This window comes from Actinoplanes sp. NPDC051494, from assembly GCF_044454705.1.
GTDB lineage: Bacteria > Actinomycetota > Actinomycetes > Mycobacteriales > Micromonosporaceae > Actinoplanes.
In genome coordinates this window covers 826,456-881,465 of the sequence record NZ_JBITDZ010000001.1, presented here as the reverse complement: position 1 = coordinate 881,465, position 55,010 = coordinate 826,456, and the positions used below count along the sequence as shown (strand labels likewise).

Here is a 55,010-nt window from a genome sequence, read left to right as displayed (position 1 = left end):
CGCCGGGGACGCCCGGACCATCGCCCACGCGCTGGACGACGCCTGGCGCGCCGCCGACCGGCTGCGTAACGGCCGCCGCCGGGGTTCCGCGCCCGGCACCCCGAGCCGCCGCCCGGTCGCCCGCGACGTCGTCGAACACGACGGCGAGCTGGTGCTGGCCCGTACCGCCATCGGCCCGGTGCCGGACCCCACACTCTCCCTGCGGGTGGCCGCGGCCGCGGCCACCGTGAAACTGCCCATCGCGCGCGCGACCTGCGAATGGCTCGCCGCGTTCTGCCCGCCGCTGCCGACCCCGTGGCCGCCCGCGGCCCGCGCCGCGCTGGTGTCGCTGCTCGGCTCCGGCCAGGGACTGCTGCCCACCTGGGAAGCCTGCGACCGGTACGGCCTCATCGACGCCTGGCTGCCGGAGTGGGCCCGGTTGCGCAGCCTGCCGCAGCACCACCCGGTGCACCGGTTCACGCTAGACCGGCACCTGGTCCAGGCGGCGTACGAGGCGACCGCGTTCACCCGCGAGGTCGACCGGCCCGACCTGTTGCTGATCGCGGCGTTCCTGCACGACGTGGGCAAGGGCCTGCCCGGCGACCACAGCACCGTCGGCGCCCCGATCGCCGCCGACATCGCGACCCGCATCGGCCTGCCGCCCGCGGACGTCGCCACGATCGGGAAACTCGTCCGCCTGCACCTGCTGCTGCCGGATGTGGCGACCCGCCGCGACCTCAGCGACCCGGTGACCATCTCCACGGTCGCCGAGGCGGTCGGCGACACCGCCACCTTGGACCTGCTGCACGCGCTGGCCCGCGCCGACTCGCACGCCACCGGCCCGGCGGCCTGGTCGGACTGGAAGGGCCGGCTGATCGCCGAGCTGGTCAGCCGGGTGCACACCGCGCTGGACACCGGCGCGCTGCCCGCCCCGCCCGACCCCGACCCGGAGCTGCTCGACGGCGACCTGCCCGCGGTGCACCTCGACGGGGACCGCGTGGCGGTGGCCGCCGCCGACCGGCGCGGGCTGCTCGGCTCGGTGGCCGCGGTGCTCGCCCTGCACCGCCTGGACGTGCTGGCCGCGGACGCTTCCACGGTGGACGGCCGCGCCATCGTCGAGTTCCTGACCCAGCCCCGGTACGGCTCCCCGGCCGAGCCGGTCGCGCTCACCGCGGACCTGCGCCGGGTGGCGACCGGGGACGTCTCGGTCACCCAGCGGTTGCGGGCCCGGGCCGGCAACACGCGTACGGGCGCCGCGCCGCGAGTGATCTGGCTGCGCGAGGTGGCCACCGACGCGGTGGTGCTGGAGCTGCGCGCACCGGACTCCTCCGGCTTGCTGTACCGGGTCGCGGCGGCCCTGGACGAGGCCGGCGCCGAGGTCCGCGCCGCGCGCATCTCCACCCTCGGCGGTGACGTGGTGGACGCTTTCTACCTGGTCGGGGCGTGGGCCGAGCAGGCCGCCCGGGACCGGGTCGAAGCCGCGGTGCTCGCCGCCGTCTGACCCCGCCAGGCCGGACGTCGGCGAGCACCGCGAAACCGGGTCAGGCCGCTGTGCAGGTCAGGGCCGGGGTGCTGTTGGTGCCGGTCCAGGAGCCGAGGAAGCCGAACGTCGTGATGCCGCCGGCCGGCAGGGCGCCGTTGTAGCTGACGTTGCGGGCGGTCACCGTCGAACCGCTGCTGGTCGCGGTCGCGTTCCAGGCCTGGCTCACGGTCTGGCCGTTGGCGAACGTCATCGTGACGGTCCAGCTCTTGATGGCCGCGCTGCCGGCGGTCACCTTCACCTCACCCTGGAAGCCGCCCTGCCACTGCCCGGTCACCGAGTAGGCCGGCGTGCAGCCGAGGCCGGTCGGGGGCGGGGTGGTCGGGGGCGGGGTGGTCGGGGGTGTCGTCGGCGTCGTACCGAAGATGGTGGCCTGTCTGGCGGTGGCCTTGATGCCGTGCGCGCCGTTGACGATCCGCTGGCCCCATGTGGTCAGCTGGGCCGGGTCGAAGTTGACCGTCATGTCGAGGATCGGGTCGGTGTTGCCGGCCCAGGACCAGCCGAGGTAACCGAGGCCCCGGGCGTCCGCCTCGGCCATCAGCGTCTGGTCGTCGACCTCGCCGGACGCGAACTGCCAGCCGAACTCGCCGATGACCAGCGGCCAGCCCTTGGCCTTGAACGCGTCCAGGTAGGAGATGATCGAGGCGGCCGTGTTGTACACCGCGTACATGTGGATCGACAGCACCGTGTTGTGCTGAGTGTCGGCGTCCAGGACGGTCTGGCCGGTGTCGCGCATGGTGTTGGTCCAGTCCTGGCCCCAGTTGGGGGCGTCGACCATGAGCAGGTGCTGGAACCCGTTGGTACGCATCTTCTGGATCGCCGCCGCGGTCGCCGTGGTCCACTGCGCCGGGTTGGTGTTGCCGATCGGCTCGTTGCCGATGTTGATGACGACGTAGTCCTCCTGGCCGACCAGCACGCTCTTGAGGCCGATCCAGTAGTTCACGGCCTGGTCGAGCGTGTACGCCGCGCTGTCCTCGCCGTACCCGGTGGTGTCGTGGTCCTCGAGGACGCAGATGAGCTTGTTCTGCTTGCAGAGCGCGATGACGTTCGCCACGTCCGCCGCGCTGTTGGCGGTCCACCGGCCGCCGCTGAGCACGACCCGGACGGTGTTGGCGCCGGTGGCCTTGATGTTCGCGAACGACGAGGTCTGGTTCGTGAACCAGGTGTGCTCGTGGTTGATGCCCCGCATGATGAACGGCTGACCGTTGGCCTCGACGATGGTCGTGCCGCTCACGTGCAGGCCGGCGGCGGCGTAGGCCGGATTGATGAAGAACAGGACAGAAGCGACGGCGCTGAGTGCCGCTGCGGCGAATATTGCTAGGCGTCTCTTCATGCCCACTCCTTCTGTAACGCGGTGGTAACACGTTAGAGCGACGTCTGTCGATGCGCAATGGGAGCGCTTCCATGAGGAGGCCGTCACTTCCCCGCGAGCGGCGGCGTTGCCTGTAGTGACATTGATGGCGTAGCGAAGAAGGTTTGTTGTCGCATGGGGGAACCAGCCGGTCTGCTCGACGACTACCTGAAGATCGCCCGGTACCACGTCCAACGGGCCATGCCCGCGATGGCTGTGCGGCTGCGGTCACTGGAGATGCGTGGGCTGATCGCGTACACGGCGCTGCGCGGCACCGGGACGACGTACGAACAGCTGCTCGCCGCCGCGCGCAGCCGGGACGTGCACTGGCTCCGGGCGATCCGGGACGGGGTACGCCCGTCCGTGGTCGCCGGGCTCGCCCAGGCCATCGCGTTGCAGGACATGCTGGCCACGGACCGCACCGACGCCCTCGGCCTGTACGAACTCCTGCGCGCCGGGCTCGGGCCGGACGGCGTACCCGGATCGCACCAGGGTCTGCACGCCCAGCTGACGTTCACGTGGCAGGGAGCGGCGGCGGCCCGTGAGCTGCTGGACACGTACCGGTCGATGAACCCGGCGGTGCGCGCCGACCTCGAGATCGACGTGGTCAATCCGTTCCTGACCCCGTCGGGCGGCGCCGTCGCGCCGTGGCTGGCCGCGTTCCAGCGGCTCCTGCCCAAGCCGTACCCGGCGCTGGAACCCGCCGAGGGCCGGCCGCCGTTCGACCGGCTCACCGCCGCCGCCCCGGCCGCCCCGATCGAGGAACCGCAGCGGGTCTCGGTCGTCGTCACCGCGTTCCACCCCGGCGAGGGCCTGCTCACCGCCGTCCGCTCGATGCTCGCCCAGTCCTGGCGCAACGTCGAGATCGTCATCGTGGACGACGCCTCACCGCCGGAATTCGACGAGGTGCTGCAGCGGGCGCTCGCGCTGGGCCCGCGCATCCGGCTCGTCAAGCAGCCGGTCAACCAGGGCACGTACGCGGCCCGCAACGCCGGGCTGGACGCCGCCGAGGGCGAGTTCGTCGCGTTCCAGGACTCCGACGACTGGTCCCACCCGCGCCGGATCGAGCTGCAGGTCCGCCCGATGCTGGACAGCACCCGCGTGGTCGCCACCACCAGCGACGGGATCGGGGTCACCGAGGACCTGGTGCTGACCCGCCCGGCGGTGCGCACCGGCCGTTTCAACCCGTCGTCGCTGATGTTCCGGCGCTCGGCGGTGATGGACCGGATCGGCTACTTCGACCCGGTGCGCAAGGCCGCCGACTCCGAGTACATCGGACGGATGCGCGCGGTGTACGGCGAACGCGCGGTGCGCCACGTCGAGTCCGAGCCGCTCGCGCTGATCCGGCTGTCCCAGGGATCGCTGTCGCGCTCGGAGATCCGGGCGTACTGGATGCATCCGGCCCGGGTCGCGTACTCGTCGGCCTATCAGCACTGGCACGGGCGCGTCGCGGCCCGGGCCGCGAAACCGTACCGGCCCCGGGACGGCGGCGACCGGCCGTTCGCCGCACCCGACCATCTCCGGTACGCCGCCGGCACCGCCCGGACCCGTCCCGAGTACGACGTCGTGCTGGCCGGCGACTGGCGCTTCCTGCAGGGACCGCAGTTCGCGGCGATCGAGGAGATGCAGGCGCTCGCCGACCGTGGCCTGCGCGTCGCCGTGCTGCACATCGAGTCGCTGCGACCGATGGCCCGGCGCCGGTACGCGCTGTGCCCGCCGGTGCAGACGATGGTCAACGACGGGCGGATCGACCAGGTGCTGCCCGGCGACGACCTCACCACGGCGTTGCTGATCGTGCGGCAGGCCGCGGTGCTGCAGTTCGCCGAGGGTGAGGAGTACCTGCTGCGCCCCCGGCAGATGCTGGTCGTCGCCGACCAGGCCCCGGCCCGCCGCGACGGCCTCGACAACCGTTACGACGTGGCGGACTGCACCCGGATCGCGGACCGGCTGTTCGGCGTGCAACCGGTGTGGTGCCCGCAGGACCCGGAGATCCGCCGGGTGCTGCGCGCGTACAAGCCGGCCGTCGAGCTGACGCCGTACGACCTGCCGACGGTCATCGGCACCGAGCGGTGGGCCGCGACCCGCGCGGGGGCCACGCCGGAGCTGCCCGTGGTCGGCACCGACCTGTGTGACCAGGGCGTCTGGCCGCGCGACATGCGTGCGGCGCTGCACGTGTACGACGAGGTCGGCCGGGCGGACGTGCGGCTGCGGCTGCCGGACTGGCCGCGTACCGATGTCGTCCTGGGTGGTCCGCGCTCGCACCTGATCTTCGAGGCGACCGATCTGGACCTGCGCACCTTCCTGCACCAGCTGGACTTCTACCTGCATTTCCCGCACCCGGAGGCGATCGAGACGTACTCCCGGCCGGCGCTGGAGGCGGCCGGGCAGGGCTGCGTGGTGATCACCCCGGAACGGCACGCCGCGGTGTTCGGCGACGCCGCTGTCTACTGTGCGCCGAACGAGGTGGACGGCCTGATCCGGCGTTACACCGACGACCGGGTGCTGTTCGCCGAGCAGAGCCGGCGCGCCCGGTCGGTGATCACCAAGGCACACCACCCGCAGCTGTACGTCGACCGGATCGCGGGACTCGTGCACGCCCCGCGCGGCAACCCGCCGCTGCAGCGCACACCCGAGCCCTCGCTGGCGTAACGGGCGGCCCGGTGCGGCCGTTAGCAGTCGTGTCGATACGGCGTACTACGGAGGAAACTCGATGAGCAGCCTGACCCGGTTCGGCGGTCGGCTCGCGGGGCGGCTGCAGAGCCTGACCCGCCCGCAGGCGATCGTCCTCATGCTGATGCTGGCGCTGGTGGCCGGCATCTGGACGGCGGCCGGGAGCGGGCACCTCGGCCTCGCCACGTCGCTGACAGCGGTGCTGCTGCTCGGCGTGCTGCTCGGCATCCTGCACCTGTCGCGCTGGATGGGCGGTCTGCACCGGGCCAACCAGGCCGCCAGCCGGGACCTGCGGATGGTCGTGGAGCAGATGCAGCGCCGGGTCGTCGCGACGGTGGAGAAGGAACGGCTCACCGCCGGGGACCGCCACCAGGAGCTGACCCGGACCGTCACCCGGGGGCTGCGGCAGAACGGGCACGGTCACGACCTGCTGCTGCGTGCGCAGAGCCGCGAGTTCGAGGCGATGTTCCAGCTGTTCCAGGAATTCACCCCGCGGGCGCCGATGCCGTCGTCCGGCGACTTCGCGCTCAACCCGACGGACCTGCTCGACCTGCTGCACATCATCCGGGTCCGCCGGCCCGCGCTCGTGGTCGAGCTGGGCAGCGGCACGTCGACGGTGTGGCTCGGGTACGCGCTGGAGAAGAACGGCGGCCGGCTCGTCTCGCTCGACCACGACGAGGACTACGCCCGGCGTACGCGCGAACTGCTCGAGGCGCACGGCCTCACCGCGGTGGCGGAGGTACGGGTGGCACCGCTGGCCGACCTGACCGCCGACGGCCGGACCTATCCCTGGTACGACGTGGAGCAGCTCGCCGACCTGCGCGGGATCGACCTGCTGCTGATCGACGGGCCCCCGGCGGCGACCGGACCGGACGCGCGGTATCCGGCGCTGCACGTGCTGGAGAACAAACTGGCCCCGGTCGCCACCGTCGTGCTCGACGACGTGAACCGCCCCGACGAGCAGGACGCCGTCCGCCGGTGGACCGAGAGCATCGCCGGGCTGAAAGCCGACCCGCAGCTGATCGGGCGGCACGCGGTCCTCTCCTACTCACGGCACTCCGTGCACGCGTAAAAAGAACCGGCCGGCATGCGGGGGCATGCCGGCCGGTCCAGGGGGAGGGGAAAGTCAGCGGCTACCGAACTCCTGGGTGTAGTACGGGTTGCCGTTCGACGCGTAGACGACGCCGACGGCGAACGTCTTGGCACCACAGTCGAGCAGGTTGGCACGGTGACCCGGCGACTTCATCCACGCGTTGACGACCTCACGGGCGCTGCGGTAGCCGTACGCGATGTTCTCGCTGCGCGCGGCGGTGTAACCGGCGGCGCGGGCCCGGGTGACGAACGTCGACTTGCGAGCGCCGACGTGGCTGAAGACACCGGTCGTGGCCATGAACTTGCTGTGCCCACGGGCGGCCCAGAGCAGGTCCGCGTTGACCCGCAGCGCCTTGCAGCCGTGGGCGACGCGCTGCTGGTTCGACAGGCTCACGATCTGCGTCTGCAGCGTCGAGGTGGAGACGACCGCGGCCTCGGCCGGCGCGGCGAACGCCAGGACGATGAAAGCGGCGGCGGGGATCAGCGCGAGGGCGGCGAGGCGACGGACCAGCGACTGGTTCTTCTGCACGGGACACGACCTTTCGGGGAACTCCGCACCGGCGCTTGTTCGCCAGGTACGCATATCCCTTCGGGCGGATCCGAGGCATCGCTGATGCCCGGACAGGTGCCTTGGCGTGAGTGCTGAGTTGCCGGCCGGGTGCCTGCCGCACCCGGGTTGCGTGGCTGGTCGCGGGCCGGTTGCGGAACGGGTGCGAACCTCGTTTTACCAGCGTGAGCGTCTCGACGAAGGCCCGGTTGACGGCCCCCGCGGCGGTGCTGGCGCCCCTGGCGACACTCGCGCCGACCGCGGACCACCGCTTCAACGTGTACTGGCACGGCGGTGACTTCCGCGCGCACCCGCTGCGCCAGCTCACCGAGCCGTTCCGCACGGTCCCGCTGTATCTCGACTTCGGGAACTTCCGCCCGCTCGGCCGGTTGGTGGAACGTGGGGTGGACGTGGCCGCGTACGCGTTCGTGGAGGTGCTGCACCTGCCGGCGAACATCGCGTTGCGCCTGGTCTCGTTCCTCGCGGCGATCGTGCTCACCGCGGCGGCCGTCCTGCTGGCCCGTGCGGTCACCGGGGAGACGTCCCGGCTCACCGCCCTGGTGCCGTTCGCGGTCGCACCGGGTTTCGTCGCCGCCGGGGGTACCAGCACCGCGGTCCTGTTCGGCGGCCTGTACTACCTGTCCGGGGCGCTGGTCCTGGCCGTGGCGGCGTGGATGTGCCGGGGGCGGGGCCCGGCCGTGCTCGCGCTGCTGGCCGGTGCCGGCCTGGCCGCGTTCAACGAGATCGCGTATCTGGCGCTGCCGCTCGCCGTGGTGGCGGTGGTCGCGCGGGGGCGGCTCGTGCTCGGCCTGAGCGTGCGGGAGGTGCTCCGGAGCCGGCCCGCGCGGCTGACCGGTCTGCTGTGGCTCGGCTTCCTGCCGGTCTTCCTTCCGGTACGGGTCCTGATCGCCCGTGCCTGCGCCACCGGTGACTGTTACAGCGGCTCCGACCTGGTCCTCGGTGACGGTCTCGGGCTCGCCTGGGTCAACCGCATGGTGGCGTGGCTGCCGCCGGCGCAGTGGGCGGAGGCGACTCGCGGGCGGACGCCCGGCTACCTCGTCGGCCTGCTCGCGCTCGTGCTGCTCGGTCTCCTCGCCCTCGGCACCGCCCGGGAACTGCGCGCACTGCCGGGTGCCGGGCGGCGTCCGGCGCTGGCGGTGGCCGCGGTGGCGGGCGCGGCGCTCATCCTCGGCGCGGCCATGGCCGCGGGCTCCGGCGACATGCAGCAAGCGGCGGCGGCCGGCCGCTGGGGTCTCGGCTGGCGCGACGGCGCTCTGGCCACCGTCGCCGGCCCGCTCACCCTGCTGAGCCTGCTGACCGCGCTCGGCGCCGCCCTGCCCCGGCGGCCGTCGGGTGCCGGTGGGGTCGCGGCGGTGGGTCTGCTTGCTGTGCTGGTTGTCGCCGGGGCCGGGTCCGCGGCGGCCAACGCGCGGTACCGCGACGACACCGGTGGCCGGGCGACCGCGCTGACCAACAACGCGATCGCCCGCGAGATCGCCGACTTCGACCGGTCCGCGGCCGGTGACGCGCGCCGGTGCGGGTTGCGCGACGAGTTCCGGGCGTTGTACCCGGACATTCCCTACTCCCGGTTCGCCCGGGCCGAGGTGCCGGGCACCACGAGCCCGGCCGAGCGGCTCGAGGTGACGGCCGGGATGGCGACCGGACAGATGTACGGGCGCCCGTTCTGCCGGGGGAGCGACTCATGACCGAGCTGGTGTCCGTGGTGGCGCCCGTCTACAACGAGGGCGCCGGGGTCGAGCGGTTCGTGGCCCGGCTCGGCGAGGTGCTCGCCGGGTCGCGCTACGAGCTGGTGCTGGTCGACGACGGTTCGTCCGACGACTCCTGGCAGCGGCTGGTGGTGGCGGCCGGCGCCGACGAGCGGGTCCGGGGCATACGGCTGTCGCGCAATTTCGGCAAGGAGGCGGCGCTGCTGGCCGGGCTGGCGCACGCCGGGGGCGACGCGGTCGTGGTCATCGACGCCGACCTGCAGCATCCGCCGGCCGCGATCCCGGCGATGCTGCAGTGCTGGCGCGACGGCGCCGACGTCGTCGAGGCGGTCAAACGCAACCGCGCCGGGCAGGGGGCCGGTGGACGGATGGCCGCTCGCGCGTTCAACACGATGTTCACCAGGCTGACCGCGGTCGAGCTCGTCGATGCCACCGACTTCCGGCTGTTGAGCCGCCGCGCCCTGGACGCGCTGCTGGCACTGCCGGAGCACTCGTCGTTCTTCCGGGGCACCAGCCACTGGATCGGTTTCCGGCGGACCACCGTCGAGATCGACATCGACGACCGCGCGGGCGGCGTCTCCCGCTGGACGTTCCGGGCGCTGTGCCGGCTCGCGGTCAACGGGCTCACGTCGTTCACCTCGGCGCCGTTGCACCTGGTCACGGTCGTCGGCGTCGGCTTCGCCGGGTTCTCGGTGGTGCTCGGCGTGCAGACGCTGATCCGCTGGACGCGCGGCGGGTCGGTGGCCGGCTTCACCACGGTCATCCTGGTCCTGCTGGTGATGGGGTCGTGCATCCTGCTCGGCCTCGGCGTCATCGGCGAATACCTGGCCCGCATCCACGAGGAGGTCCGCGCCCGCCCGCGTTTCCTCGTCCAGGAACGGACCGGCGAGCGGGTCCGGCCGGTCGTCGTCGGCCAGCGGAGCGAGCATGTGGAGAGCTGACGCCGGCCGGCTGGTGCGTTACGGGCTCAGTGGTTCGGCCAGCGCGGTCACCCATCTCGGGCTGGCGCTGGCGTTGCACGAGGGGGCCGGGTTCACCCCCGTGCTCGCCTCCGGCATCGGGTTCGTGGCGAGCATCGTGGTGTCGTACGTGTTGCAGCGGAACTGGGTCTTCCGCTCGCGGACCACGCATGTCACGGGCGGGGCGAAGTTCCTCGCCGTCACCGCGGTCGCCTGGACGGTCAACACCGTGGTGGTCTGGGCCGGCACGGCGATCCTGCACGCACCCTATCGGCACGTGCAGGTCGCCGCGCTGTTCCTCATCCCAGTCTTCAACTTCGCGTTGAACTCGAGGTGGACCTTTATCTCTGAGTCAATACCTCAGAGACAAGCGGACCGAGAAGCCGGCTATAGGCGGTAGTGATGTGGTGCTGGTCCCGGTACACCAGCAGGTTGCCCACGATGACCGGGCACGTCGTCGCGGTGCAGAACCACGGCGTCGGGTCGATGACCGTCGCGCCGGCGGTCCGGGCCGCGGCCATGACCAGCTCCCGCCGCGCGGCCTTGCCGATCGCCTTGGCCCGCGGGTGGGCGCAGGCCGAGGGCTCGTCCATGTGCGCCGACAGGCAGTCCGGGACCGCGCCCGCCTGCCAGGGCGTGTCGTTCATGAAATACACCTCGGTGCCCGGCGCGGACACCGCCGCGATCGACGCGCTCCAGCCGGCCACCCAGGCCTCGTCCTGCGTCCCCGGCACGTGCAGCAGCTCGCTCGTCGGGTACGTCGAGGCCATGACGATCTTCGCCGGGTGCAGCGACCGGACGTAATCCAGCGCGTCCCGGCGCCACTGCACGCACTCGGTGAAGTCGCGTTTGAGCTCGGGCAGGAAGATCACGCTGTCCGCGACCGTGCACGCGCTCTTGGTGACCATCACCAGCTTCCAGTGGTTCAGCGTCGCCGCGGCCTCCAGCGCGGGGAACCAGTGCCCGGCATGCGAGTCGCCGAGGAGTACGACTGTGGTCGGCGAGCTGAGGTCGCCGTACTCGCAGGGCTTCTTGACCGTGGCGTCGACGAAGCTGCCGGAGCAGCCCTCGTCGTAGATCCGTGGCTTGTCCTTGGCCGCCCGGTCCAGGGCCGGCGTCAGATTCCCGGGTACGGCCGGGGCATCGGCGCTCGCGGCGATCAGCGCGGGCAGCGAGGTGGGGTCGAACGTGGCCGGATCCAGCGCGGTGGCCCGGTAGTCGCTGCCGCCGCGCGCCGACGAGGCGACCTGAGCCACGCCGACGCACAGGCCGGCGCAGAGCAGGGAGATGCCCAGGCCGGCGCCGATGCCGCGCCAAGGACGGTCCCGGAGCGTGCGCAGGTGCCGGACGGGATTCTCGACCAGGGCGTAGGTGAGCGAGGCCAGGATCAGTGCGCCGCACCCGACCAGGACGTTCTCCCACACCGCTAGCGGGCGCCCGAACGCCGCCGGCGCGATGAGCAACATCGGCCAGTGCCAGAGATACCACGAGTACGAGAGGCGGCCGACGCCCTGTAGCACCGGCAGCCCCAGCAGTCCGGCCCGGCGCCCGGTGCCACCCGCGATCACGGCCGCTGTGCCGAGGACGGGGAGCAGTGCGGCGTACCCGGGGAAGGGTGTCCGTGCGGTGAAGAGGACGGCCGACGCGGCGATCGCGATCAGTCCAGCCGGGACACACCACCTGGGCAGACGGAACGCGCCGAGCGCCAGCAGCGCACCCACGCCCAGCTCCCACGCGCGGGTGTGCGCTCCGAAGTAGGCCCAGCCGGCGTTCTCCCGGGTCTGCCACACCGCCAGTGCCAGCGAACCGGCGGTCAGCGCCGAGAGTGCGACCCCGAGGCCCCGGCGCTTGCGGAACGCGATGATCAGTAGCGGCCAGACAAGGTAGAACTGTTCCTCGACCGCGAGCGACCAGAAGTGCTGCAGCGGCGACGGGTCGGCCTCCGCGTTCAGGTAGTCCGTACCGATCGCGGCGAGCCGGTAGTTCATCGCGTAGACCGTCGTGTGCAGCGCGTCCGACAGGATCGCGCCGAGCCGCAGCGGCGGCAGCCACAGCGCCGAGGCGACCACCGTGGCCAGCACCACCACCGTCGAAGCGGGCAGCAGCCGCAGCGCGCGCCGGGCATAGAAGCGCGGGATCGAGATCGTGCCGCTGCCGCGCGCCTCGCGCAGCAGCAGCCCGGTGATGAGGAAGCCGGAGATGACGAAGAAGACGTCGACGCCGACATAACCACCGGAGATCAACGGCAGACCGCAGTGGTACGCGACGACGAGCAGCACCGCGACCGCGCGCAGCCCCTCGATGTCGCGCCGGTGCGCCTGCTGGCGGGCGCCCGGCCGGGGCACGGCCGGACGGGCCGCGGTGATCGTCTGGGTCACAGCCGGTGCGCCTCCCGGCCGGTGGTCACGCCCCTGGTGTCGAAGAAGCGCTTCGCGATGCCGGCCAGGTGGTCCGCGTCGTAGTCGCGGTGCTGCTGCACGAGGATGACCAGGTCGGCGGCCGCGGCTGCGCCCTCCAGGTCGTCGGTGCGCGGCACGCTCCACTCCTTCACGTACGGGTCGTGGTACGTCAGCACCGCGCCCAGCGACGCCAGGTGACGCGCCAGCGGGGTGGCCGGCGACTCCCGCTGGTCGGCGATGTTCGGCTTGTACGTGACACCGAGCAGCAGCACCTTCGCCCCGTGCAGGGCCTGGCCGTCGGCGTTGAGCAGGTTCTGCGCGCGCCTGGCGACGTACGCCGGCATGGTGGCGTTGATCTCCTGGGCCAGCTCGACGAACCGGAACGGGTAACCGAGCTTGCTGCGGACGTTGTGGCTCAGGTAATTGGGGTCGATCGGGATGCAGTGCCCGCCCACGCCCGGTCCCGGGTAGAACGCCTGGAAGCCGAACGGCTTGGTGGACGCGGCGTTGATGACGTCCCACAGGTCGATGCCGAGCTCGTGGCAGAACCGGGCCATCTCGTTGACCAGCGCGATGTTGACGTGCCGGTACGTGTTCTCCAGCAGCTTCGCGGTCTCCGCCTCCCGGGTGCCGCGGGTCCGGACGACCGTCGTGATGAACCGCCCGTAGAAAGCGGCCACCCGCTCGGTGCACTCCGGCGTGAACCCCCCGACCACCTTCGGGGTGTTGTGCGGGCCGAACTTCTCGTTGCCCGGGTCGATGCGCTCGGGCGAGAACGCCAGGTGGAAGTCGACGCCGGCCTTCAGCCCGGACAGGTTCTCCAGCAGCGGCCCCACGACGTCGTCGGTGGTGCCGGGGTAGGTCGTCGACTCCAGCACGACCAGCATGCCGGGACGCAGGTTACGGCCGATCGCGGCGGCGGCGCCCTCGACCGCGCGCAGGTCCGGGCCGTCGCCCTCGGACAGCGGCGTCGGCACGCAGATCACCGCCGTGGCCGCGGTGGCGATGCGGGACTCGTCGGTGGTCGCCTGGAAACCACCGGCGAGCATCTCGGCCACGTCGGCGCCGGACAGGTCGTCGACGTGCGAGCGGCCGGCGTTCAGCGCGCCGACCACCCCCGCGTCGACGTCGTACCCGAGCACGGACAGGCCGGCCCGGGTGGCCTGCTGGGCCAGCGGCAGCCCCACGTACCCGAGACCGAGGATGACGACATCGAAGCTCACGAGCGAGTGCTCCTTGCTGTTTGGGTGGGGAGCTCCGCGGTCAGTGCGGGCCCCCGGTCGATCTGGGCGATCACGTCGGTCCCGGTGCGCTCGAACGGGGAGGCGAACGGCAGGTACGCGGGCAGGAACTCGGCGAGCAGCGCGGCCTGCACGGCGGCCACGGCGTCGTCGGAGTCGGTGTCGTTGAGGCAGAACGTGTCCAGGTCGCGGTGCCGGAGCAGCCGGGCGAGCTTGAACGGGGTGCGGGGATCGGCCAGGTTCGCGTACGTGTAACCGATCGTTCCCGGCGCGGCCCGCCCGGTCAGGTACGCGTAGTACTGCTGCAGCGAGGACAGCAACGCGATGTCGTCCGGGTGCCGGAACTGGTGGCCGGCGGTCGAGGTCACGTAGTCGGCGAAGCGTTCCTCGATCTCGTGGATCACGCTGAGCCGCGACGGGTGCGGGGTGTGCATCATCTTGCGGGTCAGGACGCGGCCGAACGCCGTACGGATCAGCTCGCGGTTGTTCTTGCCGGCCGAGTCGGCGGGCGGGTCGTCGGGCCGTCGTGGGGCGGAGTCGACCTGGGCGTTCGACGGGAAGAACCGGGTCAGCCCGCCCGGGGTGAAGAACAGCTCCGGGCTGACCGGCCGGCCCAGGAACACGTCGTCGTTGAGGTACAGGAAGTGCTCGCTCAGGCCCGGGATGCGGTGCAGCCGGGACTCGATCGCCTGCGAGTTGAACGTCGGCAGCCGCCCGGTGTCCCCGAAGATCTCCCGGTGGCTCACCACGGTCAGACCGGGCTGCGCCGGGTCCAGCCACTCCGGCACCTGATCGTCGGTGACCAGGTAGATGTGGTTCACCCAGGGCGCGAAGCAGTGCAGCGAGCGCAGCGAGTACCGCAACTCGTCTCGGGAGGCGAACCGCGCGTCGTTGTGCGCCAGCCGGCTCGCCTCGCCCAGCCAGTCGTTCTGGCCCTGGGCGGCGGCCTTGCGCGCCTGCCACGCCGGGTCGGCGCCGTCGACCCAGGTGTAGACCACGTCGATCGGGAAGCCGATCCGGTCCGGCGCCGGCATGGTGAAGATCTCCCGGGTCCGGTACGCGGTGGTGTCGTGCGGCGAGCTGAACGGGCCGAACGCCCGCTCGGGGGCGCTCACCACCGGTTCGCCGACCGGGATCACGTCGGCGATCGGATTCAGGCGCGGGCCGCTCAGCATCCCGTCGCGCTCGGCCCAGAACTCGACGTCGCACCCGACGTCGAAACCGAGCAGCATGCTGCCGTCCGGGTCGGTGACCGGCCAGCACACCCGCAGCACGTCGGCCGACGCGCGCTTCTTCACCCGCCGGGGCTTCACGATGGAGATCAGCCCGGTCAGACCCTCGAGCAGGCGTACGGTCGCGGCCCGGTCGCTGACCCGGACGGCCACCGCCGTGGCGCGCAGCGACTTCGTGGGGACGCGGAACCAGTCGATGCCCGCCCGGTCGAGCGCGGCGGTGACGTTCTCCAGGTTCTGCCGGCGAACCGACGCGGGGCTGGCCGCCGGGTCCCGCCGGGCCGTGATCCAGCCCCGGCCGGTGTACACGAGCATGGTGGGGGCGTCGGGGGGCGTACGCATGAGGGGCAGCCGGGGCGGGTGCGACAACGACACCAACCGCCGGGCGACACCGAGCCGTGCTTCCTCGGCGACCCGGGGCAGCACTCGGCGCTGAACGCTCCTCATGATGCGCGAACGCACTTGCCAGGGCGCGAGCCGCAGGATCCGCCGCAGGGGCACGATCTCGTCCTTCCGCTCCAGGGTTCCGGTGCCTCAACGGCCCGGTCTCCCGGATGGTTGCGGTCAATGACCTGATACGCCTGTTATCTGCGGTATACGCGATCTACTGACGTGGCGAGCGGGAAACCCCGGTCCGGCCACCCCTACGGGTCGCTCCCTGATGCGCGGGGTTGCGCGGGCGAGGCATGGTGGAGGCCTCGGCTTGAGAGGAGACGACATGGGCAAGGCAGTGGCGTATCTCGTGGCGACGGTGGCCGGCGTGATCGTGGTGGGCTGGGTCGCCATCTCGGTGCTCAACTGGCTCGTCGGCGCTTTCGCGTACCTGATCGTGGGCGCTCTCGTGGTCGGCGGTGGCATCTACCTGTACGGAAAGGCCAAGAAGGGCATCGCGCCCGGCACCCGCACCGGGTACCGGATCGAGGCGGCGAAGAAGACGTACCGGATGCGCAACCGGTGAGCCCGACCGTGGGCGGCTAGGCTTGGGCATCTCCTCCCTTTCGACCAACGGGAAGTTGTGCCGTGTTTGACAACTTGAGTGACCGCCTCTCCGGCATCTTCACCAAGCTCCGGGGCAAAGGCCGGCTCACCGACGCCGACATCGACGCCACCGCCCGCGAGATCCGCCTCGCGCTGCTCGAGGCTGACGTCGCGCTGCCCGTGGTCAAGCAGTTCATCGCGAACCTCAAGGAACGCGCCCGCGGTTCCGAGGTCTCCGGGGCGCTCAACCCGGCCCAGCAGATCATCAAGATCGTCCACGAGGAGCTCATCGCGATCCTCGGTGGCGAGGGTCGCCGGCTGACGTTCGCCAAGCAGCCCCCGACGGTGATCATGCTGGCCGGCCTGCAGGGCTCCGGTAAGACCACGCTCGCCGGCAAGCTCTCGCGCTGGCTCAAGAACCAGGGCCACCAGCCGCTGCTCGTCGCCGCCGACCTCCAGCGCCCCAACGCCGTCAACCAGCTCCAGGTCCTCGCGGGCCGGGCCGGTGTCGACGTCTACGCGCCGTCGCCGGGCAACGGCGTGGGCGACCCGGTGCAGGTGGCGAAGGACTCGATCGAGCACGCCAAGCGCACCGCCAAGGACATCGTCATCGTCGACACCGCCGGTCGTCTCGGCATCGACGCGGAGATGATGGCCCAGGCCCGCGACATCCGCGACGCGGTCGACCCCGACGAGGTCATCTTCGTCATCGACGCGATGGTCGGCCAGGACGCGGTCAGCACCGCCGAGGCGTTCCGCGACGGCGTCGGCATCACCGGCGTGGTCCTCTCCAAGCTCGACGGCGACGCCCGCGGCGGTGCGGCCCTCTCGGTCCGCCACGTCACCGGCCAGCCCATCCTCTTCGCGTCCACCGGCGAGAAGCTCGAGGACTTCGACGTCTTCCACCCCGACCGGATGGCCAGCCGCATCCTCGGCATGGGCGACGTGCTGACCCTCATCGAACAGGCCGAGCAGGCCTTCGACGAGGATCAGAAAGAGAAGATGACCTCCAAGCTGCTCGGTGGCGAGCAGTTCACCCTGGAGGACTTCCTCGACCAGCTCATCGCGGTCCGCCGGATGGGCCCGATCGCCAACATCCTCGGCATGATGCCGGGCATGGGCCAGATGAAGGACCAGCTGGCCGAGCTCGACGACAGTCACTTCGACCGGGTCACCGCGATCATCCGCTCGATGACCCCGGCCGAGCGCACCACGCCGAAGATCATCAACGGCTCCCGCCGGGCTCGCATCGCCCGCGGTTCCGGCGTCACGGTCATGGACGTCAACCAGCTGCTCAACCGCTTCGTCGAAGCGCAGAAGATGATGAAGCAGATGGGCGGCATGATGGGCCTGCCCGGCGGCAACCGCCGTAAGGCCACCAAGAGCCCCAAGAACAAGCGCAAGGGCACCAAGGGCGGCAACCGTCCCCGCATGGGCGGCGCCGGGATGCCGGCCGGTTTCCCCGGTGGCATGCCGCAGCTGCCCCCGGGCCTCGACCCGAGCGCCCTCGGCGGGGCCCCGGGCCTCCCGCCCGGCTTCAAGCTCCCCAAGCTCGACTTCAACAAGCTCAGTAACCCGAAGCGCGACGACGACAAGCGTTAAGGTGACGCGTGACAGGTAGTCCCATGACAGGTAGCATGAGCGGCAGTCCGCATCCTTATGGGGAGGAATCGATGACTGCCGCTCTGTCGTCCCTCGACGACCTCGGCCTGGCCGACAAGCAGGACTGGACCGTCGACGACCTGGCAAGCCTTCCGAAGGATCTCCGCTATGAGCTCCTCCATGGAAGGCTCGTCTTGTCCAGCCCGAAAACGTTCCATCAGTGGGTGGCCCACAAGGTTGCCAGTGCCCTCGAGGTGAACGAACCGGAAGACGTTTACGTAGTTCAGGACCTGTCCATCGCGGTGGACGGCCGTAACCGGCCACGTCCTGACGTCGTGGTGGTGCCGGACAACGAGGACGAGTCGTTTCCGCCCTCAGCCGGAGACGTCTTGCTGGCGGTCGAGGTGGTGTCGCCGGACTCGACGATTCGCGACCGTCGCACCAAGGTCAAGCTTTACGCCTATGCCGGCATCCCGGTGTATTGGGTGATCGATCCGCTCGGCGACGAGATCGTCTTCAAGGAGCACATCCTCGGCCACGACGGTGAATACCACCTCGGCCTCGCCCGGGGTGGCCGCATCAGACTGGATCGACCCTGGCCGGTGACACTTGACCTCGACGCGTGGCAAGCGCGCCGGGAGAGGTCGCGCCGAGCACGCTGACGGCCGTCCCTCGTCGGCATGCGGTAGGACTTACCCATGGCTCTGCATGTGCGTGGGACGGTGCTGCCCGATGGTGAGGTCCGGGATCTGTGGCTGGTCGGCGACCGGGTGACGTTCGAGCCCGTACGGGACGCCGAGACCATCAGTGACGGTGGGTTCGTCGTTCCCGGGCTGGTCGACGCCCACTGTCATCTCGGGATCCGGTACGGCGCGTCGCCGATCGAGAGCGTGGACGAGGCCCGGGAGCTGGCCGCCCAGGACCGGGACACCGGCGTGCTGGCGTTGCGGGACGCCGGGTCGCCGTACCCGTATCCGGAACTGGACGACGAACCGGAGATCCCCCGTCTGGTCCGTGCCGGCCGGCACGTCGCCCCGCAGCGGCGGTATCTGCGGGACATCGGGATCGAGGTCGAAGCCGCGCGGGTCGCCGAGACCGTCACCGCGCAGGCGAAGGCCGGCACCGGGTGGGTCAAGATCGTAGGGGACTGGATCGACCGGTCCGTCGGGGATCTCGCGCCGTCCTGGGACGCCGCCACCATGGTCGCCGCCGTCGAGGCCGCGCACGCCGCCGGGGCCCGGGCCGCGACCCACACGTTCTCCGAGGAGGGCGTCGCCATGATGGTGCGGGCCGGCGTCGACTCGGTCGAGCACGGCACCGGGCTGACGCTCGACCTGGTCGACGAGATGGCCCGGCGGGGGACCGCGCTGGTGCCCACGATGATCAACATTCTGACGTTCGGGAAGATCGCCGACCAGGCCAGACCCAAGTTCCCCGGGTACGCGGACCACATGCTCGCGCTTCGTGACGGGTTCCCGGCCGTGGTCGCGGCGGCGCACGAGGCGGGCGTACCCATCTTCGTCGGCACCGACGCCGGTGGCGGCGTCCGCCACGGGCAGGCCGCGGAGGAGATGCTGCTCCTGCACAAGGCCGGCCTGCCCGCGGAGGCGGTGCTGGCCGCGGCGTCCTGGCGGGCGCGCGAATGGCTGGGCTTCCCCGGCCTGGTCGAGGGCGGACTGGCCGACCTGGTCGTCTACCCGGAGGACCCGCGCCGCGACCTCACCGTGGTCCGCGCGCCCCGGCGCATCGTGCTGAAGGGCCGGGTCATCCGCTGAGCGGGCACCCGTAGGATTCTCCCCATGGCTCGCGTGCTCACTCCCCGTGCGGAAGACTTCCCCCGCTGGTATCAGGACCTCATCAACAAGGCCCGGCTGGCCGACAACGGACCGGTGCGCGGCACGATGGTGATCCGGCCGGCGGGCTATGCCATCTGGGAACACATGCAGGCGGACATGGACGCCCGCATCAAGGAGGCGGGCGCCGAGAACGCGTACTTCCCGCTGTTCATCCCGGAGAGCTACCTGCGCCGGGAGGCCGAGCACGTGGAGGGCTTCTCCCCGGAGCTCGCCGTGGTCACCCACGCCGGTGGCAAGCAGCTCGCCGAGCCGCTGGTGGTCCGCCCGACCAGCGAGACGGTCATCGGCGAGTTCATGGCCAAGTGGGTCGACTCCTACCGTGACCTGCCGCTGCTGCTGAACCAGTGGGCCAACATCGTGCGCTGGGAGCTGCGCCCGCGTACGTTCCTGCGGACCACCGAGTTCCTCTGGCAGGAGGGTCACACGGCCCACATCAGCGAGGAGAACGCCAAGGAGTACGCCCGTCTGATCCACAAGACGGTCTACGAGGAGTTCATGGTCGAGATGCTGGCCATCCCGGTCGTCCCGGGCCGCAAGACCAAGGGCGAGCGGTTCGCCGGCGCGACCAACACCATGACCGTCGAGGCCATGATGGGTGACACGAAGGCCCTGCAGATGGGCACCTCGCACGAGCTCGGGCAGAACTTCGCCAAGGCGTTCGACATCACGTACACGTCGCAGGCCGGCGCCGTCGAGCACGCCTGGACCACGTCGTGGGGCACGTCCACCCGGATGATGGGTGGCCTGATCATGGTGCACGGCGATGACAACGGCCTGCGGCTCCCGCCGAACATCGCGCCGGTCCAGGTTCAGATCATGGTGGTCAAGGCCGGCGAGGGCGTCACCGAGGCGGCGGTCAAGCTGCGCGACGAGCTCAAAGCGGCGGGTGTACGGGTGAAGCTCGACGACCGTGCCGATGTCCCGTTCGGCCGTCGTGCGGTCGACGCCGAGCTGCAGGGCATCCCGATCCGGGTCGAGGTCGGCCCGCGGGACCTGGCGAACGGCAACGCGGTGGTGGCCCGCCGGATCGACGGCACCAAGTCGCCGGTCGCGCTCGCCGAGGTCGTGGCCGGGGTGGTCAGCGCGCTCAAGGCCGACCAGCAGCGGCTGTACGACGACGCGCTGAGCTTCCGCGAGGCCAACACGGTCGAGGTCAAGACGCTCGACGAGGCGATCGAGGCCGCGCAGACCGGTTGGGCCCGGGTGCCGTGGGCCGCGGTCGGCCCGGACGGCGAGAAGACCGCCAACGGCAAGGCGGTGACCGTACGCTGCCTCACCCGCCCGGACGGCACCATGCCGGACTCGGACGACGAGGCGGATCTGATCGCGATCCTGGCCCGCGCCTACTGATGGTCACGTTCACGCCGGGGCAGATCATCCTGCACCGCAACACCCGCCGGGGCCGGCTCGCGTTCGTGCGGCCGGTCCGGGTGATCTCCGACGACGACCGGGGGCTGCTGCTCTGGCTGGAGCGCGGTGCCCCGGCCGTCAACGAGGTCACCACGGACGGGCGCGGCTCGCGGGCCATGCCGTTCACCGAGTGGGTCACCTCCGGCTACCAGCTCGTACCCGGCTCCTGGCAGGGCCCGGGCATCCTGCTGTTCTTCCCGCCGGGCGCGGACCACTCGGTGTGGTGGTTCTTCACCGACACGGGCGCGTTCAAGGGCTGGTACGTCAACCTGGAGGAGCGCGCGCTGCGCTGGGACGACGGTGCCGTCGCCGGCGTGGACGTGATCGACCAGGACCTCGACGTCGAGGTGGACCCGGACCTGACCTGGCGGTGGAAGGACGAGGACGAGTTCGCCGAGCGGCTCGCGATCCCGGAGCACTACTGGGTCCCGGACGAGGCCGCGGTCCGGGACGAGGGCCGTCGCGTGATCAAGCAGGCCGAGGCGGGTGTCTTCCCGTTCGACGGCACCTGGACCGACTTCCGCCCGGATCCGGCGTGGGACGTCCCGGCCGCTCTCCCCGCGGGCTGGGACCGCCCGGCGGTCCCACGGGACTGACATGTGCCCCCACTGTCAAGCGACGGTACCCATCTGGCACAATGACTAGCTGGTATCCGGCATGCGAGAGGCGCCCTCTAACCCCTCTTGCTTCGCCAGTCCACGAGACATCGGTCCCGCATCCCCACGTGGGTTCCGCCGTTTCACCCACGTCATTACTTGGAGCGATAAAACCGTGGCCGTAAAGATCCGGCTCCTGCGGATGGGCAAGATCCGCAACCCGCAGTACCGCATCGTCGTCGCCGACTCGCGCACCAAGCGCGACGGCCGCGCCATCGAGTACGTGGGCATCTACCAGCCCAAGCACGACCCCTCGCTGATCGAGGTCAAGAGCGAGCGCGTGCAGTACTGGCTCTCGGTCGGCGCGCAGCCGAGCGAGGCCGTGCAGCGCATCCTCGAGAAGACCGGCGACTGGCAGCAGTTCAAGGGCCTCCCGGCCCCGCCGCCGCTGCTCGTGGCGCCCGAGAAGGCCAACCGTCAGGCCGCGTACGAGGCCGAGGCGAAGGCTGCCGCCGGCGTCGAGGCTCCGGCGAAGGCTGCCACCCCGAAGAAGGCCAAGGCTGAGAAGCCGGCCGCCGAGGCCAAGGCTCCGGCCGCGCCCGAGGTTGCCGAGGGTCGCCCGAGCGACACCAAGGCTGTCGACCCGGCCGAGCCGAACCGCGAGGCTGTCGCCGCTGACGCGAAGGACCCGGCCGGTGCCGGCGCCGACGCGAGCTGACGGGGCGCTCCGGCCCGCGCTGGAGCACCTCGTCAAGGGCATCGTCGACAACCCGGACGACGTCCGGGTGCGGCTGGTCGACTCGCGCCGCGGCAAGCGGCTCGAGGTGCGCGTGCACCCCGAGGACCTGGGAACGGTCATCGGGCGTGGCGGGCGCACGGCCAAGGCGCTGCGTCAGGTCATCGGGTCGATCGGTGGGCGCGGTATCCGCGTCGACATCGTCGACGCGTACTGATCGACAGTCATGACGATGCTGCTGGTAGTCGGTCAGATCGGTAAGCCTCACGGTATCCGTGGGGAAGTCCTCGTCACCGTCCGGACCGACGAGCCAGAGGCGAGATTTGTCGCCGGGTCGGCGTTCACCACGGAGGTCCCCCGGGACCGCCGGGTGAGCGCCGGTCCGGCCACCGCCCCCACGGCGGGGGCGGCCTACCAGGTGCCCGGCGAGCTGACCCTCGAGTCGCTGCGCTGGCACCAGGGCAAGATCATCGCCCAGTTCGAGGGTGTGCACGACCGCAACGTCGCCGAGGCGCTGCGTGGGGTGTTCCTGCAGGTCGACAGTGCCGGCGTGGCCCCGCCGGACGACCCCGACGAGTTCCACGACCACCAGTTGGTCGGGCTGTCGGTGGTCGACCAGGACGGCACCGAGCTGGGCAAGGTCGACCGCATCGACCACGCCCCCTCGTCCGACCTCATCGTCCTCAAGAAGGCCACGGGCGGCACCGCGCTCATCCCGTTCGTCAGCGCGATGGTCCTCTCCGTCGACGTCACCGGCGGCCGGATCGTCGTCGACCTCCCCGAGGGCCTCCTCGACCTCTAGGGTCTGTTGTGGAAGTGGAGCCGGGCTGCGGCGAGGCCCAGCCGCCGTCTGGCCGCACGCCGGAATCGCTCGGATACAACACCGGTATCCGTACAATTCCGGCGCACACCCAGACGACACCTGGACCGCGCCTCGCCTCGGCCCCACTTCCAAAACAGACCCTGAGGGTTGCCCCACGTGCGCGTCGACATCATCTCGATCTTCCCGGACTACTTCTCGCCGCTGGACCTGTCGCTGATCGGCAAGGCCCGCGGCGCCGGGACCCTCGACCTCTCCGTGCATGACCTGCGCACCTGGACCTCCGACGTGCACCGGACGGTCGACGACAGTCCGTACGGTGGCGGTCCCGGCATGGTGATGCGCCCGGAGCCGTGGGCGGCGGCGTTCTCGGCCGTGGCGTCCCCTTCGTCGCTGCTCGTGGTGCCCTCGCCGGTCGGTAAGCCGTTCACCCAGGCGGACGCGGCCGAGCTGGCCGCCCAGGAGCACCTCGTCTTCGCCTGCGGGCGGTACGAGGGGATCGACCAGCGGGTGCTCGACGCCGCGCCGATGCCGGTACGCGAGGTCTCGCTCGGCGACTACGTCCTGTTCGGCGGCGAGGTCGCGGTCATCGTGATCATGGAAGCGATCACCCGGCTGCTGCCCGGGGTGCTGGGCAACGCCGAGTCGCTCACCGAGGAGTCCCACTCGGACGGGCTGCTGGAGGCCCCGGTGTACACCAAGCCGGCGTCCTGGCAGGGCCTGGACGTGCCCGAGGTGCTGCGCTCCGGTGACCACGGCAAGATTGCCCGCTGGCGCCGTGAACAGTCGCTGCTGCGCACCGCGGCCCGGCGTCCGGACCTGTTCGAGGCGTACCCGGCCGACAAGATCGACAAGAAGGACCGCGCGGCGATCGAAGGGGCCGGATTTCGGGTCCCGGGGTCGGGTGTGGCAAAGTAGTGAGGTTGCCGTTTGCCTCTCACGCCGTGGGCGGCAGGCGAGGAGCTTGTCACAAGCTCAGCATTACCCCAATCGCGCATCGAATTCCCGGTGCGCTTTGAGCAGTACGAGGATGCAGCGATGAACCTGCTGGACGAGCTCGACCTCCAGTCGCAGCGCACCGACATTCCCGACTTCCGCGCCGGCGACACGCTGCGCGTGCACGCTCGGGTCGTCGAGGGTAACCGTTCCCGTGTCCAGGTCTTCCAGGGCGTCGTCATCAGCCGCCAGAACGGTGGCCTGCGGGAGACCTTCAAGGTCCGGAAGATCAGCTTCGGCGTCGGTGTCGAGCGGACCTACCCGATCAACAGCCCGCAGATCGACCGCATCGAGGTCGTGACCCGTGGTGACGTGCGTCGCGCGAAGCTCTACTACCTGCGTGAGCTCCGTGGCAAGAAGGCCAAGATCAAGGAGCTGCGCGAGAAGCAGACCGCCAACTGAACCCCTGACGGGTCCGGGACGTAAGTTCACTCGGACTGACGTTTCCTGCGCGAGCGCACTAGGCTTACGCATGTGACGGATGGGAATCAGTGCCAATGCGGCGTTCGCCGCGCTGGTGGGCCATTCGCACTACCGCCCGACCTGTTCTCGTTAGGGAGCTGCGGGCGGTAGTGCTGTATCCGGGTCGGATTCGCCCGGACGGCGGCGGGAGAGACGTAGCGTGGAACCGATGCAGGGGTATCGAGGCGCCTCCTCCGGCGGACGGCGTCGCGGGCGGGTGATCCGGCGCAAGGAGATGCCGCTCTGGCAAGAGCTCCCGCTGCTGCTGGTGGTGGCGTTCTGCCTGGCCGTGCTGATCCGCACGTTCCTCGTCCAGGCCTTCTTCATCCCGTCCGGTTCCATGCAGAACACCCTCGCGATCCAGGACCGGGTCCTGGTCAACAAGGTCGTCTACGACATCCGCGACCCGCTCCGGGGCGAGATCGTCGTCTTCCGCGGCACCGAGAACTGGGCGCCCGAGCAGCCCGCCACCCCGGTCAGCAACACGTTCGGCGCCAAGCTCGGCCGGACCATCGGTGACCTCGTCGGGGTGAGCCGCCCGGGCGAGCGCGACTTCATCAAGCGGGTCATCGGGCTCCCCGGTGACAAGGTCGCCTGCTGCGACGACAAGGGCCGGATCACGGTCAACGGCGAGCCGGTCGACGAGCCGTACATCTTCGAGAATTCCCCGCTGGACCAGCCGCCGAACCCACGCCAGTGCAGCAGCCGGAGATTCGCCGAGGTGACTGTTCCCGACGGTGAGATGTTCGTCATGGGCGACCACCGCCTGGTCTCCCAGGACGCGCGCTGTCAGGGTCCGGTTCCGATCGACAACGTGATCGGCCGGGCCTTCGTCGTGGTGTGGCCCACTAAGCACTTCACCAGCCTCTCCGTGCCCGACAACTGGAAGTCCTACGCGGCCGCGCACCCGGTCGGCTCGGCCCCGCTGGGCGCGCCCCCGGAGCCCGGGCCCGATCCGGCCACCACGGCGGTGATGCTGCCGTTCCTCTTAAGTGTCGGTGTATCCGCGCGTTCCGGACTGTGCTTGACGCCTCGGCGACGTAGGCTCCGACCGTGATTGACGAGCAGACCGGCGAGCAGCACAAGGGATCCTTCTGGCGCGAGCTCCCCATCCTGGTGGGCGTGGCGATCCTGGTCGCCGTCCTGGTGCGGGCCTTCGTCCTGCAGACGTTCTACATCCCGTCGCCGTCGATGGAGCACACCCTCAACATCTGGGACCGGGTGCTCGTCAACAAGCTCGTCTACGACTTCCGTGAGCCCCGCCGCGGCGAGATCGTGGTCTTCAAGGCCCCGAGCGACTGGCAGAGCGGCACCGAGGGCGAAGACTTCATCAAGCGCATCATCGGCATCAGTGGCGACCACGTGATGTGCTGTGACGCCCAGCAGCGCCTGATGATCAACGGCCACGCGCTCTCCGAGCCGTACATCTACAAGGACGACGACGGCAACCAGGACCCGGCCGCCGACGAGCCGTTCGACATCACCGTCCCGGCCGGCCGGCTCTGGGTCATGGGTGACCACCGCTCCGCCTCCGGCGACTCCCTCGAGCACTGGGAACAGACCGAGGACATCCAGGAAGCCACGATCAAGGCGGACTCGATCGTCGGCCGCGCCTTCACCATCTTCTGGCCGGTCGGCCGGGCCACCTGGCTGTCGGTCCCCGCGCCGTTCGACGACATCCCGGACCCCGCCGCCACCAAGTGACACCCGAGCTCAAGATCGATGTCCGGCGCAATAGGCTGGGTGCGTGACGCACATCGACCGACGGGCAGCGCGGGTGATCCTTCTCGACGCGGCCGACCGGGTCCTGCTGATGCACGGCGGTGATCCGGCCCGGCCCGGCGAGCGCTGGTGGTTCACGCCCGGCGGCGGCCTCGACGCCGCCGAGAGCCCGGCCGAGGCCGCGGCCCGCGAGCTGTTCGAGGAGACCGGCCTGCGGGTCACCCCGGCCGAGCTCGGCGACCCGGTCCACCACGAGGTGACCGAGTTCAGCTACCGCCACCGCGACTACCGCCAGGACCAGCACTTCTTCACCCTCCGGGTCCCCGCGTGGGAGGTCTCCACCGCCGGCTTCGACGCCGACGAGCAGCAGACCATCACCGAGCACCGCTGGTGGAGCGCACCCGACATCGAGGCCTCCACCGAACAGATCTTCCCGCTGGAGCTGGCCGCCCTCGTCCGTCGTCTCACCGCGGCCTCGTCCGCCGGTGCCCTCCGGCCGGTCGGCGATCCCACGCCGCCCCGGGGCGGCGTGGCTCCCGGGGACCTGGCCGATGTCGGCCGGGCTCACGGCGTACCGTCGGATGGTCGCTGATGTTGGCACCGCCGCGCACCGTCGTCCGCCGGGAAGGCGGCCTGTATGCCCTCGAGCGCGCGTTGCAGCGCCGCGGCTTTCAGCACGTCGCCGGCGCCGACGAGGCCGGCCGGGGAGCCTGCGCCGGACCCCTCGTGGCCGGCGCCGCCATCCTGCCCGAGGGCAAGCGTGGCGAGATCGAGGAGCTGGCCGACTCCAAGCTGCTCACCGCCGCGGCCCGGGAGCGGGTCTACGCCCAGGTGGTCAAGCGTGCCCTGGCCTGGTCGGTGGTGATCGTCCCGGCCGCCGAGGTGGACGCCCGCGGCCTGCACGTCTGCAATCTCGCGGCGATGCGCCGGGCGCTCGCCTCGCTCACCACCCGGCCGGATTACGTGCTCACCGACGGCTTCCCGGTCGACGGGCTGGGCGGTCCGGGCCTCGCGGTGTGGAAGGGTGACCGGGTCGCGGCGTGCGTCGCGGCCGCCAGCGTGCTCGCCAAGGTCACCCGGGACCGCCTGATGGTGGAGCTGGACGGCAAGTTCCCGGATTATGGTTTCGCGGTGCACAAGGGGTACATCACCGAGGAGCACAGCACGGCATTGACCACGCATGGGCCGTGCGCGGAACACCGGTTCTCGTACGTGAACGTGGCCGCCGCCTCCGGGCGGGGCAACCGGCCGCCACGGGCCCGGCGCCCGGTCGCCGAGGCCCGGCCCGATTCTGTCGCCGTGCCGCTGATGCTGTGGCCGGTGAGTGAGGGTACCGTCGGCGTGGCGTCAGGCGAGCAGCCTCGGCCGCCGGTGCCGGTGGGGGAAGATGAGGCCATGGAGGGCGAGAAGCGATGAGCGCAGAGGATCTCGAGAAGTACGAGACCGAGATGGAGCTGCAGCTCTACCGGGAGTACCGCGACATCGTCCGCCAGTTCTCGTACGTGGTGGAGACGGAGCGCCGCTTCTACCTGGCCAACCAGGTGGATCTGCACGTCCGCAACTCCGACGGCGAGGTGTACTTCGAGGTCGAGATGCATGACGCGTGGGTCTGGGACATGTACCGCCCCGCGCGATTCGTGAAAAATGTTCGCGTTATGACGTTCAAGGACGTGAACGTCGAGGAGCTGGAGAAGCCGGACATCTCGTTGCCGGATGAGCCCGGTTTCGGGGGCTGAGTTCTTCCTGTTCAACGGGGCCGTGGTTTGCTACCACGGCCCCGTTGCCGTTCCCGGGGTCGTCCACAACGCGGCTCTGTCCACAGGCCGCCCGGTGCCCGATCGCGATTCCCGGCACGATGCCGGACATGAATCTGCTGCTCTCGCTCGTGCTGCTTCCTGGGCCCGGTGGGTTCGTCGCGCCGGTCGAGCCACCGGCGGTGACCCGGCGCTTCGATCCGCCCGCCCACCGCTGGCTGCCCGGTCACCGCGGTGTCGACCTGGCCGCGCCGGCGTCGGTGCCGATCCGGGCCGCCGGGGCCGGCACGGTGGTGTTCGCCGGGACGATCGCCGGCCGGGGCGTGGTGAGCGTCGCGCACGCCGGTGGGCTGCGCACCACCTATGAGCCGCTGACGCTCGGCTCGGTGCGCGTCGGCGAGACCGTGGCGGCCGGACAGCGGATCGGGACGTTGACTCCCGGGCACGCCGGCTGCCCAGGCCCGGCCTGCCTGCACTGGGGACTCCGCCGGGGACGCGACTACCTGGATCCGCTGGCACTGCTCGGGGCCGGCCGGGTCCGGCTGCTGCCGGTGGTCGCTCAGTGAGCGGCGTTCAGCAGCTGCGGCAGGTGCTCGGCCAGGCGATCGTATTCCTCCGCGCGGTTGTAGACCTGGGCGCTCAGCCGCAGCCAGCCGCGCCCGCCCCAGGCGTTCAGCCCGACCTCCGCCGAGAGCTTGTCGGCGATGCGCAGACGAAGGGCATAGGCGTCGGCCCGGGTGGCCGCGACGCCCGCCGGCAGCGGCACGATCCGCATGGCGGCGTCCCCGTCACCGGGGTCGGGCAGCTCGGCCGGCGCGAGGCCGAGGGCGGCACCGGCAACCCGCTGACCGTACGACGCCAGCTCGGCATTGTGCCTACGGACCGTGTCCCATCCGAGGGTGCGCAGGGTGAACAGGCCGGCCGGCGCAGCGAGCCACGGGGTGTAATCGAGGGTGCCCTGGAACTCGACGCAGGCCGGGAAACCCGCGTCCTGCTCCCAGGAGACCACGGGCGGCTCCACCCGATGGCGCCAGGGAGCGGAGACGCTGAGCAGGGCCGTGCTGCGCGGGGCGAACGCCCACTTGTGCAGGTTGCCCACCCAGAAATCAGCCCCGATCCGGTCGACCTCGACCGGCAGCATGCCCGGCACGTGCGCGGCGTCGACCAGCACCGGGATCTCGTGCTCATGGGCTGCGGCGACGATCTCCCGTACCGGCAGCACCTTGGCGGTCGGCGAGGTGATCTGGTCGACGATGACCAGCTTCGTCTTGCCCGGCCGCAGCGCGTCGCGCAGCCGCGACACCACCTCGGTGCCGGACGCGTGCAGCGGCAGCGGCACGGTGCGCGTGGACGCCCCGTCCCGGCGGCACTGGCGCTTGGCGGCGAGCTCGTTCGCGCCGTACCCATGGTCGGTGAGCAGCACCTCGTCACCGGGCTGCAGCCGCACCGTCTGCAGCGCGATCGAGACCCCGGCGGTGGCGTTCGGCACCAGCGCGCTGCCGTCCGGGTCGGCGCCGAGGAACTGCGCGATATGACGTCGGGTGTGGACGATCCGGTCCATGAGCGCGTCCGTCCCGAGGAACGTCATCGGGTTGCGCTCGGTCTCGTCCCGCAACCGTTGCTGGGCCCGCTGCACCCCGATCGGCACCGCGCCGAACGAGCCATGGTTGAGATAGGCCACGCCGGGATCGAGGGAGAAGAGGAGCCGGGCTCCGGGGATGGGCGGGGGTGGATCTCCGGCGCTCACGCTGCGATCGTACGGCACCCGGCGTCACGGGTTGAACGATTCGTCAAGCTCTCGGGTGAGCCTGCTCGAACGCCGCCCGGAGCCGCTCCGTCGAGACATGGGTGTAGATCTGGGTGCTCGACAGCGACGAGTGGCCCAGCAGCTCCTGTACCGCGCGCAGATCGGCACCCCCGTCGAGCAGATGCGTGGCCGCCGAGTGCCGCAGGTCGTGCGGGCTGGTGTGCGGCAGGCCGGCCGCCTGGGCCGCCCGGGCCACGATCCGGCGGACCACGGTCTGCTGCAGCCGACCGCCACGGGCCCCCAGGAACAGGGCCTCCCCGCTGCCGGCCCCCTCCAGCGCCGGTCGGCCGCGGCGCAACCAGTCGTCGAGCGCACGCTGGGCCGGTATCCCGTAGGGCACCGACCGCTCCTTCGCGCCCTTGCCGAAGACCCGGACCACCCGCCGGGAGCCGTCCACGTCCGGGAGGTCCAGGCCGCACAGCTCGCTCACGCGCACCCCGGTCGCGTAAAGAAGTTCGAGCACCGCGGCGTCGCGTACCCCATGGGGGTCGGACGTGGTCACGACCAGCTCCGCCGCCTGATCGGCCCGCAACACCGACGGCAGATCGCGATGGGCGCGCGGGCTGGCCAGCTGAGCCCCCACATCGGAGGCGCAGAGCCCGGCCTGATGGGCCCACGCGGTGAACGCCCGGGCCGCGGCCGCCCGCCGGGCCTGCGACGTGCGAGCGGCACCCGCGGTCATCCGCCGGGCCAGCCACCCCCGCAGGACGGCGATGTCCAGATCAGCGGGCCCCGCACACCCGGCCCCGGCGGCATGAGCGAGCAGGGAGACGACATCCCCCAGATACGCACGCACGGTGTGCTCGGACCGGTTCTCGACCCGGGACAGATGCAGCCCGAAGTCGTCGACGGCCTGCCGCATGGCCGGAGGGAGCGCCTCATGGGTGTCGCGCGTGCTCATGGTTCCATCATCACCCTGTCAGACCCTCGTCCTAGAGTCGCGAGCATGACGAGTTGGCAGGAGATCGAGAACGAGAACCCGGAATTCGCGGCCCGGGTGAGGTCCCGCTTCGACGCGGGCACGAACAAGACCATCGCCACCCTCCGCCGCGACGGCTCCCCCCGGATCAGCGGCACCGAACTGACATTCGACGACCGCGACGTCACCATGGGCTCGATGCCAGGCTCGATGAAGCTCCGCGACATCCGCCGGGATCCGAGAGTCGCCGTCCACAGCCCCACCCTCGAACCCCCACCGGACGACCCCGGCCAATGGCCCGGCGACGCGAAACTCTCCGGCGTGGCCACCGAGATCCCGGCGCCGCCCGACAGCCCGGTCGAGGGAGCGGGCTTCTTCCGCATCGACATCAACGAGGTCTCCTTGACCTACGTCGGCAACCCGGCCGACCACCTGGTCATCGAATCCTGGGACCCGGCCCACGGCTACCGCCGCCGAACCCGCTCATAGCCGCCGCCCCACCAACGCCGGCAAAACTGAGGCCGGCAAAACTGAGGCCGACTCGGCTGCGGGCGCGCTTTTACCGGGGGACCCTTCGTGTGGGGCGCTGACGCCCGCGCACCTGAGGGTTCGCGGTCTTTCGCGCACCTGAGGGTTCGCGGTCTCTCGCGCACCTGGGGGTCTGCGGCTTCTTGCCCACCTGGGGGTCTGCGGCTTCTTGCCCACCGGGGGGGGGGGCAGCGGCTTTCATGCATCTGGGGTTCGCGGCCTCTTGCAACCTCGGGGGCCGCGGGCTCTCGCGCACCTTGGGGTCCGCGGTTTCTTGCCCACCTGGGCCGCGGGCTCTCGCGTACCTTGGGGTCCGCGGTTTCTTGCCCACCTGGGGGCGGCTCTCGCGCACTTTGGGGTCCGCGGTTTCTTGCCCATCTGAGGGCCGCGGCTCTCATGCACCTGGGAGTCTGCGGTGTGGCGGCGGGCGACCCTTGCGAGTTTTTTGGCGCCGGTGGAGGGTGCTGGGTGCGGCTGCTCAGGGGCGGGTGATCTCCACCCGGTCGGCGGGGTGCACGGAGGTGGTGCCGTCGGTAGCGGTGATCACGATGACCGGGACGCCCTCGCCGAGGCGGTGGGCGCGGCGCTCCGCGTCGGTCGGCATACGGGCAGCGGCACGCTCGCCACGACCCAGCGCGATGACCTCCACCGGCTCGGGCACGCGCACGAACGTCCCCCGTGGACGGTCGACGGTGACCAGGCCTTCCGTGCGCAACTGCCCGATGGCCTGGCGGACGGTGGTGCGACTGATGCCGTACTCCTGCGCCAGACGCAGCTCACTCGGCAGCGGCTCACCCGGTGCGAGTTCACCGGATTCGATCTGATTGCGCAACAGATCAGCGAGCTGGCGGAACACCGCGCGGTCTGCCGAGGGATCGATCATAATTAACACCGTACGTGATCACGATGCTCCATAACATTGTACGTACTAAAGAATGTCGCTACGGTTATTTGTCACGCTGAGAAGGCCGAGCTCGATCGCATGACAAGCGGCGGCGGCCGGGCGGCCCCGTGCTCCCGGTCGCCGCTGTGCGGACGGCGCTCATGCTGCGGTGGGATGCCAGGCTACCGCTCCACTGAGGAACCCCGTCGCTCCCGCAGGCCTGGCGGTCCAGATATTTGATCTGCTGTGGTGGCTCTCGGAGGAACGGTTGACCATGGGTGGCTCCGGTTTTCTCCCGCCGACGATGGATGTGGGTGCCGGGCAGTTTCTGTGCGCGGCAATTCTCGTATTCTTGCATCGATGCGCAGCCTCTCGCCCTGCCGCGAAAGCGCCGTCACTTCTTGGCGACACGCGGCGGGGAGCATCGGGCGTCGGCGGCGTGCGGTCTGTGCGGGAAGCGATGTGGTCGGACCGGCCGGGCGTGGCTGAGTCGGGCGCGGCTGAGTCGGGCGTGGCTGAGTCGGGCGCGGCGGGATGGGGTCGGGCGCGGCAAGGCGCGGCGCGGCAAGGCGCGGCGCGGTTGGGCGCGGTGGGGTTGGCGCGGTGGGCCGGGACTGCGGGCGAAGGTCTCATTTCTCGGTGTGGGCGGCTGGAGGGTGAGGGCTGCGTGGGGCGGTCGTCCGTTCGCGATACTTAACCTGAGACTAGCTGTCTTTCACCAACTTGACTCAGGACTAATAGTCATACGCCTACGGTCGATCATGTGGCTAAGGCAATCCGACTCATGGGTGCGCACGAGATCCGGGTCCGGCTGGGCTGGGTGAGCCGGCAGCGGGCTTACCAGATCACCAGCAGGGCTGACTTCCCCACTCCGGTGGCGGATCTCGCGCAGGGCAAAGTGTGGCTGACCGAGGACGTCGAGGCATGGATGAAGATCCATCGCCGGGACGTCGACGAACCAGGGGAGTGACTTTGTCCCGCCCCGGCCCGGGTGGCTGCCCGGACCGAGGCGGACGGAGGATTCGCGGCTAACCGCTTGAGGGCGGGGCCGCGGTCAGTGGTGCCCTCGGGGGCATCCCGGTGCGTTCGGTTGCCGCGCGGGCGAATTCCGTCAGCGCGACGCCGTCGCCCCTGCGCACCACCAGGCCTCGGATCTCGAGGAGCGACAGGCGCCTCAGCACCGTGCGTAGACTCAGGCCGGCCCTGGACGCGAGCTGTCCCGGTCCGGCCGTGCCGCGGCGGGGCACCGCCTCCAGCACCAGGGCGCTCTCCTCGTCGAGATCGTCGCGGGGATGGCTGACGGCCCGAGCCGGTTCGGCCAGATACTCGCCGATCTGCCCGACCTCGTCGAGCACGTGCGCCACGGTCGTGACCACCCGCGCCTGAGGGCAGCGCCGCAGGAGTTCGTGGCACCCCACCGACATCGCCGAGGTCACCGGGCCGGGCACGACCATCGCGGGCCGGTTGAGCGCCACCACCCGGCTCATCGTCTGTGCCGCCCCGCTGCGGGCCGCCGCCTCCACCATCACCGTGCCGGCCGTGGCTGCCGCGATCACCCGGTTGCGGATCAGGAAGCGGTGGCGCAGCGGCTCGGAGCCGGGCGGCCACTCGCTCATCAACAGGCCGCTGTCCGCTATCTGCTGGAAGATGGGCGTGTTGCCGAGCGGGTACGGCCGATCGACGCCGCACGCCAGCACCGCGACCGTGGTGCCTCCGGCCGCCAGTGCCGAGCGATGGGCGAACGTGTCGATCCCGAACGCTCCGCCGGAGACGATCGTCCAGTCCTGCTCGGCGAGGCCGTACCCGAGATCCATGGTGACGTTCTCGCCGTACCGTGTCGCGGCCCGGGCCCCGACGATCGCGACCGATCGCTCGAAGGCCTCCCCGACGGAGCGCCCGCCGCGCACCCAGAGGCAGAGCGGCGGGCGTACGTCGTGGTTGATCTGCCCCGGGATCTCGAGTTCCAGCGTGGCCAGCGACTCGACGCGGGACGGCCACTCCTCGTCGGAGGGGATGACGACCCGGGCGCCGACCCGCCGGCCCCGGCGCAGGGCGACCTCGGCGTGGTGCCGGGGATCGTCCGTGCGGGCCCGGGCCAGGACAGCCGTACGCAGTGAGTCCTCCGGAACGTCCCCGCCGATGAGCTGCTCGAGCGTCGCCACGGCGCCCCGGGCCTGCACGAGGTCCCAGACGGCCCGGTTGCCGGGCTCCGCGAGCCAGGTCAGCGCGACTCTCGCGAGCCGGTCGTCGTCCTCGGTGCCGCTCATGCCGCGGCCTCACGGTCGTCGCCCGGCGCCGGCGGCGAATCGGGCGGATCCGGTGGGCGCGGTTCCCGCATGATGCCCACGCCGTGTGCCGCCATCCTGGCGAGGGCGCAGATGTGGTGAGCGCGGAAAGGCCCTTCCGTCGTCTCAGCGCCGGGCAAGTTGTTCATTCGCTTCTCCCATTCTGAGTTGAGCGGCCTCGTCCACGTCGGGGCCGCCGGGTCTGGTCCGCCCGTCCAGATCCGCGATGGTCCAGGCGAGCCGCAGGATCCGGTCGAAGCCGCGTGCCGACAGTGATCCGCGTTCCAGCCCCGCGCGCAGGGCGGCGGTCTCCCTCGGTGCGAGCCGCCATGGGGGCCGGCGCAGCTCGGGGCCCGGGACCTCGGCGTTGACCCGCCAGCCCCGGGACGACCACCTGGCTGTCGCCACGCCGCGGGCCGCGGCCACCCGGGTGGCCACCTCGGCGGACGACTCCGCCGGACTTCCCGGACTGAGCAGGTGGGCCGAGCCCAGCGCCTCGAGCCTGACCCGGATGTCGATGCGGTCCATCAGCGGCCCGGACAGCCGGCCGAGGTAGCGACGGCGTTCGACGGACGTGCACTGGCAATGCTGGTCACCGGCCGGGTTGGCGCAATGGCACGGGTTGGCCGCGAGGACCAGCTGCACCCGCGACGGGTACTCGGTGGTGCCCCGGGCCCTGGCCAGCAGCACTCGGCCACTCTCCAGGGGTTGCCGCAGGGCCTGGAGAGTGGCCGGGGTGAACTCCGGGGCCTCGTCGAGGAACAGGACGCCGCGGTGGGCGAGCGACAGTGCTCCCGGACGGGCCAGGCCGCTGCCACCGCCGATGAGGGCGGCCGTGCTGGCGCTGTGGTGGGGTGCCTGGAACGGTGGCCGGCGGACGAGCCGGCCGTCCGGGGGCAGGACACCGGCGATCGACTGCAGTGCCGTCACTTCGAGCGCTGCCTTGTCGTCGAGGGCGGGCAGGATCGAGGGCAGGCGCTCCGCCAGCATCGTCTTGCCGGCTCCGGGCGGGCCGATGAGCGAGACATGGTGGCCCCCGGCGGCGGCGACCTCGATCGCGTACCGGCCGAATTCCTGGCCCGCGACGTCGGCCAGGTCCGGACCGGGTTCCGCGGCGGACGGCTGACCCGGTGGTGGGTCGAGCAGGGCGCACTCGCCGCGGATGTAGGAGATCAGCCGGTGCAGGGAGTCGACCGCGCCGACCGTCACGCCGGGGACGACCGCCGCCTCGGCGGCGTTCGCCCAGGGCACGATCACCCGGGTGGTCCCGGCTCGGGCGGCGGCCACGACCATGGGCAGCACGCCGCGTACCGGGCGGACGGACCCGTCGAGGCCGAGCTCGCCGACCACCACCACGCCCTCCATCTCGGCCAGCGGCAGCTCACCCGCGCTGGCCAGAAGCGCGCACGCGATCGCCAGGGCTGGTGTCAACGTTTGCTATTTCTATTTTGGTGATGCAGAGTGAGAGCCATGTCACGAGCAGCGATCTACGTCCGCATCTCCCGAGACCGGGCAGGTGCTGGCCTGGGCGTGCAACGCCAGGAGAGCGACTGCCGAGACCTGGCGGCCACCGAGGGCCATGAGGTCGTTGGGCTGTATGCCGACAACGATCTCTCGGCATACAGCGGTAAGCCGCGTCCGGAGTATCTGCGGCTGCTCGGCGACATCCGTGCTGGTCTGGTCGACGTAGTGATCGCCTGGCACACCGACCGGCTTCACCGCTCGCCAGTTGAGCTCGAGGACTACATCAGCGCGTGCGAGGTCCGCGGTCTACCAACGCTGACCGTCAAGGCAGGGCCGCTGGATCTGAGCACTCCCAGTGGCAGGATGGTCGCTCGTCAGCTCGGCGCGGTCGCCCGATACGAGGTCGAGCACCAGATTGAGCGGGCCAAGCGAGCCAAATTCCAGGCGGCGACCGCCGGCAAATGGGCCGGCGGTCAGCGCCCATTCGGGTACGAGCCAGACGGTGTCACCATTCGTGCCGCTGAAGCTGAGGTGGTCGCGTCAGTCACCGAAGCGATCCTGCTTGGTGCCAGCCTGCGGGCTCAAGCGGCCGATCTCAACCGCCGAGGAGTTACGACCTCTACCGGACGTACCTGGACGCCAACAGAGCTCCGCCGGGTGCTGGTCCGGCCTCGCAACGCCGGGCTCCGAGAGCATCAGAAAAAGATCGTCGGAGAGGCCCAATGGCCGGCCATCGTTGCCGAGGAGCATTGGCGCGCCGTCTCCAGCATCCTTACCGATCCGGCCCGTCGAACATCCTGGGCCACAAACCGCAAGTGGATGCTCTCTGGCGTCGCCCGATGCGGTGTCTGTGGTGCCCCGGTACGTGGGGATGTCCTGCACAGCTCCCGGCGATCGACACCGTCCTACACATGTCGCGCCAACAAATGCGTCCTACGGAACGCCAAGGAGGTCGACCAGTTCGTGGCCGCGCTCGTGGTCGAGCGGCTCAGCAGGCCAGACGCCGCTGGCCTGCTCCAGACCGAGAGCGGGCCCGATCTCGGTGCCCTCCGGGCGGAAGGCAATGCACTCCGCCAGCGCCTGGATGATCTGGCAGGGCTCTACGCCGAAGGCAGCATTGATGCACGCCAACTGCGTGAAGGCACCACCCGAATCCAGATTCGAAGTCAGCTGATCGACGAGACGATCGCAGAGGCGGGACGTCGTTCGGTGCTGGCTGGCGTCGTGGATGCAGACGACGTCGCCGCGGCGTGGGAGGCGATCGATGACGTCGACCGGAGAACATCCATCGTCGATGCGTTGATGGCCATCACGATTCACAGGACCAAGAAGGGCCGGCCTCCCGGCTGGAGGCCCGGCCAGTCCTACTTTGACTCCCGGACGATCGAAATCGCCTGGAAGACCGGCAACTAAATAGGCGGACCGCCGCGGTGTTACCAGCACCAGCGGCGGCCCATTGATCGATCACCCTTGCTAGGAGGGCGAAAGACCCATGCGCGAGCTTACCGGCTCGTGTGTCGGCAGCGTGTCGACGCACGTCCAATCTAATTGCAGCGGTAGCGTTGCATCACCAACTGAACACCAAGTTGCAAGCTCCGTTCACGGCAAGGTCGTGAACGGCAGTGGCCTATACGCGCTGCGCACTGCGCCGCGTATCACTTTCGGCAAGGCCGAAGGTGCGGGCAGGGACGACCAAGGGAAGCCCCGAGCGGAAGACGATCCACAGACGGATCTGTCTTCGTGCTTGGGGTTCGTGCTATCCCGAGGGAGTTTCCGAGTGGCCCGCACCTTCTCTGGTCCCCAGCTCCGGGCACGGCGGGTCGCCGCCGGCCTGCGACCCGAGCAGCTGGCTCTTCGCATCGACCGCAGCGTCTTCAGCGTCCACCAGTACGAGCGCGGGACGGCTCACCCGTCCGTTCCAGTACTCGGTGCCCTTGCTGACCAGCTCGGCTGCTCCATCGATGATCTCTTTGCCCGCGAGGCGGTGGCCAGCGGTGCAGCGTGATGACGTCTATCGCGAGCACATCCGGCGCTTGGTCGACGAGGCGCCGCCTCTCACCGACGGACAGCGCACCAGACTCGCAGCGCTCCTGCGCTCTACTGCCACGCCGTATCCGGTCAAACAGCCAGCCATGGCGCTCTCTGCCGCCTGAGCAGCGGAAGTCCAAGCCTTCAGACGTGAGCGAGGCCCGGGGACCAGCCGGGCCGACGCCACCATCGAACGGAGCCATACTCCGATGAGCAGAACCATACCTGCCCCGGGGCGCATCACCTCGGTACTCGGATCGCAACCCTGGTGGGCCGCCGGCACCCCAGACCAGCGCCGTGCTGTCGCACAAGCCGTCCAGATGCGCCGCGAGCAAGCTCAACGGCGGATTGCCAGGCTCTGGGCGCACCCGGACCTCGCGGAGCACCTCTGCCACGCGCTCGGGTACGAGCGGCTCGATCAGTGGAACGGCTACGTGCCATCGACGCGGACGTACGGCGAATACGGCGAGATCAACAAGTCCCCGCAACGCCGGGCCCTGATCGAAGTACTCAAGGCCGTTGCCGAGCGAGAGAAGCCTTCCGAGTCAGTGGCGGCTACCGACGAGGCCAAGACCTGATGGGCGCCGGAAACGTCAAGGCCGTCTTCGATCGGTATGCCACCCAGCTGCCATGGCGGCCGTTCGCCGCGTTGGTATTCATGGCCAACACCTCGCTCGATGCAGACCCCTGGCCGTACTACTCAGCCGGCCTGGACCACCTCACCGCCGTGCTCTTCAAGACGCCCGATCCATCAGCCACCCAGCTCCGCGACGTTCGCCGGCTCGTGCGCGGCATGGTGGACGACCAGGTGATCACCAAGGACCGAGAGGCGTCGTCCCTGCGCAAGAACGCCAGGGATCGCTCCGCCCGCTACCGGCTGAACATCCACGACGCTGCTGACCTCGCACGGAAACAGTGGGAAGCCGACATCACAGGGGTCTCAGACCCCTGTGCTGTCGAGGCAAGCAGCGGGGTCTCAGACCCCCCTACTACTGCCGCAAGCACAGGGGTCTCAGACCCCGCAAGTACAGGGGTCTCAGACCCCCGCAACGCATCCCAGCAGGGGGGTCTGAGACCCCTGCTAGGAGTACTTGACCTTGAGGAGCAACAAGAGGAGGAAGCGCGCGCAACAGCGCCCGGGTCCGCTGCCGGCACACCAGCAGAGCAGAACGAGCCCCAACCCGAAGCCCTGAAGGACAGGCAATCGAACGGGCCACACGTACCGCCCAAGCCGGACCTGAACGTCTCGATGCGATGCCCTCGCCACCGGAACTCCATCAGCGACGAGCCATGCCGAGCCTGCGGCGAAGCACGCCGTGCCGCCGAAGCCACCCAGGCACGAAACCAAGCCGCCCTCGTCAGCTGGGAGAACACCTACCAGCAATGGAAACGCTGGCGCGACAAACAGCCCACATGCCCCGACGAAAAACCCGGCGGCAACATCACCGACCCAATCACCGGCGTCGCCGCATGCCCCATGTGTCGACGCCGAACAAACCAGGAGACCAGATGACCACCATGTCAAGCACCACCGGCGAAAGCGCGGGGCTCGGTCGCTTGGTGGCTCCCCATGCAGCCGCGCCCGTTGCGCCGCCCGGGTCCGACCGGGTGGTCGTTGGGGCCGGCCACCGCCAGGGCGTGACGGGGGATGCCGAGCGGCAGCGGCTCCGCGCTTCCCTCGGTGCTGCTCTTCGCCGTGCACGGGCCCGCCGCCGGATGACACAGGCCTCTCTGGCGCTGCTGGCGGGCTGTCACCTGCGGAGCGTGCAGCGGTTGGAGGCCGGGGTGATGCGGCCGACCACGGCGCTGTTGGAGGCCTTGGCGACCGCGCTGGTGGCCCCGGCTGGGGTGAGGGCGGATCGGGTGCGGGTGGCGCAGGTCGCGGCTGCCCTGAGCCGGGAGGCGGGGGAGTCGCTGCGGGAGTCCACACCGGGTGGTGCTCGGCGACGTCGGCGGCGGATGCGGGATGCCCGGCGGGCGGCCCGGAAGGCCGCGGCCCGGGCGGGGCGGTCCCGGTGAGCGCGGGCGAGCAGGTGCCGCCGCGGCGGTCGGGGCACGGCTGCGGCTACGAGGGTCGGCAGGAGCTCGGCTTCGCGAAGCAGCGCCTCGGGGCCGCGCTGACCGACCTCGCCCGCGACCCGGACCCGGCTGCCCGGTGCGCGGGCGTGGACCTGGCCGAGGAAGCCACCCGGGTGCTGCTGGAGCTGACGTCCCGTGCGGAGGCGGCGACGTCAGCGGCTCAGCGGATTACCGAGGCGCTCCCCGGCCTGGGCGCTCGGATCGCGCAGGCGAGACAGCAGCTCCGGCCGACCAAGAGTTAGAACACGTGTCCTAGGGCACACAATAATGGTCATTATGGATATTCCCATGAAGCAAGTAGTCACAAGACTATCTGACCAAGATTTCCGACCCCTCGCGGGTCGGTGAAGCACCACCCCGGTCGCGTTCGCGGTCGGCACCACGAACTGAAGGAACCTCATGATTAAGCACCTCAGGGCCACCATCGCGCGGAACCTCGCCGGCCTCGGCGACGAAGCACGAATCGCCACCCACGAGACCGCCGAGAAGATCGAGGCCCTGCGCGCCGACGAGAAGATCTCCGACCGCTACCGCGACGACCAGATCCAACAGCTCCGCGAAGACCTCACCCAGCGCCTGGACGAGATCCGGGCCGAGGCCGACGGTGACCGGGACCGGCTCCTCGCCGAGGCTGGCAAGCTCGACCTGCCCCAGGGCGACGCCGCCGCGCAGCTGCTCGCCGAGACCCGGCAGGGCAAGGCCTGGAACCGGGTCCGTGCCCAGCTCGACGCCGGCCGCGGCCATCACGAAATCTTCGCCGAGGCCGTGACCCGGGGCGACCGGGACATGATCCTGGCCATGCGGGCGGAGTTGCCCTCCTTCCTCGAGTCGCAGCAGAAGCGCCCCGGCGGGATCGCCAACCGGATGATCGAGCCGTTGGAGCTCGGCCAGCTCCGTCACGCCCTGGACCTCGGGCTTGCGAAAGCGCTCGGTGACGACGACGGGGTCGGCACGGCCGCCCGGCTGCGGCTGACCGCCACCACGCAACACGCTGTCGCGGCCGGCCAGGTCGAGCTTGGGCAGAAGGGTCGCGGGAATCTGCCTGCAGCGTTCGCGGCGACGACGGCCCTGCGAACGGCGGAGCGCACCATGCAGGAGCTCGGCGATACCGCCGAGCCGGACGCGGTCTGACCATGCCCACAATGCACCCTCACGGCCCCACTGACGGGCTGATCAGCCCTGACGGGTCCGTGAGGGTGCCCCCTGCCCTTATCAGCCCGCTATGTGCCGTTCTGGGCAGATACCTGGCTGGGTGCGCCCGCGATGGTGCCGGCGGCGCCCCCACCCCGGCCGTACGCGCCCTGTACTGGGCTCTGCGCGACGCCGAGAACCGGCCCGCGACACGGCCAGGTTCCGCTATCGGAACCCCACCGCCGCCACCCTGCACTCTGGAGCTCAGCACGACCGAGGTAGCCCGACTCCTGGGGGCCAGCAGCGGTTACGTGCGCCGGCTCTGCCGGACCGGCCGAGTGAGCGCGCGCCGGGTCGGCAGAGCCTGGCTCATCGACCAGGCATCCCTCGACGCCTGGCGCCACGGCAACCGGGAGGCGCCATGACCATCCGCCACTTCAACGTTCAGGCGCCCCGCGCTGACTTCCGCGGCGAGCTCAGTGGGATCCAGTTCGCGGACGGGCAAGCCCTCGTCTCGTTCGACGACGCGTCCGATTCCGAGTTCAGCCCGGGAGTCACCGTGGGGGAGAACCAGATCCAGGCCGGCCGCGCCTTGGTCATCTTCGCTCGCCGTCAATACCTCAGAGGCTGGCGTGTGGCCGAGGTTGACGCGGCCGGTCAGCCCCTCCACGTTGCGGAGGCATCGTGACCACCGCCGAGGTCTCCAACCTCATCCGTAGCTGGCAGTTCGTCCCCGAGCAGCAGAAGGTCGACGCCGTACACCGCGACCTCGTCGACGCCTCCGCCGTCCTGGACGCCCTGCAGAACCGTCCTGACTGGGGCCGGCAGCCCGGCGAGATCCAGCACGCCCACGACCTGGTGAACCAGCTGGTCGAGGAACGCCGGCTCGCCGAAGGTGCCGCGTTGGAGGCCCGAGCTGTCCGCCGGCGTGAGATGTATCCGATCGCCGCCGCCAAGATCGACACCCTGACCGACGCTCTTGCCACCCAGGCGACGACTCTGACCAGCCGAGTCGAGGACCTGACCGCCGCCCTCGCCGCCCTTGTCGAGGACCTGGAAGGCCACTGCGACTTGACCCCGGTCGTGGGGCGCCAGCGCCACTCCCTGCTAATTCTCGCCGCAGAGCACGGCGACGATCAGGACCTGATCCCACCGTCGACCAGCCAGACCATTCCACCAGTACCGCGGCCTAAGACCCTCATCGAGGCGCTGAGGGTGCTGCGCAGGGCTCTGCGGCAGAACGGGGCCTGCTGATGACTGGTCCGTCGTATGGGACGCTGCCGGAGCCCGGCACTGTCGGCGGCGGCAGGGGCGCGGTGTCATCTGTGGCCGGGAAAGCCGGCGCGGTCACCCTCGTCAAGGGCGACGTCGGCCTGGCCCAGGTCGACAACACCTCCGACGCCAACAAACCGCTTTCGACCGTCGCAGCCGCCGCGCTGGGGAACAAAGTTGACAAGATTGACCGTCTCGGCGAGAAAGTTTTCGCCATTTCGTTCGGATCCGCCGCCAACGAAAAGGCGGATCTGTACTTCACTGGCAGCACCAACGGTGTGATCCAAGTGGCCATGACGGGGCAATACGCCACGATCAACAGCATGGGCACGATCAACGTTGTCTACTCATTCAGCGGAAACGGCACCGGCACGATTTTCGAGAACACGATGACGTGCACGGTGGCGCAGGGAAGCCTCCCGTCGAGTTTCGCTCTCACGCCGATTACCTGGGATGCCGCCAACGGTCGTTGGAAGTTCTCGATTTCGCACCGAAACACCAGCATCAACCCGGTCGCGGTGCGGGTGTCCTGGCAGCAGACCGATACCGCCGCCGCGACCGCCCTGCAGAACACCCTCGCGGTCTCGCCGGTCTACACCACCGACGCGACCACCTACCCGGCCCCGGTCGCTCAGGTAGCGGCGCTCCAGGCGACCGTAACAACCAAGCAGTTCGGGCTGGGTGTCTCTGTGGTGACCGACCCGCAGTGGGGCTCCGGGACCGGTTCAGACATTGGCCCGGCTGCGAACGCCGCGATCGCCGCCATGCCCGCGACGGGCGGCCGGCTGATGATCCCGGGCGGGAACTGGACCACCAGCCAGCGCATCATCCTCAAAGATGGCGTCGAGATCGAGGGAGCTGGCCGGTACGCAACTAAGATCACCGGATCCGTCGAAGGGGTCTTCGGCTGGTCATCCCATCTGAGCCAATGGTCCATTAAGAACCTTCGAGCGGATTCAACAAATGGTCATCTAATGACGACCAAGGGCGGTGACTACTCAATCTCACAAGGTGAGCTTGAGGGTGTCTGGCTGGTCTGCACCGACACCGCCTCCTCGATTTTTCATCACGACTCAGCATGGGACTACATTAAGATTTCAATTACACATAGTCGCCTCGACCGTGTGGCTGGATCAACACGTCCCGGCTGGTATGTCCGAAACTCAATCGGTGCCGCAAACAGCAACATCTGGAAAAACTTGTGGGTTCAGTCGTACAACAACACCCTCGCGCCGTTTTTCTATGTCGAAAGCACTTCACCCAGTAGCTACGCCTACGACAACACATTCGAAGAAATCATTGGCGAGCAGAACCGCGGCGGCGTTATCCACCTGTACAACAACCTCGGCGGCTACATCCGCAACGTCGTGGACTGGGACGCGGTCGGGAACTACACAGGCGACCTCATCAAGATCGGTCAGTCCGCTGCCGCGCCGGCGTTCCGCTCGCGGAAGGTGACGATCGTCAACTGCGGCCGACGAGGCGGAGCCCTCGACGCGGGTGTGTACGACATCAACCTGGTCCCCGGTCAGGCCTTCCGATGCGCCGTCATCGGTGCGAACCACAGCAGCGAACCCACTTCAGGGCTGAGGATCAATGCCGACATCGCAGCCGGCCAACACGACATCATCAACGTCCCCCCGGACGGAACCGTCTACCCGGGTCAGCCGGCCTCCACAGGAACCATGCATGGGTCTCGGGTCCATTTCGCCGCCGGCATCGTCTTGGACGCCCAGATGAACCTCGGTAACGCGGCCGTGGCCCCAGGGACTCCAGCGTCTGGTGGCGTGATGTACGTCGAGGCGGGCGCCCTGAAGTACAAGGGTTCCGGCGGCACGGTGACCGTGATTGGACCTGCCTGATGACTCTCAAGCTCGTGGCGGCGGGACAGCGGATCGGGACGCCGACTCCCGGACGCGGGGCCCCTGAGCCTCAAGAGGACTTCGGCGGCCGTGGCGGGATCGGCACCAGCTGAGGAGTCTCTCGCCCGTCCCAGACCACAGGTAGCTCGTTGAGGTTCGGATCCATCCAGGCCTGGTACCAGCGGACGTCGACAGACTTGCCCGGGCTAATGGAGCCGTTCCCGAGGTCGGCGTGGACCTGGCCGGCGAAGGACTCCGGAAGGTCGATCCGGACTCCGGTGGCCGTCGACGTTCCGATGTTCCGGAGTCGGTAGGCCCCATCGTGTCCCGGCTCGATCTTCCAGTCGACGGCTGGCGGGCGGGGCGGGATGACCGCCTCCGCCGCTCGTGCCTGGCGCTCTGCGGCGATCGCGCTGCGCCTGGCGTACCCGGCCGCGACCAGGGAGACAAGAAGCGCGGCCATCGAGACGACGACAGCCAGCAAGGAGGAAGTCTCAGCCTTCAACGCGGCTAGTCCTGCCAGAGCGATTCGACGACGTCCCGGTCATCCTCAGCTTTCGCCGTGGATACGGTCTGCTGGGCCTCTCCGAGAGCGTTCAAGGCGGAAGCGAGCTCGGCGAACTCGTCCTCGTTATACAGGCTCTGTGGGGAGATCAGACCCTGGCCTCGCTGCGCATTGTCGTCGTGGACGTCGTAGCCATGACGTTTGAAAGCAGCCGCGACGGCGTTGACCGGCGCCCCGTACATGAAATTAAAGAGCGCCGTATGGATACCGCGCGGCCCGACCTGCGAGTACTGCCCCTGCTTCTCAGGCCACTTGATCGCGTCCATGGCGGTCTCGACCTGCGTCGCCAACTTCGCCGCCGCATCCGCGAGTTCGCTGCGCAGGATCTTGATGCCGTCGGTGCCGAGCTTCTTGGTGACCTCGGGTTGGTGGTGCGCGGTGCGCTTGGCGATCTCCTGCACCCGGGCCGGGATCCCGGCCGCGACGTCGTTGAGGACCTGCTGCTTGAGCCGTTCGGCCTCGGCGCGCAGCCGGTCCTCCTTGGCATTGGCTTCCCGAAGCCGCTGGGCTGTCTCTTCACTCACTGGCCGCTCCTGCCTCGTTCACCTGTCTGATTCGGTGTCATATACCGACGTTGACCTCAATCCGCAAAGGTCAACGGACAATCTGTGCGACATATGGATCATGGTGATGCAGGTCGCTCACGCCGCCGGGTGATCAGGGCTCGAACGTCTGCGACCTGCTGGTAGTCAATGGTCGTCTCGGGTCATGGATGACACCTTGCCGCCGTTCTTCACGCTCACCCAGGTCGCCGAGAAGTACGACTTCGGCTACCGCTCTCTACGGGCCGGCTGCCGGAAACGCCAGATTGAGCACGTCCAGTTCGGCCGCACGATCGGCATGACCGGAGTCCAGGTGCAGAAGCTGCTCGCGGATCACACGGTCCGGACCGTCCGGGAGGACAGCCTGGCGGCCATGCGAGCCAACCGGGACCGCCGGCTGGAGCGGGAACAGCGCAAGGCCCTCCGCTCCAGCTGACGGCCCGCGCGCTACCCGAGGAGGCTCGCGCCCATGCCCTGCATCGCGGCGCGAGCCATGTCGGAGCTGACGTGCGCGTAGCCCTGGGTGACGCGCACGTCAGAATGCCCGAGGATCTCCTGCACCGTGCGGATGTCGACGCCCTGGGCGAGCAGTAGGGTCGCCGCGGTGTGCCGGGCGTCGTGGACGCGGGCGTCCCGTACACCCGCCGCGGCGAGCAGCGCCTTCCACATCCGGTAGTCGTCGCTCGGGTCGATCGGTGCACCCCGGTCGGTCGAGAAGACCAGATCGTGCTCGGTCCACAGCGAGTCGGCGAGGACCCGGTCGATCTGCTGGCCGGCCCTGTGGGCGCGCAGCTGCTCGACGAGCTCCGTTGGTAGCGGGATCATGCGCCGGCCCTTGCCCTTGGGCTCCTTCAGTAGGTAGCCGTCGACCAGGACGTGCTCACCGGATCTGAGCGGCAGGTGCCGTTGGGGACAGTTCCCGCCCCGCTGCCGCCCGCACGCGCCGCCGCAGCCGTGCACGAACGCCCGCCGGCGCAGCTGCCACCACACCTTCAGCTCTCCACGGTCGAAGTCGACGTACGACCAGCGCATGCCCAGCGCCTCACCCTGGCGTAGGCCCATCGCGAGCGCGACTGACCAGCGCGCGGCGCCGCGGCGACCGGCCGCCGCGTGCAGCACCGCGGTCGCCTCGGCCTGGGTGAGTGGGCTCTGCTCCACGGGCCGGGCGGTCGGGGAGTCGATCAGCTTCGCGACGTTGCGGGACACCAGGCTGCGCCGGTACGCGACCTCCAGGGCCCGCGACAGGATCCGGTGCGTCTTGAGGATCGAGCCGTCCGCCTTCCCCGCGCGCTGCATCTTCAGGTAGACGTCGTCGAGCTGCTCGGGCCGTAGCTGGTCGAGCCGGGTCCGGCCGATGACCGGGACGACCCAGTGCGTGCACTTCGACCGGTAGTCCGTGACGGTGCTCGGGTCGCAGCGCCGCGGCGCGACGGTGTCGAGGTACAGGTCGAGCCAGCTGGCCACGGTCATGGCACGGCCCGGGACCACCACCGCGTTGGACCTGGTCTGCTCGAGCAGCTCGTCGACGCGCTGCTCGGCCTCTGCCTCGGTGCGGCGGTTGACGTGGCGCTGGTCGGGCCGGCCGTTGGGTTTGGTGCCGACGGTGACCCAGGCGTGCCAGGTGCCGTCCTTGCCGAGGCTGATCTTCGGGTACCGGCGGCGGGTGCTGATGGCGGTCATGAACGATCTTTACCTTTGGCTTTCTGGCAGGGTTGGGGATTCTGATGGATCGGTACCGGATGAGGTAGCGCAGCTGGCTTGAGGTAGCGGCGCCGCTACCTCACCCGTAAGCGGCGGAGGTAGCGGGTAGCGGCCCGGGTAGCGCCAGCCGCTACCTGCCTGAGCTGCGGAAACATGGAAAGGTAGCGGGTGGCCCCCGAATACCCTCCGGGCAGCCCAGAAGCCGTCCAGGGACGTTCCGGAGACATCCGTGGGCCGCTACCGCTACCCGGTCAGGAGCCGAGCTCTCGCCGCGTCAACGCCTCGTCGAGGGCATCGCGGCGGCAGCCTTTCGCGACCTGCCCGCCGGCCTTCACGTCGACGGACGGCACGCCCTGGGCGCGGACCTCCGCGCTGACCGCCTCGGCGGTGATGCCCGCGTACAGGCCGGGCATTTGCTCCGCAAGGAGCTCGGCCAGCTGCTGCCACTGAAGACCCGGCCGGTTGAGGTGAGCGAAGACCCGGATGACGTCAGCCAGCACGTCCCGGTCGGATTCCTGCTCAAGGTCGACCGGGACCAGGTCGCCGCGCAGCGCCCGGGCCCGGGCCACGATCTGCTCCGCGGTCTCGTTGTCGATGTACGCGGCCCGGACCGGGCGCTGCAGCCCAGCGAGGTAACCCCACCCAGCCCAGGTGTTCACGCCGTGCGCCGGCGGGATGAACGTGGTCGGCCGGGAGCCGGCCTTGTAGGAACCGGTGCCGAGCACGAGCTCCACCTCCACGTGCGACGGGACCGCGAGGCACAGCCGGTTGGAGACGTTGGAGCTGACACCCTTGGGTACCGACTGGGTGTCGATGCGCTGGCTGGCGAAGATCAGGTGGATGCCCAGCGAGCGGCCTCGTTTGACCACGGAGATCCCGAGGGCCTTGGCGTCTTTCCCGAGGTCCGGGTCGGTGAACAGTTCCTGGATCTCGTCGAAGACCGCCAGGATCGGCCGTAGGGACGGGTCGGCCAGGGCGATGGCCCGGTTGAGCTTGTTGTCGCGGTTGAGGCCCTGGGCCGCCCATTTGCGGATCAGGGGGCCGCGGCGTTCGCACTCGCGGTCGAGCCAGCGCAGGATCGCCATGGTGCGCTGCTTGGTGGCGTCGTCGGCGCCGGAGGCGTACATGCCCTCTCCGCACAGCGGCTCGAAGGCGTCGAAGTCGCCGGAGCCCTTGAGCTCGGAGATCGCGAACTGGACCAGGGGGTCGAGGGCGGCGCCCAGGGCGACGTTGCGGGCGGCGAGGGTCTTGCCGGAGCCGGGCATGCCCCCGAACAGGCTGTTGCGTTCGTCGAGGCGCCAGAACAGGGGCCGCATCCGGTTGTCGGTGCCGTACGGCAGCGGACCCCAGAAGTCGAGCGACCCGGACTCGATCAGCGGGCTCACGGGCTGCTTCATCCGGTCCACGGGCCGGTCAGCGACCCAAATCCCGAGCACCCCAGGGTGGGCGCCCTCGACCGGTTCGGGCCACACCTGGGCGATCGGCAGCTGGAAGCCGGCGGCGAGGTAGTCGCGGCGTTCGATCACGTCGGAGGCGATGATCCCGACGGGCAGGGTGACCTGGGCGGTGTAGCCGGGGCCGTCGCGGTAGATCTCCTTGTCGAACCGCACACCGGCTGGGTCCTTGATCCCGGCGCCGGCGGCGACCAGGGCGGCGCGGGTGAGTTCCGCCGTGAGGCGCACGAAGCGGCTGGCGTTGAACACCCGGTCCAGGATGGGCCGGTCCGCCGGCCGGCCGACCCGGGCCATGACCATGACGCCCACGGTGATGGTCATGGCCTGGGCCCAGGTGGGTGCCAGGAAGCGGCCGGCCAGACAAGCGGCGCTCAGGAGCACCAGGACCACGCCCAGGATCTTGAAGCGGGTGGGTGCCTGCTGCATGCGCCGTGCGTCGAGTTGGAGCCAGGCGGCGATGTCACCGCGGTTCTCCGCTTCCTTGCGCAGGTGCCGGTTGCCGTCTTCGGCGGTGGCCCAGCGCAGCGGGCGCCAGATCGCGAGCCACAGCCCGACCGGCGCCCACAGGACGATCTTCCCGGCGTACTTCGGGGACCGGGTCAGGTGGAAGAGCAGGCCGTGGGTCGCGGCCGCGATCAGCCACACGACCAGGGCGTGACGGCCGGCCCTGCTGCGCAGGCTCGCGGGAACGATCGGCCGGCGCTCGTCGGCGCGAGTGACGACGTCCGCGAACGTCGGCGGCCGGGCCGGCGGGTCGACCGGGGCGCCGAGGGCGCCCGGGGTGGCATCGACGGTCTCCGCGTCGTACGCCTCAATCGGTTCTGCCATGCTGGTCTCTCCTCGCAGAGGGGCGCCGCCCGCCCGGGTTTCCAGGCCGTGAGGGCGGGCGGCGCGCAGGATCAGTAGCCGTGCCGCCGGAGCGCCTCGTGCGCGGCGGTCAGCTCAGCCTTGGTCGCGGTGCGGGTCCGCAGGTCGTAAGCGTTCTTCGCCGCGTCGAACTCCTTGCTGTGGATGTCGCGGTCAGCGGCGTCGGTCTCGCGCATGCCGAGCTTGATCAGGTCGCGGACGGCGTCCGCCCGGACCGACGCCGGCTGGTCCTTGTTCCACCAGCTCATCTGGTCCTACCTCCGCCGATGATCAGTGCCGCGGCGAAGAGGAATCCGACATGGGCGGACTGGTCGAGCGCGTAGGCGCCGGTGCCGAGCGACGGGTTGTCGTCGTGCTCCGGGCGCGGGGCGCCGAGCTGGTAGAAGCCGGCGTGGCCGGTGAGCTCCGCGAAGCGCCGCAGAGGCTTGCGGCGGTCGATGACATAGTGGGTGACCGCGGAGAGCGCCAGGCCGGCGGCGACGCGGCCGAGCTGCGGCCGAGCGCCGGTGACCGCGGCGGTGGCGGCCAAGGCGACAACGGCGGTGGCGGTGTAGCTGGCGACGTGGCGGAGACAGGCGAGCTGACCATCGCGACCGGGCTTGCCCTTGTCGCGGGCCTGGCAGTCGGTCTGGACGTGGTGGTCCGCGACCTGGTGCGCGGCGTACAGGGCCGCGAAAATCGTGCCGATGTTCATCGGGTTTCTCCTCGTTCTTGGGCTTCGCGCTGGTCGAGGGCTTCGCGGTTGACCGGGAGGTCGCGCCAGTTGGGGCCGTAGCGGTCGGTCATGCGCATGTCGCTCCGGGCTCGGAGCTCAGCCAGCTTCGCGACGTCGATCTGCGGGTCGGGCATCTTGTCTCCCTACTGGGCCGCCTGTGGTGACGGCTTCCGCGACCGCCCCCGGCTGGCGGAACGAGGGCAGCCACGGGAGCCGTCACACAGACGCGTCGACCAGCTCAGGTGTGCGAGCGCTACGGCGCGTTCTCGCAGGTGAAGATCCAGATGATGAACCGCTCGGCCGGTGCCGCTTCACGGTGGAGACGCTCACCCCGAGCTGCTCGGCAAGCTGCTCGTGCGTGGCCTTCGGCGTCGCCTTGTGCGCCGCGAGGACCCGCTCCTGAGCGGTCAGCGACCTCGGCTTGACCCGCTTGGCCTGAGCCCTCTTCGCGGGCATCGGGCCGATCGGCCGGGCGTAATCGAAGCTTGCGCGGACCGGTTCACGCACCGGTTCAGGACCTCGATCCGGGCCGATAGGCCGCTCATGGTCGAAGCGGATCACGAACGGTTCAGAGGCAATGCCTGGCTGACCCGGATCGGTCACCCACCGCGTGCGTGCTACTCGTGCCCGTACATCGGCCACCATCGCGTCATCGGCAGCCAGGGTGAGCCGGGCCAGCCGGCCACATCGCCGAGCATGCAGCACGGCCATTCCGTGCTCGGTCAGGTAGTGCAGGCGGGTCATCTGCTGCGTCAACCTTTCCCGGTGCACAGTGTTGACGTCCCGCTCGCCCGGCTCGATCACGCCGAGGGCGAGAAGGAACCGACGAGGGGTCCACCGCCAGGTCACCGACCCCGACATGGTGCGGACGCCAGGGGCGGGGCGGACCCCGTCTGCCCAGGTGTTCACCGCCAGCAGCGGCACGGCCAGCCGAAGCAACGCTTCGGTGAGGCTGCCGGAGATTCCCGCTCCGACAGCGCCCATCACCACGGCGACGATCCACGCGGTCCGGACGTAATGCCCGGGATGGCCGTGCTCGCGTAGGTGGAGCTCGGCGCGGACCATCGCGATCGCCAGGTTGACCTCGAGGACGAGGAGCAGGGGCAGGACGACCCACCACGGCAGATGCAGGACCTGGGTGCCCAGTTCCCAGGTGGCTTCACCGGACCACAGCAGGGTGATCATGGTCAACGCGCGGGACATCAGTTTGTCGGGCCGCGGTGAACGAACCACCTTTCGGATACCCCGTACGGCGGCGATTCCCAGCAGCAGGAGGAGGAAGCCGGCGGCCGCGGTCAGAGCACGTTCCTTCAGGATCCAGGACAGCGCGGTGGTCATCAGCCGGCCGCCCGTCGCTGCAGCATGCGCAGGGCAACGGCGAGCTCGTCGCCCTGGTCGAGGCTGATCAGGCGGGAGTGCCGGTCTCCCGGATCAGGGCCGGTGACGCCGAGCTCGAGCAGGGTGACGGTGGTGCCGGTGGGCAGGTCGAGCTGGACCAGGGCGACGTCGACACCGACGGGTTCGTCGACGTGGCCGGCATGGACCGGCTCCGACATGTGGCCGAGGGCGTCGCAGCCCTGGCGCCGGCACCACCCCGGATGATCGTTGAGCACGGTCGCCGGTGTCGTGTAGAGGAAGCCGAACAGGGCCTCCTGGAGGCGGACCAGGTCGGGGCCGCTGGTGATGGGCGGGTAGCCGGCCCCGGTGAGGACGGCGATGACGTTGAAGAGCAGGCCCATGGTGAAGCGCGGGTCGCCGCTGGGGCGGTCGAGCGGGTAGGCGCTCATCGGGCAGCCGCCGCGGTGACGACGCTGGCGCGGAGCTGGGCGGCGGTCGCGACAAGCTGGGCCGCAAGGGCCTCGGCCTGGTCCGCGTCCATCAGCAGCTCGGCGACGGTCTGGCCGGCCTCGGAGATGGTGGTGTAGACCAGCGCCGGCTCGGCGCCGCCCTGGATCCAGGTGGGCTGGATGTCGAGGCTGACGGGCTGCGTGGTCATGGAGCCGGGGACGGTGAGGCGGACCTCGTTGCCGGAGTGCTGCCGGGACCCGTCGTCAAGGTGGTCGGTGGGGTAGGCCTCGTGGGGGCCGGTGACGCACCAGGCGGGGCACGGGCCGGCGGCGATCGCCGCGGCGTCGGTGAACTGCTGTGCGGTGGCGAAGGCCTCGCCGGGGGTGTTCACGGTGCGGGTGAGCTCGGCGACCTGGTCGCCACCGCGGTAGGCGGTGAGGTTGAACGTGCTGGCGCCGGCGGGACGCTGGACGCGGAGGTCCAGGGCGCTGGGCGCGGTGATGGTTGCCGTGTTGATCACGGATAGACCCCTTCCTAGCAGGGAAGAAGCAGGCCGGAGCTGGTAACACCGGCAAGCCCGATCGTTTATGCCTGGCAAGCATGCAACACAGACAGATCGAACCCGCTCCCGTGTTTGGGCAGCATGGCGGGCCGGAGGTTGACCGTGATGCGCCGGTTGGGCCAGACCTGACCGGAGTTGACCAGGGCGGCCCGGACCCGGTCCCGCGCTTCGTGCAGGGCGGTGTCGGGCAGCCCGGTCAGCGCGACGGCGGGCAGCCCGGCGGACAGGTCCGCCTCGACCTCGACCAGATGCCCCGTCATGCCGACCAGGCCGACGCACAGCACTTTCGCGTAGCTCATCTCAGAACGCCGCGCGCAGATGGTCGACCTTCGCGGGCCCCTTGGGCTGGGGGAGGACTGACACGACGTCGAAACGCACCACGGCGGTGCGTACCGATGAATGCGTCAGCCAACGGGCCGCGAGGCGGCGCAGACGCTGGACCTTCACGATGTTGATCGCCTCGGCGGGACTTCCGTAGGCGTCCCCGCGCCGCGTCTTCACCTCGCAGAAGACGATGATGTCGCCGTCCCGCAGGATCAGGTCGATCTCGCCCCGGTCGCAGCGCCAGTTGCGGGCCAGCACGACCAGGCCCTGCTCTTGGAGGTGGCGCTCGGCGACCCGCTCCCCGAAGGCGCCGACCGCCTGTCTCTCGTTCGTCATGGCCGCGACCCTGACCTATTTCCAGGTCCGGCGTGAGACTGCCTGTGGACAGAGCGCAACTGTGGATAACCACAGGGTCAATGTCGGCACCTGATAAGGCCCCACCAGTGGCACGACGCGTCCGGGTCACCTACGGTGCACAATCGTGGACGGACATCGCCGGTACGCCGAAGACCCGGAGCCGAGCTGGTACGCAGGCCAGCGGGCATCCGAGACAGCCTCGAACCCGAGCGCCTACGACTCGGGGGTGAGCGAGCGTCCCAGCGGTGCCTTCCGCATCCCGGACCAGCGCCCCGCCGACCCTTACGTGACGCCGCCCGGTTATCCGGTGCCGGAGAGCCCGTCCGAGTCGGGGCAGATCCGCATCCCGGTCCGTGGCCCTGAGTACCCGCCCGTACGCCCCGCGGGCACTCCCGGCGCGCCGCCGGTCTCGGAGAGCTTCAACGAGCCGACCAGCATGGTGCCGCTGACCGCCGGCGTACGACCGCCGTCCGCGCCGGAGAGCGTGTACAACGCGAGCCGACCGGTTTCAGCGGTTGTGTTCGCTGTCGTCACGGTCATCCTTCTTGTTCCGGCTGTCCTTCTTCTGGTCCAAGCGACATTCGTGGACGACCCGTCCGCAGCCGGGGTCGTTCCCGCGGTGCTGCTGACCCTGGGGCTGCCGCTCACCGGCACCGGGCTCTACTCCCTTGCCGCGGGCGGTCGTGCCAATACGAGGGAAGCCTGGCTGCGCCCGCCGTTGGCGTACCTGCCGGTCGGCCTCCTCCTTCTGCTCGCCGCGGGCCTGGGTGTGGGCTGAGAGCAGCGGCACAGCCGCCCGGAAGCAGGCCCCCACGCCCACGGCGTATGCTTGTCACCGGCGACCGCCCCGCGCGGTCGACCTCGCGCGCCCTCTGCACGTGCCGTGACCGATAGCCGCAGTCTTCGCGGTGTTCGATCGGCCGGCAGCGACGGCCCTCCCTGGTCCCGATATTCATCGGGTCCGCCCTGGGTCGGCGACCGGGCGCCAGGATGCCTACCGCCGGTGGGCGTGACAACCAGGGAAAACAAGGAGCAATTCACCATGGCCGTCGTGACCATGCGTCAGCTGCTGGAAAGCGGTGTCCACTTCGGGCACCAGACCCGGCGCTGGAACCCGAAGATGAAGCGCTTCATCTTCACCGAGCGCAACGGTATCTACATCATCGACCTGCGCCAGACCCTCGAGTACATCGAGAAGGCCTACGCGTACGTGCGTGACACCGTCGCCGAGGGTGGCCACATCCTCTTCGTCGGCACCAAGAAGCAGGCGCAGGAGGCGATCGCCGAGCAGGCGACCCGCGTCGGCCAGCCGTACGTCAACCACCGCTGGCTCGGTGGCATGCTCACCAACTTCCAGACGGTGTACAAGCGTCTGCAGCGCATGAAGGAGCTTGAGGCTCTGGGTGACCTGACCGGCACGGCCGCCGGTTACACCAAGAAGGAGACCCTCCAGCTCAACCGCGAGAAGATCAAGCTGACGAAGACCCTGGGTGGCCTGCGGGACATGACCCGGATCCCGTCGGCGATCTGGGTCGTCGACACCAAGAAGGAGCACATCGCCGTCGATGAGGCCCGCAAGCTGGGCATCCCGGTCATCGCGGTGCTCGACACCAACTGTGACCCCGACGAGGTCGACTTCCCGATCCCGGGCAACGACGACGCGATCCGGTCGGCCGAGCTGCTGACCAAGGTCATCGCCGCCGCCGTCGCCGATGGCCTGATCTCGCGCTCCGGCCGCAACCGTGGCGACGCGGACGCGAAGCCCGAGGCGACTGTCGCCGCCGGCGAGCCGCTGCCCGAGTGGGAGCGCGACCTCTACGAGGGTGCCGAGAAGAAGGCCACGGACACCGAGCCCGTCGCCGCCGCTGCCGAGCCGGCTGCCGCTGAGCCCGCCGCCGCTGCCGAGCCGGCTGCTGCCGAGCCCGCCGCTGCCGAGCCCGCCAAGGCCGCCGAGCCCGTCGCCACCGCCGCGGAGTAAGACCCGCCGCGCAGTAGGTCCTGAAGGAAGCCGGCCGCCTCACGGCGGCCGGCCCCGCCAGATCGAGACTTCAGAGGATCAGAGAGAGTCATGGCCAACTACACCGCCGCGGACGTGAAGAAGATCCGCGACCTCACCGGCGCCGGCATGATGGACTGCAAGAAGGCGCTCGACGAGTCGGACGGTGACTTCGAGAAGGCTGTCGAGTTCCTGCGCATCAAGGGTGCGAA

At 70.1% G+C, this 55,010-nt stretch carries 60 protein-coding genes and 2 pseudogenes (2 of these 62 only partly in view); 40 read left to right on the top strand and 22 right to left on the bottom strand.

Translation table 11 applies throughout. The annotated features are described in order from the left end of the window. Window positions 1-1,480, top strand: the 3' portion of a protein-coding gene (locus tag ACIA6A_RS04080) for a [protein-PII] uridylyltransferase (protein WP_396095900.1). It extends 785 nt beyond the left edge of the window; only the last 1,480 of its 2,265 coding nucleotides appear in the window; its start codon lies beyond the left edge, outside the window; it ends in the stop codon at window positions 1,478-1,480. 40 nt (window positions 1,481-1,520) lie between these two features. Here ACIA6A_RS04080 and ACIA6A_RS04075 read toward each other — a convergent pair whose 3' ends face one another. After that, window positions 1,521-2,852, bottom strand: coding sequence for a cellulase family glycosylhydrolase (locus tag ACIA6A_RS04075; protein ID WP_396095899.1), 1,332 nt, complete (start codon window positions 2,850-2,852; stop codon window positions 1,521-1,523). 153 nt (window positions 2,853-3,005) lie between these two features. Here ACIA6A_RS04075 and ACIA6A_RS04070 point away from each other — a divergent pair, with 153 nt between their 5' ends. Together ACIA6A_RS04070 and ACIA6A_RS04065 are read left to right on the top strand one after the other, a co-directional pair. Next, window positions 3,006-5,519, top strand: a complete 2,514-nt coding sequence (locus ACIA6A_RS04070) for a glycosyltransferase (RefSeq protein WP_396095898.1) — start codon at window positions 3,006-3,008, stop codon at window positions 5,517-5,519. Window positions 5,520-5,580: 61 nt separating this feature from the next. Then, window positions 5,581-6,612 (top strand): O-methyltransferase, encoded by a 1,032-nt coding sequence (locus ACIA6A_RS04065; RefSeq protein ID WP_396095897.1) that lies wholly within the window; start codon window positions 5,581-5,583, stop codon window positions 6,610-6,612. A gap of 54 nt (window positions 6,613-6,666) precedes the next feature. Here the strand turns inward: ACIA6A_RS04065 and ACIA6A_RS04060 are convergent, their stop codons facing one another. After that, entirely contained in the window at window positions 6,667-7,161 is a 495-nt protein-coding gene (locus ACIA6A_RS04060; RefSeq protein WP_396095896.1) for a CAP domain-containing protein, read from the bottom strand. A gap of 203 nt (window positions 7,162-7,364) precedes the next feature. Here ACIA6A_RS04060 and ACIA6A_RS04055 point away from each other — a divergent pair, with 203 nt between their 5' ends. The 3 genes from ACIA6A_RS04055 to ACIA6A_RS04045 are packed head-to-tail and all read left to right on the top strand — an operon-like array spanning window position 7,365 to window position 10,265. Beyond that, a complete protein-coding gene (locus ACIA6A_RS04055; RefSeq protein WP_396095895.1) occupies window positions 7,365-8,885 on the top strand; it encodes a hypothetical protein in 1,521 nt (506 codons plus the stop codon). Further along, on the top strand, window positions 8,882-9,847 hold the full coding sequence (locus tag ACIA6A_RS04050) for a glycosyltransferase family 2 protein (RefSeq protein WP_396095894.1): 966 nt from the start codon (window positions 8,882-8,884) through the stop codon (window positions 9,845-9,847). The genes ACIA6A_RS04055 and ACIA6A_RS04050 overlap by 4 nt, the downstream gene beginning before the upstream one ends. Then, window positions 9,834-10,265, top strand: a complete 432-nt coding sequence (locus ACIA6A_RS04045; RefSeq protein ID WP_396095893.1) for a GtrA family protein — start codon at window positions 9,834-9,836, stop codon at window positions 10,263-10,265. Before ACIA6A_RS04050 ends, ACIA6A_RS04045 begins: the two co-directional genes overlap by 14 nt. On the opposite strand, the gene ACIA6A_RS04040 is transcribed toward ACIA6A_RS04045, so the two are convergent. Genes ACIA6A_RS04040 through ACIA6A_RS04030 form a run of 3 tightly spaced genes read right to left on the bottom strand, consistent with a single transcriptional unit; the run spans window position 10,207 to window position 15,184 of the window. Beyond that, window positions 10,207-12,243, bottom strand: a complete 2,037-nt coding sequence (locus ACIA6A_RS04040) for an acyltransferase family protein (protein WP_396095892.1) — start codon at window positions 12,241-12,243, stop codon at window positions 10,207-10,209. The genes ACIA6A_RS04045 and ACIA6A_RS04040 overlap by 59 nt on opposite strands. Continuing rightward, the gene (locus tag ACIA6A_RS04035) at window positions 12,240-13,487 is read right to left on the bottom strand and encodes a nucleotide sugar dehydrogenase (protein WP_396095891.1); all 1,248 of its coding nucleotides are present in this window, start codon (window positions 13,485-13,487) and stop codon (window positions 12,240-12,242) included. Before ACIA6A_RS04035 ends, ACIA6A_RS04040 begins: the two co-directional genes overlap by 4 nt. Then, window positions 13,484-15,184 (bottom strand): stealth family protein, encoded by a 1,701-nt coding sequence (locus ACIA6A_RS04030; protein ID WP_396095890.1) that lies wholly within the window; start codon window positions 15,182-15,184, stop codon window positions 13,484-13,486. Before ACIA6A_RS04030 ends, ACIA6A_RS04035 begins: the two co-directional genes overlap by 4 nt. 271 nt (window positions 15,185-15,455) lie before the next feature. Between ACIA6A_RS04030 and ACIA6A_RS04025 the strand changes: the two genes are divergently transcribed. From ACIA6A_RS04025 to ACIA6A_RS03945, 17 genes are all read left to right on the top strand, one after another. After that, window positions 15,456-15,695, top strand: coding sequence for a hypothetical protein (locus tag ACIA6A_RS04025; RefSeq protein ID WP_396095889.1), 240 nt, complete (start codon window positions 15,456-15,458; stop codon window positions 15,693-15,695). A 62-nt stretch (window positions 15,696-15,757) separates the two neighbouring features. Continuing rightward, complete coding sequence (gene ffh, locus ACIA6A_RS04020; RefSeq protein WP_396095888.1) at window positions 15,758-17,317, top strand: signal recognition particle protein; 1,560 nt, start codon at window positions 15,758-15,760, stop codon at window positions 17,315-17,317. Between the two features lie 71 nt (window positions 17,318-17,388). After that, window positions 17,389-17,979: a Uma2 family endonuclease gene (locus ACIA6A_RS04015; protein ID WP_396095887.1), complete on the top strand. Its 591-nt coding sequence runs from the start codon at window positions 17,389-17,391 to the stop codon at window positions 17,977-17,979. A 36-nt stretch (window positions 17,980-18,015) separates the two neighbouring features. Then, the gene (locus ACIA6A_RS04010; RefSeq protein WP_396095886.1) at window positions 18,016-19,092 is read left to right on the top strand and encodes an amidohydrolase family protein; all 1,077 of its coding nucleotides are present in this window, start codon (window positions 18,016-18,018) and stop codon (window positions 19,090-19,092) included. Between the two features lie 24 nt (window positions 19,093-19,116). Further along, window positions 19,117-20,523: a proline--tRNA ligase gene (gene proS, locus ACIA6A_RS04005; RefSeq protein ID WP_396095885.1), complete on the top strand. Its 1,407-nt coding sequence runs from the start codon at window positions 19,117-19,119 to the stop codon at window positions 20,521-20,523. After that, window positions 20,523-21,179 (top strand): DUF402 domain-containing protein, encoded by a 657-nt coding sequence (locus ACIA6A_RS04000; protein ID WP_396095884.1) that lies wholly within the window; start codon window positions 20,523-20,525, stop codon window positions 21,177-21,179. The genes proS and ACIA6A_RS04000 overlap by 1 nt, the downstream gene beginning before the upstream one ends. 175 nt (window positions 21,180-21,354) lie before the next feature. Beyond that, the gene (rpsP, locus tag ACIA6A_RS03995; RefSeq protein WP_396095883.1) at window positions 21,355-21,897 is read left to right on the top strand and encodes a 30S ribosomal protein S16; all 543 of its coding nucleotides are present in this window, start codon (window positions 21,355-21,357) and stop codon (window positions 21,895-21,897) included. After that, complete coding sequence (locus ACIA6A_RS03990) at window positions 21,875-22,132, top strand: RNA-binding protein (RefSeq protein WP_014447131.1); 258 nt, start codon at window positions 21,875-21,877, stop codon at window positions 22,130-22,132. Before rpsP ends, ACIA6A_RS03990 begins: the two co-directional genes overlap by 23 nt. A gap of 18 nt (window positions 22,133-22,150) precedes the next feature. Continuing rightward, window positions 22,151-22,717, top strand: coding sequence for a ribosome maturation factor RimM (gene rimM, locus ACIA6A_RS03985; RefSeq protein WP_396096444.1), 567 nt, complete (start codon window positions 22,151-22,153; stop codon window positions 22,715-22,717). A gap of 177 nt (window positions 22,718-22,894) precedes the next feature. After that, window positions 22,895-23,653, top strand: a complete 759-nt coding sequence (gene trmD / locus ACIA6A_RS03980) for a tRNA (guanosine(37)-N1)-methyltransferase TrmD (RefSeq protein ID WP_396095882.1) — start codon at window positions 22,895-22,897, stop codon at window positions 23,651-23,653. A gap of 120 nt (window positions 23,654-23,773) precedes the next feature. Beyond that, the gene (gene rplS, locus ACIA6A_RS03975; protein WP_396095881.1) at window positions 23,774-24,133 is read left to right on the top strand and encodes a 50S ribosomal protein L19; all 360 of its coding nucleotides are present in this window, start codon (window positions 23,774-23,776) and stop codon (window positions 24,131-24,133) included. A gap of 229 nt (window positions 24,134-24,362) precedes the next feature. Then, a complete protein-coding gene (gene lepB / locus ACIA6A_RS03970) occupies window positions 24,363-25,250 on the top strand; it encodes a signal peptidase I (RefSeq protein WP_396095880.1) in 888 nt (295 codons plus the stop codon). Then, window positions 25,247-25,897, top strand: a complete 651-nt coding sequence (gene lepB, locus ACIA6A_RS03965) for a signal peptidase I (protein ID WP_396095879.1) — start codon at window positions 25,247-25,249, stop codon at window positions 25,895-25,897. Before lepB (ACIA6A_RS03970) ends, lepB (ACIA6A_RS03965) begins: the two co-directional genes overlap by 4 nt. Window positions 25,898-25,940: 43 nt before the next feature. Beyond that, a complete protein-coding gene (locus ACIA6A_RS03960; RefSeq protein ID WP_396095878.1) occupies window positions 25,941-26,507 on the top strand; it encodes an NUDIX hydrolase in 567 nt (188 codons plus the stop codon). After that, window positions 26,507-27,331 (top strand): ribonuclease HII, encoded by an 825-nt coding sequence (locus ACIA6A_RS03955; protein WP_396095877.1) that lies wholly within the window; start codon window positions 26,507-26,509, stop codon window positions 27,329-27,331. The genes ACIA6A_RS03960 and ACIA6A_RS03955 overlap by 1 nt, the downstream gene beginning before the upstream one ends. After that, the gene (locus tag ACIA6A_RS03950) at window positions 27,328-27,651 is read left to right on the top strand and encodes a DUF2469 domain-containing protein (protein ID WP_067505225.1); all 324 of its coding nucleotides are present in this window, start codon (window positions 27,328-27,330) and stop codon (window positions 27,649-27,651) included. The genes ACIA6A_RS03955 and ACIA6A_RS03950 overlap by 4 nt, the downstream gene beginning before the upstream one ends. 101 nt (window positions 27,652-27,752) lie before the next feature. After that, window positions 27,753-28,235 (top strand): M23 family metallopeptidase, encoded by a 483-nt coding sequence (locus ACIA6A_RS03945; RefSeq protein WP_396096443.1) that lies wholly within the window; start codon window positions 27,753-27,755, stop codon window positions 28,233-28,235. On the opposite strand, the gene ACIA6A_RS03940 is transcribed toward ACIA6A_RS03945, so the two are convergent. After that, entirely contained in the window at window positions 28,229-29,416 is a 1,188-nt protein-coding gene (locus tag ACIA6A_RS03940) for an aminotransferase class V-fold PLP-dependent enzyme (RefSeq protein WP_396095876.1), read from the bottom strand. The two genes, ACIA6A_RS03945 and ACIA6A_RS03940, sit on opposite strands and share 7 nt — an antisense overlap. 43 nt (window positions 29,417-29,459) lie before the next feature. Beyond that, a complete protein-coding gene (locus tag ACIA6A_RS03935; protein ID WP_396095875.1) occupies window positions 29,460-30,377 on the bottom strand; it encodes a tyrosine recombinase XerC in 918 nt (305 codons plus the stop codon). A 45-nt stretch (window positions 30,378-30,422) separates the two neighbouring features. Between ACIA6A_RS03935 and ACIA6A_RS03930 the strand changes: the two genes are divergently transcribed. Continuing rightward, window positions 30,423-30,884, top strand: coding sequence for a pyridoxamine 5'-phosphate oxidase family protein (locus ACIA6A_RS03930; protein ID WP_396095874.1), 462 nt, complete (start codon window positions 30,423-30,425; stop codon window positions 30,882-30,884). 517 nt (window positions 30,885-31,401) lie between these two features. Here the strand turns inward: ACIA6A_RS03930 and ACIA6A_RS03925 are convergent. Then, a complete protein-coding gene (locus ACIA6A_RS03925; RefSeq protein ID WP_396095873.1) occupies window positions 31,402-31,806 on the bottom strand; it encodes a winged helix-turn-helix domain-containing protein in 405 nt (134 codons plus the stop codon). 784 nt (window positions 31,807-32,590) lie between these two features. On the opposite strand from ACIA6A_RS03925, the gene ACIA6A_RS03920 reads away from it, so the two are divergent. Then, entirely contained in the window at window positions 32,591-32,776 is a 186-nt protein-coding gene (locus ACIA6A_RS03920) for a DNA-binding protein (RefSeq protein WP_396096442.1), read from the top strand. A gap of 58 nt (window positions 32,777-32,834) precedes the next feature. On the opposite strand, the gene ACIA6A_RS03915 is transcribed toward ACIA6A_RS03920, so the two are convergent. After that, window positions 32,835-34,073 (bottom strand): DNA-processing protein DprA, encoded by a 1,239-nt coding sequence (locus ACIA6A_RS03915; protein WP_396095872.1) that lies wholly within the window; start codon window positions 34,071-34,073, stop codon window positions 32,835-32,837. 144 nt (window positions 34,074-34,217) lie between these two features. Then, window positions 34,218-35,510, bottom strand: a pseudogene (locus tag ACIA6A_RS03910) (YifB family Mg chelatase-like AAA ATPase); the annotation flags it as partial. A 51-nt stretch (window positions 35,511-35,561) separates the two neighbouring features. Between ACIA6A_RS03910 and ACIA6A_RS03905 the strand changes: the two are divergent. The 11 genes from ACIA6A_RS03905 (at window position 35,562) to ACIA6A_RS03855 (ending at window position 43,927) form a co-directional block, all read left to right on the top strand. Further along, on the top strand, window positions 35,562-36,968 hold the full coding sequence (locus ACIA6A_RS03905) for a recombinase family protein (RefSeq protein WP_396095871.1): 1,407 nt from the start codon (window positions 35,562-35,564) through the stop codon (window positions 36,966-36,968). A 79-nt stretch (window positions 36,969-37,047) separates the two neighbouring features. Next, window positions 37,048-37,560 carry a helix-turn-helix domain-containing protein gene (locus ACIA6A_RS03900; protein ID WP_396095870.1) on the top strand — a complete coding sequence of 171 codons (513 nt, stop codon included), beginning with the start codon at window positions 37,048-37,050 and terminating at the stop codon, window positions 37,558-37,560. A 232-nt stretch (window positions 37,561-37,792) separates the two neighbouring features. Next, complete coding sequence (locus tag ACIA6A_RS03895; RefSeq protein WP_396095869.1) at window positions 37,793-38,161, top strand: hypothetical protein; 369 nt, start codon at window positions 37,793-37,795, stop codon at window positions 38,159-38,161. Beyond that, a complete protein-coding gene (locus tag ACIA6A_RS03890) occupies window positions 38,161-39,096 on the top strand; it encodes a hypothetical protein (RefSeq protein WP_396096480.1) in 936 nt (311 codons plus the stop codon). Before ACIA6A_RS03895 ends, ACIA6A_RS03890 begins: the two co-directional genes overlap by 1 nt. Continuing rightward, window positions 38,997-39,602 (top strand): helix-turn-helix domain-containing protein, encoded by a 606-nt coding sequence (locus ACIA6A_RS03885; protein ID WP_396096441.1) that lies wholly within the window; start codon window positions 38,997-38,999, stop codon window positions 39,600-39,602. The genes ACIA6A_RS03890 and ACIA6A_RS03885 overlap by 100 nt, the downstream gene beginning before the upstream one ends. Then, a complete protein-coding gene (locus tag ACIA6A_RS03880; RefSeq protein ID WP_396095868.1) occupies window positions 39,599-39,904 on the top strand; it encodes a hypothetical protein in 306 nt (101 codons plus the stop codon). The genes ACIA6A_RS03885 and ACIA6A_RS03880 overlap by 4 nt, the downstream gene beginning before the upstream one ends. A gap of 157 nt (window positions 39,905-40,061) precedes the next feature. Next, window positions 40,062-40,793 carry a hypothetical protein gene (locus ACIA6A_RS03875; protein WP_396095867.1) on the top strand — a complete coding sequence of 244 codons (732 nt, stop codon included), beginning with the start codon at window positions 40,062-40,064 and terminating at the stop codon, window positions 40,791-40,793. A gap of 2 nt (window positions 40,794-40,795) precedes the next feature. Next, window positions 40,796-41,218: a helix-turn-helix domain-containing protein gene (locus tag ACIA6A_RS03870; RefSeq protein ID WP_396095866.1), complete on the top strand. Its 423-nt coding sequence runs from the start codon at window positions 40,796-40,798 to the stop codon at window positions 41,216-41,218. Next, window positions 41,215-41,481 (top strand): hypothetical protein, encoded by a 267-nt coding sequence (locus ACIA6A_RS03865; protein ID WP_396095865.1) that lies wholly within the window; start codon window positions 41,215-41,217, stop codon window positions 41,479-41,481. Before ACIA6A_RS03870 ends, ACIA6A_RS03865 begins: the two co-directional genes overlap by 4 nt. Continuing rightward, a complete protein-coding gene (locus ACIA6A_RS03860; RefSeq protein WP_396095864.1) occupies window positions 41,478-42,047 on the top strand; it encodes a hypothetical protein in 570 nt (189 codons plus the stop codon). Before ACIA6A_RS03865 ends, ACIA6A_RS03860 begins: the two co-directional genes overlap by 4 nt. Next, window positions 42,047-43,927: a hypothetical protein gene (locus ACIA6A_RS03855; RefSeq protein ID WP_396095863.1), complete on the top strand. Its 1,881-nt coding sequence runs from the start codon at window positions 42,047-42,049 to the stop codon at window positions 43,925-43,927. The genes ACIA6A_RS03860 and ACIA6A_RS03855 overlap by 1 nt, the downstream gene beginning before the upstream one ends. A gap of 70 nt (window positions 43,928-43,997) precedes the next feature. Here ACIA6A_RS03855 and ACIA6A_RS03850 read toward each other — a convergent pair whose 3' ends face one another. Together ACIA6A_RS03850 and ACIA6A_RS03845 are read right to left on the bottom strand one after the other, a co-directional pair. Continuing rightward, window positions 43,998-44,411, bottom strand: a complete 414-nt coding sequence (locus tag ACIA6A_RS03850; RefSeq protein WP_396095862.1) for a hypothetical protein — start codon at window positions 44,409-44,411, stop codon at window positions 43,998-44,000. 26 nt (window positions 44,412-44,437) lie between these two features. Next, window positions 44,438-45,016 carry a hypothetical protein gene (locus ACIA6A_RS03845; protein WP_396095861.1) on the bottom strand — a complete coding sequence of 193 codons (579 nt, stop codon included), beginning with the start codon at window positions 45,014-45,016 and terminating at the stop codon, window positions 44,438-44,440. Between the two features lie 184 nt (window positions 45,017-45,200). Between ACIA6A_RS03845 and ACIA6A_RS03840 the strand changes: the two genes are divergently transcribed. Beyond that, window positions 45,201-45,470, top strand: coding sequence for a hypothetical protein (locus ACIA6A_RS03840; RefSeq protein WP_396095860.1), 270 nt, complete (start codon window positions 45,201-45,203; stop codon window positions 45,468-45,470). Window positions 45,471-45,481: 11 nt separating this feature from the next. On the opposite strand, the gene ACIA6A_RS03835 is transcribed toward ACIA6A_RS03840, so the two are convergent. The 10 genes and pseudogenes from ACIA6A_RS03835 to ACIA6A_RS03790 form a co-directional block, all read right to left on the bottom strand. Next, entirely contained in the window at window positions 45,482-46,714 is a 1,233-nt protein-coding gene (locus ACIA6A_RS03835; protein WP_396095859.1) for a tyrosine-type recombinase/integrase, read from the bottom strand. A 272-nt stretch (window positions 46,715-46,986) separates the two neighbouring features. Continuing rightward, window positions 46,987-49,017 (bottom strand): cell division protein FtsK, encoded by a 2,031-nt coding sequence (locus ACIA6A_RS03830; protein ID WP_396095858.1) that lies wholly within the window; start codon window positions 49,015-49,017, stop codon window positions 46,987-46,989. 71 nt (window positions 49,018-49,088) lie between these two features. Beyond that, window positions 49,089-49,304, bottom strand: a complete 216-nt coding sequence (locus ACIA6A_RS03825) for a hypothetical protein (RefSeq protein ID WP_396095857.1) — start codon at window positions 49,302-49,304, stop codon at window positions 49,089-49,091. Beyond that, on the bottom strand, window positions 49,301-49,750 hold the full coding sequence (locus ACIA6A_RS03820) for a DUF3307 domain-containing protein (RefSeq protein ID WP_396095856.1): 450 nt from the start codon (window positions 49,748-49,750) through the stop codon (window positions 49,301-49,303). The genes ACIA6A_RS03825 and ACIA6A_RS03820 overlap by 4 nt, the downstream gene beginning before the upstream one ends. Next, a complete protein-coding gene (locus tag ACIA6A_RS03815) occupies window positions 49,747-49,905 on the bottom strand; it encodes a hypothetical protein (protein WP_396095855.1) in 159 nt (52 codons plus the stop codon). The genes ACIA6A_RS03820 and ACIA6A_RS03815 overlap by 4 nt, the downstream gene beginning before the upstream one ends. Before the next feature lie 82 nt (window positions 49,906-49,987). Next, a complete protein-coding gene (locus ACIA6A_RS03810) occupies window positions 49,988-51,109 on the bottom strand; it encodes a hypothetical protein (protein WP_396095854.1) in 1,122 nt (373 codons plus the stop codon). Then, window positions 51,109-51,558, bottom strand: coding sequence for a hypothetical protein (locus ACIA6A_RS03805; protein WP_396095853.1), 450 nt, complete (start codon window positions 51,556-51,558; stop codon window positions 51,109-51,111). Before ACIA6A_RS03805 ends, ACIA6A_RS03810 begins: the two co-directional genes overlap by 1 nt. Beyond that, complete coding sequence (locus ACIA6A_RS03800) at window positions 51,555-52,079, bottom strand: DUF6907 domain-containing protein (RefSeq protein ID WP_396095852.1); 525 nt, start codon at window positions 52,077-52,079, stop codon at window positions 51,555-51,557. Before ACIA6A_RS03800 ends, ACIA6A_RS03805 begins: the two co-directional genes overlap by 4 nt. A gap of 86 nt (window positions 52,080-52,165) precedes the next feature. After that, window positions 52,166-52,420, bottom strand: a pseudogene (locus tag ACIA6A_RS03795) (magnesium chelatase domain-containing protein); the annotation flags it as partial. Window position 52,421: 1 nt separating this feature from the next. Then, window positions 52,422-52,781 carry a YraN family protein gene (locus tag ACIA6A_RS03790; protein ID WP_396095851.1) on the bottom strand — a complete coding sequence of 120 codons (360 nt, stop codon included), beginning with the start codon at window positions 52,779-52,781 and terminating at the stop codon, window positions 52,422-52,424. A 145-nt stretch (window positions 52,782-52,926) separates the two neighbouring features. On the opposite strand from ACIA6A_RS03790, the gene ACIA6A_RS03785 reads away from it, so the two are divergent. The 3 genes from ACIA6A_RS03785 to tsf all read left to right on the top strand — a co-directional run. Beyond that, window positions 52,927-53,580, top strand: coding sequence for a hypothetical protein (locus ACIA6A_RS03785; RefSeq protein WP_396095850.1), 654 nt, complete (start codon window positions 52,927-52,929; stop codon window positions 53,578-53,580). 264 nt (window positions 53,581-53,844) lie between these two features. Continuing rightward, on the top strand, window positions 53,845-54,780 hold the full coding sequence (rpsB, locus tag ACIA6A_RS03780) for a 30S ribosomal protein S2 (RefSeq protein ID WP_396095849.1): 936 nt from the start codon (window positions 53,845-53,847) through the stop codon (window positions 54,778-54,780). 90 nt (window positions 54,781-54,870) lie between these two features. After that, window positions 54,871-55,010 carry the beginning of a translation elongation factor Ts gene (gene tsf / locus ACIA6A_RS03775; protein WP_396095848.1) on the top strand. It continues 691 nt past the right edge of the window, so 140 of the gene's 831 nt are visible here — the first part of the coding sequence; its start codon is at window positions 54,871-54,873; the stop codon falls past the right edge of the window.

Bases quoted from the DNA above. Each gene is read 5' to 3' on its own strand.
- ACIA6A_RS04075 (WP_396095899.1), bottom strand. From the start codon at position 2,852: ATGAAGAGACGCCTAGCAATATTCGCCGCAGCGGCACTCAGCGCCGTC.
- ACIA6A_RS04070 (WP_396095898.1), top strand. From the start codon at position 3,006: ATGGGGGAACCAGCCGGTCTGCTCGACGACTACCTGAAGATCGCCCGG.
- ACIA6A_RS04065 (WP_396095897.1), top strand. From the start codon at position 5,581: ATGAGCAGCCTGACCCGGTTCGGCGGTCGGCTCGCGGGGCGGCTGCAG.
- ACIA6A_RS04050 (WP_396095894.1), top strand. From the start codon at position 8,882: ATGACCGAGCTGGTGTCCGTGGTGGCGCCCGTCTACAACGAGGGCGCC.
- ACIA6A_RS04045 (WP_396095893.1), top strand. From the start codon at position 9,834: ATGTGGAGAGCTGACGCCGGCCGGCTGGTGCGTTACGGGCTCAGTGGT.
- ACIA6A_RS04030 (WP_396095890.1), bottom strand. From the start codon at position 15,184: ATGAGGAGCGTTCAGCGCCGAGTGCTGCCCCGGGTCGCCGAGGAAGCA.
- ACIA6A_RS04025 (WP_396095889.1), top strand. From the start codon at position 15,456: ATGGGCAAGGCAGTGGCGTATCTCGTGGCGACGGTGGCCGGCGTGATC.
- ACIA6A_RS04015 (WP_396095887.1), top strand. From the start codon at position 17,389: ATGACTGCCGCTCTGTCGTCCCTCGACGACCTCGGCCTGGCCGACAAG.
- ACIA6A_RS04010 (WP_396095886.1), top strand. From the start codon at position 18,016: ATGGCTCTGCATGTGCGTGGGACGGTGCTGCCCGATGGTGAGGTCCGG.
- proS (WP_396095885.1), top strand. From the start codon at position 19,117: ATGGCTCGCGTGCTCACTCCCCGTGCGGAAGACTTCCCCCGCTGGTAT.
- ACIA6A_RS04000 (WP_396095884.1), top strand. From the start codon at position 20,523: ATGGTCACGTTCACGCCGGGGCAGATCATCCTGCACCGCAACACCCGC.
- rplS (WP_396095881.1), top strand. From the start codon at position 23,774: ATGAACCTGCTGGACGAGCTCGACCTCCAGTCGCAGCGCACCGACATT.
- lepB (WP_396095880.1), top strand. From the start codon at position 24,363: ATGCAGGGGTATCGAGGCGCCTCCTCCGGCGGACGGCGTCGCGGGCGG.
- ACIA6A_RS03955 (WP_396095877.1), top strand. From the start codon at position 26,507: ATGTTGGCACCGCCGCGCACCGTCGTCCGCCGGGAAGGCGGCCTGTAT.
- ACIA6A_RS03950 (WP_067505225.1), top strand. From the start codon at position 27,328: ATGAGCGCAGAGGATCTCGAGAAGTACGAGACCGAGATGGAGCTGCAG.
- ACIA6A_RS03935 (WP_396095875.1), bottom strand. From the start codon at position 30,377: ATGAGCACGCGCGACACCCATGAGGCGCTCCCTCCGGCCATGCGGCAG.
- ACIA6A_RS03930 (WP_396095874.1), top strand. From the start codon at position 30,423: ATGACGAGTTGGCAGGAGATCGAGAACGAGAACCCGGAATTCGCGGCC.
- ACIA6A_RS03925 (WP_396095873.1), bottom strand. From the start codon at position 31,806: ATGATCGATCCCTCGGCAGACCGCGCGGTGTTCCGCCAGCTCGCTGAT.
- ACIA6A_RS03920 (WP_396096442.1), top strand. From the start codon at position 32,591: ATGGGTGCGCACGAGATCCGGGTCCGGCTGGGCTGGGTGAGCCGGCAG.
- ACIA6A_RS03915 (WP_396095872.1), bottom strand. From the start codon at position 34,073: ATGAGCGGCACCGAGGACGACGACCGGCTCGCGAGAGTCGCGCTGACC.
- ACIA6A_RS03905 (WP_396095871.1), top strand. From the start codon at position 35,562: ATGTCACGAGCAGCGATCTACGTCCGCATCTCCCGAGACCGGGCAGGT.
- ACIA6A_RS03900 (WP_396095870.1), top strand. From the start codon at position 37,048: ATGCGCGAGCTTACCGGCTCGTGTGTCGGCAGCGTGTCGACGCACGTC.
- ACIA6A_RS03895 (WP_396095869.1), top strand. From the start codon at position 37,793: ATGAGCAGAACCATACCTGCCCCGGGGCGCATCACCTCGGTACTCGGA.
- ACIA6A_RS03890 (WP_396096480.1), top strand. From the start codon at position 38,161: ATGGGCGCCGGAAACGTCAAGGCCGTCTTCGATCGGTATGCCACCCAG.
- ACIA6A_RS03885 (WP_396096441.1), top strand. From the start codon at position 38,997: ATGCCCCGACGAAAAACCCGGCGGCAACATCACCGACCCAATCACCGG.
- ACIA6A_RS03875 (WP_396095867.1), top strand. From the start codon at position 40,062: ATGATTAAGCACCTCAGGGCCACCATCGCGCGGAACCTCGCCGGCCTC.
- ACIA6A_RS03870 (WP_396095866.1), top strand. From the start codon at position 40,796: ATGCCCACAATGCACCCTCACGGCCCCACTGACGGGCTGATCAGCCCT.
- ACIA6A_RS03865 (WP_396095865.1), top strand. From the start codon at position 41,215: ATGACCATCCGCCACTTCAACGTTCAGGCGCCCCGCGCTGACTTCCGC.
- ACIA6A_RS03855 (WP_396095863.1), top strand. From the start codon at position 42,047: ATGACTGGTCCGTCGTATGGGACGCTGCCGGAGCCCGGCACTGTCGGC.
- ACIA6A_RS03840 (WP_396095860.1), top strand. From the start codon at position 45,201: ATGGATGACACCTTGCCGCCGTTCTTCACGCTCACCCAGGTCGCCGAG.
- ACIA6A_RS03835 (WP_396095859.1), bottom strand. From the start codon at position 46,714: ATGACCGCCATCAGCACCCGCCGCCGGTACCCGAAGATCAGCCTCGGC.
- ACIA6A_RS03830 (WP_396095858.1), bottom strand. From the start codon at position 49,017: ATGGCAGAACCGATTGAGGCGTACGACGCGGAGACCGTCGATGCCACC.
- ACIA6A_RS03825 (WP_396095857.1), bottom strand. From the start codon at position 49,304: ATGAGCTGGTGGAACAAGGACCAGCCGGCGTCGGTCCGGGCGGACGCC.
- ACIA6A_RS03820 (WP_396095856.1), bottom strand. From the start codon at position 49,750: ATGAACATCGGCACGATTTTCGCGGCCCTGTACGCCGCGCACCAGGTC.
- ACIA6A_RS03815 (WP_396095855.1), bottom strand. From the start codon at position 49,905: ATGCCCGACCCGCAGATCGACGTCGCGAAGCTGGCTGAGCTCCGAGCC.
- ACIA6A_RS03810 (WP_396095854.1), bottom strand. From the start codon at position 51,109: ATGACCACCGCGCTGTCCTGGATCCTGAAGGAACGTGCTCTGACCGCG.
- ACIA6A_RS03805 (WP_396095853.1), bottom strand. From the start codon at position 51,558: ATGAGCGCCTACCCGCTCGACCGCCCCAGCGGCGACCCGCGCTTCACC.
- ACIA6A_RS03790 (WP_396095851.1), bottom strand. From the start codon at position 52,781: ATGACGAACGAGAGACAGGCGGTCGGCGCCTTCGGGGAGCGGGTCGCC.
- rpsB (WP_396095849.1), top strand. From the start codon at position 53,845: ATGGCCGTCGTGACCATGCGTCAGCTGCTGGAAAGCGGTGTCCACTTC.